This window comes from Methylobacterium sp. J-090 (assembly GCF_022829345.1).
GTDB lineage: Bacteria > Pseudomonadota > Alphaproteobacteria > Rhizobiales > Beijerinckiaceae > Methylobacterium.
Genome location: NZ_JAKSXV010000035.1, coordinates 56960 through 114490 on the forward strand (window position 1 = coordinate 56960; position 57531 = coordinate 114490).

At 69.7% G+C, this 57531-nt stretch carries 49 protein-coding genes (2 of these 49 only partly in view); 21 read left to right on the forward strand and 28 right to left on the reverse strand.

The window, feature by feature from the left end:
• The 3 genes from MKK49_RS06020 to MKK49_RS06030 form a co-directional block, all read left to right on the forward strand.
• Positions 1 to 1086: the 3' portion of a sensor domain-containing phosphodiesterase gene (locus MKK49_RS06020; RefSeq protein WP_244027140.1), read on the forward strand. Its footprint begins 1800 nt before the window's first position; 1086 of the gene's 2886 nt are visible here — the last part of the coding sequence; its start codon lies off the left edge, out of view; its stop codon occupies positions 1084 to 1086.
• Positions 1087 to 1296: 210 nt separating this feature from the next.
• A complete protein-coding gene (locus MKK49_RS06025) occupies positions 1297 to 1653 on the forward strand; it encodes a hypothetical protein (protein ID WP_244027141.1) in 357 nt (118 codons plus the stop codon).
• A 53-nt stretch (positions 1654 to 1706) separates the two neighbouring features.
• Entirely contained in the window at positions 1707 to 2651 is a 945-nt protein-coding gene (locus MKK49_RS06030; protein WP_244027142.1) for a ferredoxin--NAD(+) reductase, read from the forward strand.
• Between the two features lie 34 nt (positions 2652 to 2685).
• Here MKK49_RS06030 and ilvD read toward each other — a convergent pair whose 3' ends face one another.
• The 9 genes from ilvD to mdcA form a co-directional block, all read right to left on the reverse strand.
• On the reverse strand, positions 2686 to 4524 hold the full coding sequence (ilvD, locus tag MKK49_RS06035; RefSeq protein WP_244027143.1) for a dihydroxy-acid dehydratase: 1839 nt from the start codon (positions 4522 to 4524) through the stop codon (positions 2686 to 2688).
• A gap of 101 nt (positions 4525 to 4625) precedes the next feature.
• Positions 4626 to 6137, reverse strand: a complete 1512-nt coding sequence (gene glgA, locus MKK49_RS06040; RefSeq protein WP_244027201.1) for a glycogen synthase GlgA — start codon at positions 6135 to 6137, stop codon at positions 4626 to 4628.
• A gap of 267 nt (positions 6138 to 6404) precedes the next feature.
• Positions 6405 to 7328: a hypothetical protein gene (locus MKK49_RS06045; RefSeq protein WP_244027144.1), complete on the reverse strand. Its 924-nt coding sequence runs from the start codon at positions 7326 to 7328 to the stop codon at positions 6405 to 6407.
• 24 nt (positions 7329 to 7352) lie between these two features.
• Complete coding sequence (gene mdcB, locus MKK49_RS06050) at positions 7353 to 8192, reverse strand: triphosphoribosyl-dephospho-CoA synthase MdcB (protein WP_244027145.1); 840 nt, start codon at positions 8190 to 8192, stop codon at positions 7353 to 7355.
• On the reverse strand, positions 8186 to 8821 hold the full coding sequence (gene mdcG / locus MKK49_RS06055; protein ID WP_244027146.1) for a malonate decarboxylase holo-[acyl-carrier-protein] synthase: 636 nt from the start codon (positions 8819 to 8821) through the stop codon (positions 8186 to 8188). The genes mdcB and mdcG overlap by 7 nt, the downstream gene beginning before the upstream one ends.
• Positions 8814 to 9539 (reverse strand): biotin-independent malonate decarboxylase subunit gamma, encoded by a 726-nt coding sequence (locus tag MKK49_RS06060; protein WP_244027147.1) that lies wholly within the window; start codon positions 9537 to 9539, stop codon positions 8814 to 8816. Before MKK49_RS06060 ends, mdcG begins: the two co-directional genes overlap by 8 nt.
• Complete coding sequence (locus MKK49_RS06065) at positions 9526 to 10437, reverse strand: biotin-independent malonate decarboxylase subunit beta (protein ID WP_244027148.1); 912 nt, start codon at positions 10435 to 10437, stop codon at positions 9526 to 9528. The genes MKK49_RS06060 and MKK49_RS06065 overlap by 14 nt, the downstream gene beginning before the upstream one ends.
• Positions 10434 to 10751, reverse strand: a complete 318-nt coding sequence (gene mdcC / locus MKK49_RS06070; protein ID WP_244027149.1) for a malonate decarboxylase acyl carrier protein — start codon at positions 10749 to 10751, stop codon at positions 10434 to 10436. Before mdcC ends, MKK49_RS06065 begins: the two co-directional genes overlap by 4 nt.
• A gap of 14 nt (positions 10752 to 10765) precedes the next feature.
• Complete coding sequence (gene mdcA, locus MKK49_RS06075) at positions 10766 to 12412, reverse strand: malonate decarboxylase subunit alpha (RefSeq protein WP_244027150.1); 1647 nt, start codon at positions 12410 to 12412, stop codon at positions 10766 to 10768.
• 485 nt (positions 12413 to 12897) lie between these two features.
• Between mdcA and MKK49_RS06080 the strand changes: the two genes are divergently transcribed.
• On the forward strand, positions 12898 to 15333 hold the full coding sequence (locus MKK49_RS06080) for a glycogen/starch/alpha-glucan phosphorylase (protein WP_244027202.1): 2436 nt from the start codon (positions 12898 to 12900) through the stop codon (positions 15331 to 15333).
• Between the two features lie 79 nt (positions 15334 to 15412).
• Here MKK49_RS06080 and MKK49_RS06085 read toward each other — a convergent pair whose 3' ends face one another.
• A complete protein-coding gene (locus tag MKK49_RS06085) occupies positions 15413 to 15940 on the reverse strand; it encodes a DUF1465 family protein (RefSeq protein WP_244027151.1) in 528 nt (175 codons plus the stop codon).
• Positions 15941 to 16280: 340 nt separating this feature from the next.
• Here MKK49_RS06085 and rpmH point away from each other — a divergent pair, with 340 nt between their 5' ends.
• The 6 genes from rpmH (at position 16281) to MKK49_RS24475 (ending at position 20194) form a co-directional block, all read left to right on the forward strand.
• Complete coding sequence (gene rpmH / locus MKK49_RS06090) at positions 16281 to 16415, forward strand: 50S ribosomal protein L34 (RefSeq protein WP_055947927.1); 135 nt, start codon at positions 16281 to 16283, stop codon at positions 16413 to 16415.
• A gap of 39 nt (positions 16416 to 16454) precedes the next feature.
• A complete protein-coding gene (gene rnpA, locus MKK49_RS06095) occupies positions 16455 to 17039 on the forward strand; it encodes a ribonuclease P protein component (protein WP_244027152.1) in 585 nt (194 codons plus the stop codon).
• Positions 17032 to 18879 (forward strand): membrane protein insertase YidC, encoded by a 1848-nt coding sequence (gene yidC / locus MKK49_RS06100; RefSeq protein ID WP_244027153.1) that lies wholly within the window; start codon positions 17032 to 17034, stop codon positions 18877 to 18879. Before rnpA ends, yidC begins: the two co-directional genes overlap by 8 nt.
• A gap of 152 nt (positions 18880 to 19031) precedes the next feature.
• Complete coding sequence (yihA, locus tag MKK49_RS06105) at positions 19032 to 19679, forward strand: ribosome biogenesis GTP-binding protein YihA/YsxC (RefSeq protein WP_244027154.1); 648 nt, start codon at positions 19032 to 19034, stop codon at positions 19677 to 19679.
• Complete coding sequence (locus tag MKK49_RS06110; protein ID WP_244027155.1) at positions 19676 to 20050, forward strand: DUF423 domain-containing protein; 375 nt, start codon at positions 19676 to 19678, stop codon at positions 20048 to 20050. The genes yihA and MKK49_RS06110 overlap by 4 nt, the downstream gene beginning before the upstream one ends.
• Before the next feature lie 12 nt (positions 20051 to 20062).
• Positions 20063 to 20194: a hypothetical protein gene (locus MKK49_RS24475; RefSeq protein WP_279595355.1), complete on the forward strand. Its 132-nt coding sequence runs from the start codon at positions 20063 to 20065 to the stop codon at positions 20192 to 20194.
• Between the two features lie 280 nt (positions 20195 to 20474).
• Here the strand turns inward: MKK49_RS24475 and MKK49_RS06115 are convergent, their stop codons facing one another.
• A complete protein-coding gene (locus MKK49_RS06115; protein ID WP_244027156.1) occupies positions 20475 to 21044 on the reverse strand; it encodes a carboxymuconolactone decarboxylase family protein in 570 nt (189 codons plus the stop codon).
• An 8-nt stretch (positions 21045 to 21052) separates the two neighbouring features.
• A complete protein-coding gene (locus MKK49_RS06120) occupies positions 21053 to 22504 on the reverse strand; it encodes a short-chain fatty acid transporter (RefSeq protein WP_244027157.1) in 1452 nt (483 codons plus the stop codon).
• 244 nt (positions 22505 to 22748) lie between these two features.
• Here MKK49_RS06120 and MKK49_RS06125 point away from each other — a divergent pair, with 244 nt between their 5' ends.
• The 8 genes from MKK49_RS06125 (at position 22749) to truB (ending at position 32432) form a co-directional block, all read left to right on the forward strand.
• On the forward strand, positions 22749 to 23069 hold the full coding sequence (locus MKK49_RS06125; protein ID WP_244027158.1) for a hypothetical protein: 321 nt from the start codon (positions 22749 to 22751) through the stop codon (positions 23067 to 23069).
• Between the two features lie 211 nt (positions 23070 to 23280).
• The gene (gene rimP, locus MKK49_RS06130) at positions 23281 to 24060 is read left to right on the forward strand and encodes a ribosome maturation factor RimP (protein WP_244027159.1); all 780 of its coding nucleotides are present in this window, start codon (positions 23281 to 23283) and stop codon (positions 24058 to 24060) included.
• Positions 24061 to 24134: 74 nt separating this feature from the next.
• Complete coding sequence (nusA, locus tag MKK49_RS06135; RefSeq protein WP_244027160.1) at positions 24135 to 25739, forward strand: transcription termination factor NusA; 1605 nt, start codon at positions 24135 to 24137, stop codon at positions 25737 to 25739.
• A gap of 95 nt (positions 25740 to 25834) precedes the next feature.
• On the forward strand, positions 25835 to 26653 hold the full coding sequence (locus MKK49_RS06140) for an RNA-binding protein (RefSeq protein WP_244027161.1): 819 nt from the start codon (positions 25835 to 25837) through the stop codon (positions 26651 to 26653).
• Complete coding sequence (infB, locus tag MKK49_RS06145; RefSeq protein ID WP_244027162.1) at positions 26654 to 29578, forward strand: translation initiation factor IF-2; 2925 nt, start codon at positions 26654 to 26656, stop codon at positions 29576 to 29578.
• A gap of 187 nt (positions 29579 to 29765) precedes the next feature.
• The gene (locus MKK49_RS06150) at positions 29766 to 30641 is read left to right on the forward strand and encodes a hypothetical protein (RefSeq protein WP_244027163.1); all 876 of its coding nucleotides are present in this window, start codon (positions 29766 to 29768) and stop codon (positions 30639 to 30641) included.
• A 179-nt stretch (positions 30642 to 30820) separates the two neighbouring features.
• Positions 30821 to 31249 carry a 30S ribosome-binding factor RbfA gene (rbfA, locus tag MKK49_RS06155; RefSeq protein WP_244027164.1) on the forward strand — a complete coding sequence of 143 codons (429 nt, stop codon included), beginning with the start codon at positions 30821 to 30823 and terminating at the stop codon, positions 31247 to 31249.
• Positions 31250 to 31388: 139 nt separating this feature from the next.
• A complete protein-coding gene (truB, locus tag MKK49_RS06160; RefSeq protein WP_244027165.1) occupies positions 31389 to 32432 on the forward strand; it encodes a tRNA pseudouridine(55) synthase TruB in 1044 nt (347 codons plus the stop codon).
• A gap of 20 nt (positions 32433 to 32452) precedes the next feature.
• Here truB and MKK49_RS06165 read toward each other — a convergent pair whose 3' ends face one another.
• The 14 genes from MKK49_RS06165 to MKK49_RS06230 all read right to left on the reverse strand — a co-directional run bounded on the left by MKK49_RS06165 (position 32453) and on the right by MKK49_RS06230 (position 48626).
• Entirely contained in the window at positions 32453 to 33622 is a 1170-nt protein-coding gene (locus tag MKK49_RS06165) for a M20 aminoacylase family protein (protein ID WP_244027166.1), read from the reverse strand.
• Between the two features lie 82 nt (positions 33623 to 33704).
• On the reverse strand, positions 33705 to 34157 hold the full coding sequence (cueR, locus tag MKK49_RS06170; protein WP_244027167.1) for a Cu(I)-responsive transcriptional regulator: 453 nt from the start codon (positions 34155 to 34157) through the stop codon (positions 33705 to 33707).
• Positions 34154 to 36610, reverse strand: a complete 2457-nt coding sequence (locus tag MKK49_RS06175) for a heavy metal translocating P-type ATPase (RefSeq protein WP_244027168.1) — start codon at positions 36608 to 36610, stop codon at positions 34154 to 34156. Before MKK49_RS06175 ends, cueR begins: the two co-directional genes overlap by 4 nt.
• Before the next feature lie 119 nt (positions 36611 to 36729).
• The gene (locus MKK49_RS06180) at positions 36730 to 38010 is read right to left on the reverse strand and encodes an ATP-binding protein (protein ID WP_244027169.1); all 1281 of its coding nucleotides are present in this window, start codon (positions 38008 to 38010) and stop codon (positions 36730 to 36732) included.
• Positions 38011 to 38041: 31 nt separating this feature from the next.
• A complete protein-coding gene (locus tag MKK49_RS06185) occupies positions 38042 to 39094 on the reverse strand; it encodes a lysylphosphatidylglycerol synthase domain-containing protein (protein WP_244027203.1) in 1053 nt (350 codons plus the stop codon).
• A 182-nt stretch (positions 39095 to 39276) separates the two neighbouring features.
• Positions 39277 to 39882, reverse strand: a complete 606-nt coding sequence (locus MKK49_RS06190) for a uracil-DNA glycosylase (protein ID WP_244027170.1) — start codon at positions 39880 to 39882, stop codon at positions 39277 to 39279.
• A complete protein-coding gene (locus MKK49_RS06195; RefSeq protein WP_244027171.1) occupies positions 39869 to 40633 on the reverse strand; it encodes a PIG-L deacetylase family protein in 765 nt (254 codons plus the stop codon). The genes MKK49_RS06190 and MKK49_RS06195 overlap by 14 nt, the downstream gene beginning before the upstream one ends.
• Complete coding sequence (locus tag MKK49_RS06200) at positions 40633 to 41856, reverse strand: glycosyltransferase family 4 protein (protein WP_244027172.1); 1224 nt, start codon at positions 41854 to 41856, stop codon at positions 40633 to 40635. The genes MKK49_RS06195 and MKK49_RS06200 overlap by 1 nt, the downstream gene beginning before the upstream one ends.
• The gene (locus tag MKK49_RS06205) at positions 41853 to 42698 is read right to left on the reverse strand and encodes a sugar phosphate isomerase/epimerase family protein (RefSeq protein WP_244027173.1); all 846 of its coding nucleotides are present in this window, start codon (positions 42696 to 42698) and stop codon (positions 41853 to 41855) included. Before MKK49_RS06205 ends, MKK49_RS06200 begins: the two co-directional genes overlap by 4 nt.
• The gene (locus MKK49_RS06210; protein ID WP_244027174.1) at positions 42695 to 44284 is read right to left on the reverse strand and encodes a YcaO-like family protein; all 1590 of its coding nucleotides are present in this window, start codon (positions 44282 to 44284) and stop codon (positions 42695 to 42697) included. Before MKK49_RS06210 ends, MKK49_RS06205 begins: the two co-directional genes overlap by 4 nt.
• Positions 44285 to 44298: 14 nt before the next feature.
• A complete protein-coding gene (locus tag MKK49_RS06215) occupies positions 44299 to 45300 on the reverse strand; it encodes a Gfo/Idh/MocA family protein (protein ID WP_244027175.1) in 1002 nt (333 codons plus the stop codon).
• Positions 45300 to 46484, reverse strand: a complete 1185-nt coding sequence (locus tag MKK49_RS06220; protein WP_244027176.1) for a class I SAM-dependent methyltransferase — start codon at positions 46482 to 46484, stop codon at positions 45300 to 45302. Before MKK49_RS06220 ends, MKK49_RS06215 begins: the two co-directional genes overlap by 1 nt.
• A gap of 31 nt (positions 46485 to 46515) precedes the next feature.
• Positions 46516 to 47436, reverse strand: coding sequence for an HD domain-containing protein (locus MKK49_RS06225; protein WP_244027177.1), 921 nt, complete (start codon positions 47434 to 47436; stop codon positions 46516 to 46518).
• The gene (locus MKK49_RS06230; protein ID WP_244027178.1) at positions 47436 to 48626 is read right to left on the reverse strand and encodes an inositol-3-phosphate synthase; all 1191 of its coding nucleotides are present in this window, start codon (positions 48624 to 48626) and stop codon (positions 47436 to 47438) included. The genes MKK49_RS06225 and MKK49_RS06230 overlap by 1 nt, the downstream gene beginning before the upstream one ends.
• A 315-nt stretch (positions 48627 to 48941) precedes the next feature.
• Here MKK49_RS06230 and MKK49_RS06235 point away from each other — a divergent pair, with 315 nt between their 5' ends.
• Both MKK49_RS06235 and MKK49_RS06240 read left to right on the forward strand, forming a co-directional pair.
• A complete protein-coding gene (locus MKK49_RS06235) occupies positions 48942 to 50099 on the forward strand; it encodes a lytic transglycosylase domain-containing protein (protein WP_244027179.1) in 1158 nt (385 codons plus the stop codon).
• A gap of 95 nt (positions 50100 to 50194) precedes the next feature.
• Complete coding sequence (locus MKK49_RS06240; protein WP_244027180.1) at positions 50195 to 52708, forward strand: PBP1A family penicillin-binding protein; 2514 nt, start codon at positions 50195 to 50197, stop codon at positions 52706 to 52708.
• 31 nt (positions 52709 to 52739) lie between these two features.
• On the opposite strand, the gene MKK49_RS06245 is transcribed toward MKK49_RS06240, so the two are convergent.
• Positions 52740 to 54209: an AMP nucleosidase gene (locus tag MKK49_RS06245; protein WP_244027181.1), complete on the reverse strand. Its 1470-nt coding sequence runs from the start codon at positions 54207 to 54209 to the stop codon at positions 52740 to 52742.
• Between the two features lie 148 nt (positions 54210 to 54357).
• Here MKK49_RS06245 and tsaA point away from each other — a divergent pair, with 148 nt between their 5' ends.
• Positions 54358 to 54849 carry a tRNA (N6-threonylcarbamoyladenosine(37)-N6)-methyltransferase TrmO gene (gene tsaA, locus MKK49_RS06250; protein ID WP_244027182.1) on the forward strand — a complete coding sequence of 164 codons (492 nt, stop codon included), beginning with the start codon at positions 54358 to 54360 and terminating at the stop codon, positions 54847 to 54849.
• Between the two features lie 26 nt (positions 54850 to 54875).
• Here the strand turns inward: tsaA and MKK49_RS06255 are convergent, their stop codons facing one another.
• Positions 54876 to 57531, reverse strand: partial view of an efflux RND transporter permease subunit gene (locus MKK49_RS06255; protein ID WP_244027183.1) — the 3' portion only. It continues 437 nt past the right edge of the window; the window shows 2656 of its 3093 coding nt (coding positions 438–3093); the start codon falls outside the window, past its right edge — the gene reads right to left on this strand; it ends in the stop codon at positions 54876 to 54878.

The following is a 57531-nucleotide window of genomic DNA, read 5'->3' on the forward strand; positions in this document are numbered from 1 at the left end:
CGTCCGCAGGACACCCTGGCCCGCGTCGCGGGCGACGAATTCGCCCTGATCCTCCTGTCGGAGCGCGACCCTGACCGCATCCTCTCGTTCGCCGAGATGATCCGCAAGGCCATCGCCACGCCGATCACCTACGCCGATCGCGAGATCTTCCTCACGGTGTCCGTCGGCATCGTCCTGCACGAGGTCGGAGCCACCCTGAAGCGCGAGGAGGTGTTCAAGAACGCCGAGATCGCCATGATCCAGGCCAAGCGCGGCGGCGGCGACCGCATCGAGGTGTTCCGTGCCGATATGCGCAACGAGCACGGCGACCGCCTGATGCTGGAGGGCGACCTGCGGCGGTCCCTCGAGCGCAACGAGATGAAGGTGCTGTTCCAGCCCATCGTTCGCCTGGAAGATCGCACGGTCGCGGGTTTCGAGACGCTGCTGCGTTGGGATCACCCCAGGCTCGGCCGCATTCCGGCCTCGACCTTCATGCCGGTGGCCGAGGAATGCGGGTTCGTGGTCAACCTCGGCATCTTCGCCCTGGAACGCACGGCCCTCGAACTCGCGGCCTGGCAGCGCTCCCTCGATGTCGAGCCGCCGATCTTCGCCTCCGTCAACATGTCGTCACGCCAGCTCCTGCGCCACGACCTCCTGCACGACGTGAAGACGATCCTGGCCCGGTCCGGCGTGCTGCCCGGCTCCCTCAAGCTCGAACTCACCGAGAGCCTGGTGATGGAGAACCCGGAATACGCCGCGCAAATGCTGGCGCGCATCCACGACCTCGGCGCCGGCCTGTCGCTCGACGATTTCGGCACGGGTTACTCGGCCCTGTCCTACCTCCAGCGTTTTCCGTTCGACACCATCAAGGTCGACCAGTCCTTCGTCCGGCAGATCGCGACGGGGCGCACGGCGATCCTGCGCTCCATCGTCAAGATGGCTCAGGAACTCGACCTCGCCATCGTGGCCGAGGGCGCGGAATCGGAAGCCGACGCGCAGGCACTCGCTGAGCTGGGTTGCGAGTACGCGCAAGGCTTCGCCTTCGGCGAACCGATGTCGATGCTCCAGGCCCGGCAACTCCTCGGGGCGGCCCCGGAAGCCGCCTGACGGCCGCGAGAAACGCCGATCCCCGCGAAGACGGCGGGTCGGTTTAAACCTCCCTTAACCATGATCCGCCATCGTTCCCTCTAGCGGAATGCTGAGTGTCTCTCACGGAACTCCCGCTGCGCCGCCGTGCTCAGTGTGAGAATCGGCGGTGACCGGGAGTTCTGCGAGGCACTCTTAGGCCCGAGCGGCCGTGGGATGGGGGATCACCTGATGGGCGAAGCGGCCTTACGGAACGATGCGAGCTTCGATACCAGCATCGTCCGGCGCCTGATGGCCCGGCCCCTGCGCCTCGTCGAGACGCCCATGGCCGAGATCGTGCCGTTGCGTGCGGCCACGCCGTCCACGGAGTCCGTCGAACCGGCGGAGGCCTCCGCCGACGTCGCCCGCCTCAAGGCGCAGCTCCAGGTGATGAAGGCGGTCCTGCGCTCCGAGCGGGACGAGACCGCCCATCTGCGCGCCCGCATCGCGACCATCGCCGAGTCCGACGCGCCCCTGACGCCCGAGGCCCAGGCCGTGCGCGATCGCTGGGCCGCCCTCGTCGATCAACTCCTGCACTCGGCACGATAGCCACCCGTTCCGCGACGCGCGACGCGACGCCTGGCCCCGTTCGAGGGATGATGATGAGCGCCCGCTGCTCCCTCGTGGTCAACGGCAAGTCCGTGCGGATCTCCACGGGCGACACCCCCCTGGAGGCCGCCCTGGCCGATGGCATGATCGCCGCGCCGCCGGGCCTCATGGGACAGGGCTCCGGCCCCCTGCCCCGGCGAGCCCAGGCCCGCAGCCATCGCGCCGACGCCGTCAAGCTCACCCCGCCGCGCGCCGGCCTCATCGAGCGGCCCGAGACCTTCGGCGCACCGGTCAAACCGGCGCCTGCCCAGAAGCGCGCCGGCACGGTGACGCAGATCACGCCGCTCGGTCCCCACACCCTCGAAGTGGTGGTGACCCTCACCAAGCGCTTGGCCCTTGAGCCGGGACACGGGGTGGTGGCGGCCTTCGAGGGCTTCGAGCCCGTCGTCCTGAATCCGACCCTGCGCGTCGACGGCTCGGCCGAACTCAACGAACTCGTCTTCCACCTGCGCCTCACCGGCGACCGCACGGCCCTGCCCGACGCCTTCGGCGAGGAGATCGTCCTCGACCATCCGGTGAAGATCAAGGGACCGGTGGGCCGGGGCTACTACCGGCCGGGCGGCGGCCGCCTCGTCCTCGTCGCGGCCGAGACCGGGTTCGCCCCGATCTGGTCCATCGCGCGGGCCGCCCGCTACATCGAGCCGGCCCGCGAGGTCGCGATCCATGTCGGCGCCCGCGACCCCCTCGACCTCTACATGCGTCCGTCCCTGGACTGGCTGCGCGCCACGGGGGTGGGCCGCCTCGTGCTCGTGGCCGACCGCAGCCGCCAGCGGCCGCCCGACGTCCGGCCCGGACCCCTGACGGCGCATCTACCGTCGCTGCGCACCACCGACGTGGTCCACGTCGCCGGCGACGCCTCGACGGTGGGCGCCGTCGAAGTCCTGGCCGCGGCGGCCGGGGCCCGGTGCTACCCGATCCTCCTCAACGCCAAGCCCTGATCCGGCACGCCCCGGCGGCGAGGACGGCGGGCCCCTACTCGGGCCCGACCTGACGCACGGCCCCGCGCGCGGCGCTGGTGGCGAACATCGCGTAGGCCCGGAGTGCCGTGGTGATCCGACGCTTGCGCAGCTCGGCCGGCTTCCATCCGGCAGCGTCCTGTGCGGCCCGGCGTTCGGCCAACTCGGCCTCGTCCACGGCGAGGTGGATGCGGCGCCCCGGGATATCGATCTCGATGCGGTCGCCATCGCGCACGAGGCCGATGAGCCCGCCTTCCGCCGCTTCCGGCGAGACATGGCCGATGGACAGGCCCGAGGAGCCGCCCGAGAACCGCCCGTCGGTGACGAGGGCGCAGGCTTTGCCGAGGCCCTTCGATTTCAGGTAGCTCGTCGGGTACAGCATCTCCTGCATACCGGGGCCGCCGCGCGGGCCCTCGTAGCGGATCAGCACCACCTCGCCCGCCTTGACGCGGCCCTTGAGGATGGCGTCGACGGAATCGTCCTGGCTCTCGAACACCCGGGCGGTGCCGGTGAAGGTGAGGATCGAGGCGTCCACCCCCGCCGTCTTCACGATGCAGCCGTCGACGGCGAGGTTGCCGTAGAGGACGGCGAGGCCGCCATCCTGCGAGTAGGCGTGGGCCGCCTCGCGGATCACGCCGCCGGTGCGGTCGAGGTCGAGCTCCTCCCAGCGCGCCGCCTGGCTGAAGGCGACCTGGGTCGGCACGCCGCCCGGCGCCGCGCGATAGAACTCCGACACCGTGGCGCTGCCCGTGCGGCGCACGTCCCAGCGGTCGAGGGCCTGGCCCAGGGTGCCGGCATGGACGCTGCCGGCCTGCGCGTCGATGAGGCCCGCGCGGTCGAGTTCGCCGAGGATCGCCATGATGCCGCCGGCCCGGTGCACGTCCTCCATGTGGACCTCGGCCACCGCCGGGGCGACCTTGCACAGGACCGGCACGCGCCGCGACAGGCGGTCGATGTCCGCCATGGTGAAGGGCACCTCCGCCTCGTGGGCGGCGGCGAGCAGATGCAGCACCGTGTTGGTGGAGCCGCCCATGGCGATGTCGAGGGTCATGGCGTTCTCGAAGGCCGAGAAGCCGGCGACCGACCGGGGCAGCACGCTGGCATCGTCGCCCTCGTAGTAGCGCTTGGCGAGATCGACGATGAGGTGACCGGCCTCGACGAACAGGCGGCGGCGGTCGGCATGGGTCGCCAGCACCGAGCCGTTGCCGGGCAGCGACAGGCCGAGCGCCTCCGTCAGGCAGTTCATCGAATTGGCCGTGAACATGCCCGAGCACGAGCCGCAGGTCGGGCAGGCCGCGCGCTCGATGGCGGCCACGTCCTCGTCCGAGACCCGGTCGTCGGCGGCCGCCACCATGGCGTCGACGAGGTCGAGCTTCTTGATCACGCCCTTGAGCTGAACCTTGCCGGCCTCCATCGGGCCGCCGGAGACGAACACCGCCGGAATGTTGAGGCGAAGCGCCGCCATGAGCATGCCGGGGGTGATCTTGTCGCAATTGGAGATGCACACCATCGCGTCGGCGCAGTGGGCGTTGACCATGTACTCGACGGAATCGGCGATGAGTTCGCGCGAGGGCAGCGAGTACAGCATCCCGTCATGGCCCATGGCGATGCCGTCATCGACCGCGATGGTGTTGAACTCCTTCGCGACGCCGCCGGCCGCTTCGATCTCGCGGGCCACGAGCTGGCCGAGGTCCTTAAGGTGGACGTGGCCCGGCACGAACTGGGTGAAGGAATTCACCACGGCGATGATCGGCTTGCCGAAATCGCCGTCCTTCATGCCGGTGGCGCGCCACAGGCCGCGGGCGCCGGCCATGTTGCGGCCATGGGTGGTGGTGCGGGAACGGTAGGCGGGCATCGCATCTCTCGCTGTTCGCCGCGCTTTTGCGGGCGGGAGGCGATGCGTTGCAAGGGCCTTTCGCGCGGATCCGGTGCTCCGGACCCGCAAGGGTCGTCGCCTCAGGCCGCCCGAGCGCGCAGGCCGGCGCCGTTGCCGAAGGCGCGGGCGTAGAGGGAGGCGTAGGTGGTGGCGGCCTCGTCCCAGCCGAAGGTGCGCGACATGGCCGTGCGGCGCATGGCGTTCAGGCGCTTCTTCTGGCCGAAGGTGTCGAGGGCCCGGCGGATCGCCCCGGAGAAGCCGCGCGCCGATGCCTCGCCGAAGGTGAAGCCGGTCACGCCGTCCTCGACGGTGTCGGCGAGCCCGCCGGTCCGATGGACGATGGGAAGCGAGCCGAAGCGCTGGGCGTACATCTGCGCCAGGCCGCAGGGCTCGAAGCGCGACGGCATCAGCAGGAAGTCGCTGCCCGCGAACATCCGGCGGGCGTCCTGCTCGTTGAAGCCGACATGGACGCCGACGGCATCGGGATGGCGGCGGGAGAGATCGCGCAGCGCCCCCTCGAAGCGGCCCTCGCCCTGGCCGATGACCACGAGCTGGCCGCCCTCGGCCACGATGGTCTCGGCGGCGGCGAGGCTCAGGTCGATGCCCTTCTGGTGGACGAGGCGGGAGACGATGGCGAAGAGCGGCCCGCGCGAGACGGCGAGACCGAACTGGCGGCGCACGGTCTCGGCGTTGGCGCGCTTGCCCTTCCAGTCGTCGGCCTCGAACCGCGTGGCGAGGTGCGGGTCCGTGCGCGGGTCCCAGCTCTCGTCGATGCCGTTGAGGATCCCAGCGAGACGCCCCTGGGCCGCGCGGGTGCGGAGCAACCCGTCGAGGCCGCAGCCGGCATCCGGCGTGGTGATCTCGCGGGCGTAGGTGTCGCTGACGGTGGTGACGTGGGAGGCGTAGTAGATGCCGGCCTTGAGGAACGAGAGCTGTCCGTAGAACTCGACGCCGTCCATCTGGAAGGCGTGGTCCGGCACGCCGAGGCGCCCGAGGGAGTCGGGGGAGAACAGGCCCTGGTAGGCGAGGTTGTGGACGGTCAGGATGCTCGGCACCCGCAGGCCGCCCCAGGCGAGGTAGGCCGGGGCCAGGGCCGCCTGCCAGTCGTTGAGGTGGAGGAGGTCTGCGGCCCAGGCCGGATCGGCCCCGCGGGCGATCTCGGCGGCGGCGAGGCTCAGGCGGGCGAAACGTACGTCGTTGTCGCAGAAGTCGCCCTGACCGTCGCCGTAGGGCGTGCCGTCGCGCTGGTAGAGCTCGGGACTGAGGAGGACGTAGATCTGGAGGCCGTCGCCGCTCTCCACCAGGCCGAGCTCGCAGGGCGGCACCCCGGCATGGCCCGGCAGCTGCGCGACGACGGGAATGTGGTCGAACCGGTCCACCACCTGGCGATACCCGGGGATGAGGACGCGGATGTCGTAGTGCCGGCGCAGGGCCCGCGGCAGGGAGGCGGCGACCTCGCCGAGGCCACCGGTCTTGACGAAATCCGCCATCTCGGGCGTGGCGAACAGGATGCGGGGCTGATGTAGGGACGGGATCGTCTGCCCGAGAAGGCCGCGGGCGGAGGCGGAGTGGGCAGTCGCCGCAGACGTCATGGAATCCTTGCCGCTCCGGGCACCTTGGACGTTCAGGGCAAGACTACCCATGGCTGACGTCGGCATCGTGAACGTCCCGATTGGTAAATGGTTCCGTTGCAATGCACAATCCAAGCCACGATTTCGGTTACGGATTCCTTGCTTTTGGTGCGGCGCAAACGGTCGCAGATCGGGAAATTCAGGGCCGGTTCAGCACTGCAACCCTGGATGGATGCCCACGCGATGTGCATCCGTGCCGAGGCGCTGTGCGACAGGGATGCGCAATCGTCACGCTTCGGCGACCCACGCCCGCAATCCCGCCAATCCCTGGAAGGCGTCGGCCGACCGGACGGCGAGGTGCGGGGCCTGACTCCGCATCATGTCGGCCAGGGCATGGCCGGGGCCGAGCTCGAGCACCCGGGTCGCACCGCGTTCGACGATGGCTTCGAGGCAGGCGGCCCAATCGATGGGCGTCGCAACCTGCCGGGCGAGGGCGTCGCGGAACCGGGCGGGATCGAAGACCGGCGCGCCGTCGGTGCCGTTGAGGAGGGTCCGTCCGGGAGCCGGCCGGCTCGGGGGCGTCGCGTCGAGGCACGCCCGGAACGGCGCCACGGCCTCCGCGAGCAGTGGCGTGTGAGAGGCGACGGCGACGGACAGGCGGCTCGCCCGGGCCGCGCCCGCATCCAGTGCTTCCACGCAAAGGAGGTCGAGGGCGGTGCCCGCGCCGCCGACCACGAACAGGTCGGACGGGTTACGGATGGCGATGGCGCAGGCGTGACGGTGAAGGAGCGGCGCCAGCACCGCCTGCGAAAGCCCCCGGATCGCCGCGAGCCCCTGGCCGGGGCGGCTCGCCGCATCCATGGCCTCGGCCCGGGCCGCCGTGAGAGCGAGGGTCTGGGCCGGAATCCACAGGCCGGCGATGCCCCAGGCCGCCATCTCACCGACGCTGTAGCCCGCGACGATGATGCGCTTGGGCAGGATGTCGGCGAGGCAGGCGTGAAGCGCGAGGGCTTCGGTGACGCAGAGGATCTGCCCGACGCGGTTGGCGTAGAGGCTCGCCGGATCGGCCTCTGCGGTGAGGCGACGCGGATCGCGGCCCAGTCGCTCCGTGGCGGCGGCGAAGACCGGCGCGGCGGCGGGCGCCTCGGCGGTGAGCGCGAACAGATCGGGCGATTGCAGGCCCTGGCCGGAGCAGAGCAGGGCGAGAGTCATTGGGCGAGAGTCATGGGTTGAGGATCATGGGTCGAGGCCGTCGACGAACAGCGTCATGGCCAAGAGGTCCGCGCAGCCGCCGGGACTGAGGTTGCGCGCCACGAAGGCGGCGTGGATCGCCCGGGCGCGGGCGCGCCAGTCGGATCGGGCGATACCGCCCTCGACGAGGAACGCGCGAGCGGCCCCCTGCGCGAAGGCCAGGCCGGCCGGCCCGCCGCGATGCAGCAGGTTGGTGTCTTCCACGCTGGCGATGAGTGCGAAGCAGAGCTGCACCCGCGCGGCCTCGGGATCGTCCGGCCGCAGGGCTTCGGCTGCGTTCAAGGCCGGGCGTGCCACGTCGTAGATCGTCGGAAACCCGAGCACCGCCTCGCGCCGCGCCCCGCCGGCCCGGAAGCGGCGGGCGGCGAGGGTACCATGGCTGTCCGGGGGAACCGGACCGGCCGCGATGGCTGGTCCCCACAGGTCGGCGACGAGGCCGCCGAGGGTTCGACGGCTTCCCCGGGCCGCGCGAAACCCGGCGGCGGCGGTGAGGAGACCGAGGCCGAAGATCGCGCCGCGATGGGTGTTCACCCCGCCGGTGGCGTCGAGCATCGCTGACTCGGCCGCGAGGCCGATGGCCCGCAGGGCGTCCATGCCGGCGCCCCGCGCGCCGGCCTCGGTGAGGGCGACGAAGTACGGTCCCAGGGTCTCGGCGCTGCGGTTCAGCAGGGCCGCATCCATGTCGGCATGGGCGCCGGAATCGTTGGGGCTGACGAGGCCGGGTTTCGGATAGGTCGCGACTTCGAGGCGGAGGCAGGCCACGGCCCGCGCCGCGATGGTCTCCGCCCCGATGGCGGGCGGATGGACCCGCGCCGCGCTCAGCATCCCACCCCCGCGAGGAAATCCGCGCGGGGCATGAGGGCGACGCCGCGCGCGTCCTTGACCATGATTTCGGGCGTGCCCTCGGCGAGTTCGCGCCACTGGACAGCCATCCCCCCGGCCCCGAGGCACTCGCCGTCGATCCGCATGGGCGCGTCACGGTCGATGGCAGCGAGACCGGCCAGGAGCCGCTCCGCGGATCCATCGAGGTGCCACAGGAGGTCGATGTCGGAGGTGGGCGACAGGTAGGTCAGCCCCGTGAGGTGCTGCCAGGCGAGACTGCCGAAGGTTCGGGTTTCGGGATCGAGGTCGACGAGTCGGCGCAAGGTCGGCTGCCAGGCCGCAGCGGCGGCGGATGCCGCGGCGGCGAGGCGTGGCGGGGGGGCCGTGGAGAGAATCGCGGACGGCTCCATCAGGAAGGACAGGCGCCGTTTGCCCTCAGCCGGCGGCAGGGGCAGGCCGAGGGGAATACCGGATTCCCCGCCCGTGGGCCGGCGCACCACCAGGGGCCAGCCGCGCACGGCCCAGTCGGCGACGAGGGGCAGGCCCTCGAGGTCCGGTCGCCCGGCGAGATGCGCGCGCCAGGATGCGGGGTCGACCCTGACCATGTGATGGCGCGCGGGTGCCTCAGGCACGCTCGGTGACATGCGTCGCGACCCGCTCGGCGATGACGGCGGCGCGCGGTCGGCCGCCGCGCTCCGCACCGAGGCGGTCGCGCCGGTCGCCCGGTCCCGGCGGCGCGCAGAAGTGAGCCTCCAACTGCTCCGCCAGGGATTTTTCCGGGTCCCAGACGGTGTGGATCGCACCGGTCTGGACGAGGTTGTCGAGGCCGGGAGCGAAGACCGGGGTGGCACGGGCTTTTTCCGTCAGCACGTCGAGGGAAAGCTTCGTCACGCGGGCCATGGAGGGGAGATCCATGACCTCCGGATGTGCGCCCGGCAGGGCGACGAGATGGGCCGTGGCCAAGGCCGTCGCGATGAAGGCGCCGGCGGCGCTGCGTCCGTAGAGCAGGCCGAGGGTCGGATGACCCTCCGCCTCGGCCAGCATCAGCGCCTTGGCGAGGTGGGCGAGGTATTCGTTGAGGCCGAGGAGCTCGTCGCGCCGGCTCATGCGCTGGCTCGCCGAATCGATGAGCATCAGGATCGGTGCGCCATCGCCGGAGCGGGCGATGGCCAGCACCAGGCCCGCCAGCGCCAGAGCGCCGTCGATGCCGAGCGGCGTGCCCTCGGCGATCCCGAGCACGTGGACAAGGCCGCCGCCCGTTCGGCGGCCGGTGCCGAGGATCAATCCATCGGTGACGACGACGTCGTGGCCATCGGGGAACAGCCCAGCCAGAATCTCAGCGAGCGTCATCGGCACTCTCCCGACAGGTGGCGATCGCGCGGAACGCTTTCGTGGACAAGCCCGGCACGGCGGGCGCATCCGCGATCCCGAGAGCCGACCAGACCGCGACGGCGTCCGTGCTCGCGCCGAAGCGGGTGAGGCGCCGTTCCAGGCGGCTCTGCTCGGCGTCCAGGGTCGCGCGGTCGAGGCGGCCGGGCGCCTTGAGGACATCACGCACCGCGTCGCGAAACGCGCCCGGCCCGTCATCGACGAAAACATCGGCGCCGCCGATGAGGTAGCGGTGCTTGCCGCCCATGGTGCGCCAGACCAGGGCGCGGTCGCGGGCATCGAACTCCTCGACGCCCCGGTTCGTCTCGATCACCTCCGGGCCGGTGACGCTGATGCGTCCCTGCTCGGTGACGACGAGGGCCGAGCAGCAGCCGGCGATGAGGCCGCCGCCGCCGTAGCAGCCCGAACGCCCGCCGATGAGGCCGACGACGCGCGAGCCGGCGAGACGCGCCTCGACCAGAGCCCGCATGATCTCCGCGATGGCGGTCTCGCCCGCATTGGCCTCCTGCAGGCGCACGCCGCCGGTATCGAACAGGATGAGGACATCCAGGCTCAGGGTCTTGGCGGCACGGAGCAGGCCGACGAGCTTGGCTCCGTGGACCTCGCCCACGGCGCCGCCCATGAAGCGTCCCTCCTGGGCGGCAATCAGGATCGGCGCTCCCGCGAAGGTCGCACGGCCGACGATCATGCCGTCGTCGAACTGTTCGGGCAGGTCGAACAGGGCCAGGTGCGGGCTCGTCGCCCGTTCCTCGGGACCGACGACCTCGCGAAAACTGCCGGGATCGACCAGGGCGGCGACGCGCTGGCGGGCGTTGGCCTCGTACCAGCTCAGGGCTTCGGGCTCGAAGGCGGGATTCATGGTGCGTCTCCGGCGATGAGCCGCGCGCCCTGGGCGAGGCGCAGGGCGACGGTGTCGGGCCGGGCGCCGCCGTCGTTGATGGCGATGCGCAGGCCGCCCGCCCCGCGCCGCGCCACGAAATCCGCCACCACGGCGGCCCAGACCTCGCCGAAACCGTGGGCGGCGGTGGCGATCTCGACGGTGCAGCGGTCGGGCGCCAGCACCCGCTCCAGCAGGACTTCGAGGTTGCCGGACGCGACGATTCCGACGATGGCGCGGGGCTTGGTTCCACCGGCTGGGATCGGCGCATCGAGGGTGTAGCTGAGACGTTCCATCGGACGCTCTCCCGTCACCAGTTTCGGAATTGGCTCGGCGGCCGGTAGAGGCCGCCGGACGCGAGGGCGAGATCCTTGATGGAGCGGGCGGCGAGCAGGCTGCGGTCGGCGTCGAGGGGATCGATGCCAAGATCCTCCGGCCGGCGGATCACGCCGCGCTCGCGCAGGCGGGTGACCATGCCGGCATCGCGCCGCCGCCCGATCTCGGTGTAGCCGGCGACCCCCCGGATCGCCTGCTCGCGCTCGTCGGCGTTCCGACAGAGGAGCAGATTGGCGATGCCTTCCTCCGTGACGATGTGGGTGACGTCGTCGCCGTAGACCATGACGGGTGCCAGCGGCAGGTCGAGCTTCTCGGCCAGCGCCAGGGCGTCGAGGCGCTCCACGAACAGGGGGACGTTGCCGTCCCCGAAGGTCTCGCCGATCTGGACCACGAGCTTGCGGCCCCGCCGCAAGGGCGCCAGCGTGTCGGGATCGGCCTCGGCACCCGCCTTGAGCCAGGGCTCGCTCGGATGGCGGCGCCCGCGCGGGTCGGACCCCATGTTGGGCGCGCCGCCGAATCCGGCGATGCGGTTGGTGGTCACCGTCGAGCTGTGGCCGGCCAGATCGATCTGCAGGGTCGAGCCGATGAACAGGTCGCAGGCATAGAGCCCCGCCGTCTGGCAGAAGGCGCGGTTGGAGCGCAGCGACCCGTCCGCCCCCGTGAAGTAGATGTCCGGCCGGGCGGCGATGTAGTCGTCCATCCCCACCTCCGATCCGAAGCAGTGGATCTGCTCGACCCAGCCCGCCTCGATGGCCGGGATCAGGGTCGGGTGCGGGTTGAGCGCCCAGTGGGTGCAGACTTTTCCGCGCAGGCCGAGCTTCTCGCCGTAGGTCGGCAGCAGCAACTCGATGGCGGCGGTGTTGAAGCCGATGCCGTGGTTGAGCCGGCGGATGCCGTAGGGCGCGTAGAGCCCCTTGATCGCCAGCATCGCCGTGAGGATCTGGGTCTCGGTGATGGCGCCCGGATCACGGGTGAACAGGGGCTCGACGTAGAAGGGCTTGCCCGCCTCGACCACGAAGTGGACCCGGTCGCCGGGGATGTCGACGCGGGGCACCCGGTCGACGATCCGGTCCACCTGCGCCACGACGAGGCCGTCCTTGAAGCTCGTCGCCTCGACGACGGTCGGCGTGTCCTCGGTGTTGGGGCCCGTATAGAGGTTGCCGTCGCGGTCGGCGCTCACCGCCGCGATGAGGGCCACCTGCGGCGTCAGGTCGATGAAGTAGCGGGCGAACAATTCGAGGTAGGTGTGGACCGCGCCGAGCTCGATCTGCCCGCCGTAAAGCATCCGGGCGATGCGCGCCGCCTGCGGGCCGGAATACGAATAGTCGAGCCGGCGCGCGATGCCCTTCTCGAATACGTCGAGATGGGACGGCAGGACGATGCCCGACTGCACCATGTGCAGATCGTGGATCACCCCCGGATCGACCTCCGCCAGGGCGTCGGCGAGGACGTCCGCCTGCTTCTGGTTGTCGCCTTCGAGGCAGACCCGGTCCCCCGGGCGCAGCACCGCTTCGAGGAAGGGCGCGAGGTCGGACGCGGCCACGACCTTGCCGCGGGCGAAGGGCGCACCGGCCGCTATCCGCGCCGTGCGGGCGGCGCCCTGCCTCGCCCAATCCCTCATGGTCCGCCTCCGTATCCTGGGTGGCTATTTATGCAATCGTGCCGCACCGCGTATGCACTTGGCAAGAGCTTGCATACACAACGAGGTGAATTCGCGATAATGTGGCGGCAGGATGCGCGTTTCCGCCGCATTCACCGAACCTTCAACCTATCCCTGTCTCATTCCTGTGCGCATTCGATGCGACGCGTGGTGGGACCGGCCCGATGGAGTCCGGTCTCGGCACGGAGGCGGATGCCGGCACTTGCGTCATCGCGGGACCGGCGTCCCGCCGCTCACGACTGAACAGGTGGCAGCCGTGAGGCCCCGAGGATCACGCCCCATGGCGGCGGCAACCCGGGACATCGCGTTCAAGCGACCGGCCGCACGCCTGAAAGCACGAGGGGGATCGACACGTGTTGAATGAGAAGCTCATCGCACCCGAGGCCTGCGAGGATGCGGCCGGTCAGGCCGCCGTCCACCGGGCGCCCGCCGCCGTCTCCCGGGCATTGCCGGTAACGCCCACATCGGGCGACGCCGTGGCCGATCTGCGCGAAGCGATCCTGGCCAAGCTCGCCTACGCCATCGGCAAGACCCCGCAGAACGCCCGCGAGCGCGACTGGTTCGCCGCCACCGCCCTGGCCCTGCGCGACCGCATCGTCGACGCCTGCATGGCGAGCGGCGACGGCGTGCCGAACAAGCGCGTCTACTACCTCTCCCTCGAATTCCTCATCGGCCGCCTGCTCTCGGACGCGATGAACAATCTCGGCCTCGTCGAGACCACGCGCGCGGCGCTTCGCGATCTCGGCGTCAGCCTCGACACCGTCGAGGGCGCCGAGCCCGACGCGGCCCTCGGCAACGGCGGCCTTGGCCGCCTCGCCGCCTGTTTCATGGAAAGCATGGCGAGCCTGTCGATTCCGGCCATCGGCTACGGCATCCGCTACGATCACGGCCTGTTCCGGCAATCCCTCGAGGACGGCTGGCAGAAGGAGGCGCCCGAGACCTGGCTCGCCGAGGGCAACCCGTGGGAGTTCGTCCGTCCCGAGGCGACCTACACCATCGGGTTCGGCGGCCACGTCACCATGTCGTCCGTCGCCGAAGGCGTCATCCGCCGTCACTGGCACCCGGCCGAGACCGTCCGAGCGGTGGCCCACGACGTGCCGGTGGTGGGCTGGCGCGGACGCCACGTGAACACCCTGCGCCTGTGGAAGGCCGAGGCCGAGGCGCCCGTCGAGCTCGCCCGCTTCAACGGCGGCGACCACGTGGGCGCCGTGGCGGACCGCGCCCGGGTCGAGGCGATCTCGCGGGTGCTCTATCCCAGCGACTCGTCGGACTCCGGCCAGGAGCTGCGCCTGCGGCAGGAATACTTCTTCACCTCCGCCTCCCTGCAGGATCTCGTGCGCCGGCATGTCGCCGAGCGCGGCGACCTGCGCACCCTGCCCGACCACGCCGCGATCCAGCTCAACGACACCCATCCGGCCATCGCCGTGCCGGAGCTGATGCGCCTCCTCCTGGAGGATCACGGCTTCAACTGGGAGGATGCCTGGCACGTCACCACGAACACGCTGGGCTACACCAACCACACCCTGCTGCCCGAGGCGCTGGAGACGTGGCCGGTGGAGCTGATGGAGCGGGTGCTGCCGCGCCACATGCAGATCATCTACCTCATCAACTGGATGCACCTCGAGGAGCAGGGCCGGCACGGCCGGGCCGATGCGGCGCAGCTCGCCTCCGTGTCCCTCATCGAAGAGGCGAACGGCAAGCGGGTGCGCATGGGGCACCTCGCCTTCCTGGGCGCGCGCCGGGTCAACGGCGTTTCCGCCCTGCACACAAACCTCATGCGCTCGACGGTGTTCAAGGACCTGCACGCCCTCGATACGGACAAGATCGTCAACAAGACCAACGGCATCACCTTCCGCCGCTGGCTGCACAACTGCAATCCCGAGCTGACGCGCCTCGCCGTCGAGGCCGTGGGCGAAGGCGTCCTCGACAACCCCGAACTCCTGACGGGCCTCGCCGACCACGCATCCGACGCCGGCTTCCAGGACCGCTACCGGGCCATGCGCCGCGCCCGCAAGGAAGCGCTCGCCCGGGTGGTGGCCGAGCGCACGGGGATCGTCATCGATCCGTCGGGCCTGTTCGACGTGCAGATCAAGCGCATCCACGAGTACAAGCGCCAGCTCCTCAACGTCATCGAGACGGTGGCGCTCTATCAGGCGATCAAGGCCGAGCCGCACCGGGACTGGACGCCCCGCGTCAAGATCTTCGGCGGCAAGGCCGCGCCGAGCTACGTCCAGGCCAAGCTCATCATCAAGCTCGCCTGCGACGTCGCCCGGGTGGTCAACGACGACCCCGACGTGGCCGGACGCCTCAAGGTGGTGTTCCTACCGAACTACTCGGTGAGTCTCGCCGAGTCGATCATTCCGGCCGCCGACCTCTCCGAGCAGATCTCCACCGCCGGCATGGAGGCCTCGGGCACGGGCAACATGAAGCTGGCGCTCAACGGTGCCCTGACCATCGGCACCCTCGACGGGGCCAACATTGAGATCCGCGACCATGTCGGCGCGGACAACATCTTCATCTTCGGCCTCGATGCCGCCGGGGTGCAGGCCCGTATGAATGAGCCGGACTACGCGAAGGCCGCCATCGCCGCCTCGCCGCGTCTCGCCGCCGCCCTCGACCTCATCGGGACGGGCGGGTTCTCGCCCGACGACCCCGCCCGGTTCCGGCCCATCGTGGACAGCCTCGTCCACAACGACCGCTACCTGCTCACCGCCGATTTCGAGGATTACTGGCGCGCCCAGCGCGCCGTCGACGCGGCCTGGAACGATCCGGCGGCGTGGTGGCGCTCGGCGATCCTGAACACCGCCCGGATGGCGTGGTTCTCCTCCGACCGCTCCATGCGCGAGTACGCCGAGGAGATCTGGCGGGTGCGGGTCGCCTGACGCCACCACGCGCCGGCCCCGCCGACCGACGAAACGCCCCGGCCGATGCGAATCGGCTGGGGCCATTTGTATCAGGGCTTCAATGCGCCGTGCCGAAGGCGGCGAGCAGGCGGCTCTGCTGAGCGGCCACGGGGCTCGCGACGGCAATCGGCGTCGGACGCTCGTCGGTGATCACGTTGTCGAGGTGCAGGATGCGGGCATGCATCCGGCGCGAGCGCACGATGAGATCCTGAAGGCGCGCCGGCAGGATGCCGAACACGTCGGCCTTGAACGGATCGGGCGTGGTGAGACGCACCCGGGTCTTCTCCTCGAGGGCTTCGTTGGGCGTCAGCTCGCCCTCGGCCACGGCGCGCTGCACGAGGAGCCAGGAGGCGATCTGCATGAGGCGGGTGGTGAGCCGCATGGTCTCGCTGGCGTAGCTCAGGGTGCCGTCCCGCGACATCAGGCGCGATTCCTCGCGGCCCTCGCCGTCGAGATAGGCGGCCGCCTCCTCCACCATGGTCATGCCTTCGCGAAACAGGGTCTTGAAGGCATCCGAGCCGACATAGGTGTCGCCGAAATTGACCCAGTCCCGCTCGTCCCGGAATGTGACGTCGAATCCGTTCATCGTGCCTCCTATGCGGCGACCGGCCGGCCTGTCGTCCCGGACTGGGACATCGGCGGCGCCGTCCCCGTATGCTGCGCAATGCTAACGCCGCAGGCCGGCCGACGCGCCCTTAAGCCGTTATTAACCTTAACTTGGGCGCCTCCGAGCCGCCGGTTTCATGCCCCCCGAACGGAGGGCGCGCGTTGACTCCGTGCCGGCCATCCGCCATAAGCCGCGCCATCGCGACGCGGCGCTCTTCTGGGCGCTGTTCGCGCTTGCAGACACATTCTGGACGCGTGACGGGGCCTGCACTGGCGGTGAAGCCTGCGGCACCCATCCTCGGCCATTCGGAGATCGCGCCGTGAAGAGAACCTATCAGCCCAGCAAGCTCGTGCGTAAGCGTCGTCACGGCTTCCGCGCCCGTATGGCCACCGCCGGTGGCCGCAAGGTGATCGCGGCCCGCCGCGCCCACGGCCGCAAGAAGCTGTCGGCCTGAGAACAAGGCATCGCGCCGCCTTCGCGCGGCGCGTCCCGCATGGATCCGGCCCCGGGCCGCGAGATCGGATCGGCCGTGTCGACGATCGGACGGTTGACCCAACGTTCGGACTTCCTGGCTGCGGCGGGAGGACGGCGCTTCCATACGGAGCGCTTCTCCGCCCAAGGTCGGTTGCGCAATGTCGCGGGACCCGAGGCTTTGCGTGACGTCGCTGCGCCCGAAGGCCTGCGAATCGGTTTCACCATCACCAAGCGCGTCGGACACGCCACGGAACGCAACCGCATCCGGCGGCGGCTTCGTGCCGCCGTGCGTGCGGCTGCCGACGCCCTGCCGAACCCGCCGGCCGATATTGTGCTCGTCGCCCGACGCCCGGCCCTGACGGCCCCCTTCGAGACGCTGATCGAAGATCTGCGCCGCGCGGTGCCCGTCGTGACGAAGCCGCAAGCGCGCAAGGAATCGTCCGGCACCGAACGCCCCGGTTCGCGTCGCGGTCGTGGCAAGGCGACGTCTGGCGCATCGGGCGCGATGCCGCTATTGGCCTCTGGCCCCGAGGCGGCCCAGCCGGCCCGCGCCACGGCGCCCTCCCCCATTCCCAACGCATGCGACGGACCGACCGATGGGTAATGACAAGACGAACATGATCGTCGCGATCGCCCTGTCGCTGGCGGTTCTGCTCGGCTGGAACTACTTCATCGCCGCGCCGCGCGTGGAGCAGCAGCGTCAGGCCACGCTCCAGGGCAAGGCCGCGACCTCGCCCGACGGCGTGCCGAGCGCGAGCCCGAAGGAGGGCGGCCCGGCCGCCCCCGTGCCCGGCACCCTGCCGGGCGCCGCCGGCGGCACGCAGGGTGGCGTCGAGCCCCGAGAGGCGGTGATCGCCCGCTCGCCCCGCGTGACCATCGACACGCCGGCGCTCTCCGGTTCCATCGCCCTCAAGGGCGCGCGCATCGATGACGTCCTGCTGAAGAACTACCACGAGACCGTGGACGACAAGAGCCCGCGCATCGTGCTTCTGTCGCCGACCGGTACGGCCAATCCGTATTACGGCGAATTCGGCTGGGTTGGCCAGAATGCCGGTCCCCTGCCGGGCAGCGACACGATCTGGACCGCCGACGCCACCACCCTGTCGGTGGGCAAGCCCGTCACCCTGAGCTTCGACAATGGGGCCGGCCTCGTGTTCCGCCGCATCGTCGCGGTGGACGACAAGTTCATGTTCACGGTCCGCGATGAGGTCGAGAACAAGGGGGCCGCCGCCGTCAGCCTCTATCCGTACGGCCTCGTCTCGCGCTGGGGCAAGCCGACGACGCAGGGCTACTACGTGCTCCACGAGGGCATGATCGGCGTGCTCGGCGCCGACGGCCTCCAGGAATACACCTACGACCACCTCGCCAAAGAGCCCGTGCTCGGCAACGTTGCCACCAAGGGCAAGTCCTGGACGGGCGTCACCGGCGGCTTCGTCGGCATCACCGACAAGTACTGGGCGGCGGCCGCGATCCCCGACCAGGCGGCCCCCTACACCGGCAGCTTCACCGAGCGCACGGACGGCGCCACCAAGGTCTACCAGGCAAGCGTGCTCGGCGGCGTGCGCGTCGTCGATCCCGGCGCCACGGCGACCGCGACGCAGCAGCTCTTCGCCGGTGCCAAGGAAGTCAACACCATCAACGGCTACCAGAAGGATCTCGGCATCGAGAAGTTCGATCTGATGATCGACTGGGGCTGGTTCCACTTCATCACCAAGCCGATGTTCCGGGCGCTGGACTTCTTCTACCACCTGTTCGGCAATTTCGGCGTCGCGATCCTGGTCGTGACCCTGTGCCTCAAGCTCCTGTTCCTGCCCATCGCCAACAAGTCCTACCAGTCCATGGCCAAGATGAAGGCCGTGCAGCCCGAGATGGCCTCCATCCGCGAGCGCTACGGCGACGACAAGCTGAAGCAGCAGCAGGCGATGATGGAGCTGTACAAGAAGGAGAAGATCAATCCGGTGGCCGGCTGCTGGCCGGTGCTGATCCAGATCCCGGTGTTCTTCGCCCTCTACAAGGTGCTGTTCATCACCATCGAGATGCGGCACGCGCCGTTCTTCGGCTGGATTCAGGATCTGGCCGCGCCCGATCCGACGAGCTTCCTCAACCTGTTCGGCCTGCTGCCCTACGCCGCCCCGGACATCGTCCACCTCGGCATCTGGCCCATCATCATGGGCATCACGATGTTCATCCAGATGAAGATGAACCCCGCGCCGCCGGACCCGGTCCAGGCGCAGATCTTCACCTTCATGCCGATCGTGTTCACCTTCATGCTCGGCTCGTTCCCGGCCGGACTCGTGATCTATTGGGCCTGGAACAACACCCTCTCGGTGATCCAGCAATACGTCATCATGCGCCGCAACGGCGTAAAGGTGGAGTTGTGGGACAACCTCTCGGGGATGTTCAGGAAGAAGTCCGGCGACAAGAACGCGGTCGCCAAGAACTGATCTCCTGGTGTGACGCGAGCCTGCTACGGGCAGCGCGCGCGACACCCGCACCACACCGGTCCTTCCCGTCCTGACGATGGGGAGGACCGTCCTGTTTCTCGCGTGTCGGCTGTCTGATGGCGGATACGCCCGCTCCGAATGGTCCCGACCCCATGTCCCAAGCCGAAGACGCCGCGCTCCTCGAAGCCGGCCGCCTGCTGTTCGCGGGAGCCGCCGACTTCCTGTCCTCGGCCCCGACCGTGGTGGCCCTGCCGCCGATGAAGGGCGTCGAGATCGCGTTCGCGGGCCGCTCCAACGTCGGCAAGTCGAGCCTCGTCAACGCGCTCACCGGCCGCAACACCCTGGCGCGGACCTCGCACACGCCCGGCCGGACCCAGCAGCTCAACTTCTTCGACATCGGCGGGCGCCTGACCCTCGTCGACATGCCGGGCTACGGCTACGCGGCGGTGGAGAAGACCAAGGTCGAGGCCTGGACCGACCTCATCCACGACTACCTCAAGGGCCGGGCCAACCTCGCCCGGGTGTTCATGCTCATCGATTCGCGCCACGGCCTGAAGAGCATCGACACCGACGTCCTCGACGGCCTCGACAAGGCCGCCGTGAGCTACCAGGTGGTGCTGACCAAGGGCGACGCCCTGAAGAAATCCGAGATCGAGGCGCGCATCGAGAAGACCCGCGAGGCCCTGTCGAAGCGCCCGGCCGCCTATCCGGAGATCCTCATCACGTCGAGCCGCGACGACCGCGGCGTGCCGGAACTGCGCGCCAGCGTCGCCCGCCTCCTCGCCGAGCGCGGCGCGTGACCCTCCCCGACCGCATCCTCCTGGCGCTGGGCGCCCTCGCCGGCCTGCTGGGCGTCGCGGCGAGCGCGGCGGCGGCGCACATCGCCGGAGCCGACAGCCTGAAGACGGCCGCGCAGTTCCTGCTGTTCCACGCCCCCGCCATCCTCGGGCTGGTGGCCCTGGCCGCGACAAGCACGACGCACCGCCCCGTCACGCGGCTCGCCGCCGCCGCCCTCGTCGTGGGCCTCGCCCTGTTCTCCGGCGACCTCGCCCTGCGGGCGCTTCATGGGACGCCGCTGTTTCCCATGGCCGCGCCCATCGGGGGTCTTGCGCTGATGGGGGGATGGTTGCTGGCGGCTGTCGGGGCGTTCGTTGCAGTCGAACGCCGGTAGGCGGGACGACACATGAATCTCGTTTTCAACGAGCAGATCAAGCTTCTTGCAGCCGCTTTGAATACGGCTGCGACCTCCTGTTTCACGGTCGGTATCGCGACCCCGGTCGCGGGCTACATCTACAACATCGGAATATGCAGTTGACCTTGAGTCCCTGGTCGCTGGGACTCGGCGTCGCCGGTTGGTTTCTGGCCGCCATCACCCTACATTTCCTCGCAAGACGCGCGTTGAAGGGGCTCAAGCCATGAGCGAACTGGCAATCCTCGCTTTCGTCGTAACTCCGACCATCGTCGTCGTGATGGGCTATGTCGCCGTGCGCCTACAGGAAGCGGCCGGCCGCCGATATGATGCTACCGTTCGGGACCGGAATCGCGTTTCTACCAGCGCGCCGCCGTCCTAGAATGACGGTTCTGCTCCGGAATCCCTAACCCACCAGCGGCGGCAATGGCGGGGGCGCGCCGTCCGGCAGGGCCGTCCGGGCCACGTTCATGCTCATGGCGAGCAGCGTGTAGTATCCGTTGATCCCCGCCATCTCGATGGCGCCCTGCTCCCCGAACCGCTCCGCAACCCGCCCGTAAGTCGCGTCGCTCACCGCCCTATTGCGGTGAAGCTCCGTCGAGAAAGCGTGGACGAGGGCTTCGTCCGCCCCCATCATATCGGGACGCCGTCCGTCGCGGATCGCCGCGACGATGTCCGGGTCGAGACCGGCCTCCACGGCGATGGGCGCGTGGATGTGCCATTCGAGCTGCTGGGACCATTCCCGCGCCGTGATGAGGATGATGAGCTCCGACAGGTGCAGGGGCAGCACGCTGCGGTAGCGCAGGTGCAGCCCCATGGTGCTGGCATTGGTCATCAGTTCGGGGCTGCGCAGGAGCGGCACGAACGGCCCGAAGACCGGCCCCTTGCGCGCGGCGCGGAACGCATCCGATGCCGCCCTCTGGGCCTCGGTGAGCCGGTCGGCCGGGATCTCCGGCATGCGGTCGGGAGCGGACATGACCGGGCCTACGGCATCACGGGCGGATGATAGGTCAGGGTGAAGGCGAGCGCCCAGAGCAGGAACAGCACCACCGGCAGGTGGATGATGAGCTGCAGGAAGCTGAAGCCGACGATGTCACGGGCCTTCAGCCCGAGGATGCCCAGCAGCGGCAGCATCCAGAACGGGTTGATGAGATTCGGCAGGGCTTCGGCCGCATTGTAGACCATCACTGCCCAGCCGAGATGAACCTGCAGCTCGTTGGCCGCCTGCATCACGTAGGGGGCTTCGAGCAGCCACTTGCCGCCGCCGGACGGCACGAAGAAGCCGAGCACCGCCGAATACACGCCCATGGAAATGGGGAAGCTGCCCGTGGTGTTGAGGCTGACGAAGGCGTGGGTGATCACGTCGGAGACGGAGGTGCCGGCACCGTTCTTCGGCCCCGTCAGCATGGCGGAGATGGCGGCGTAGAACGGGAACTGGATCAGCACGGCGGCGGTGGCCGGCACGGCCTTGCCCACGGACTTCAGGAAGTTCTTCGGCCGCCAGTGCAGGAGCAGGCCGAGGGTGAGGAACAGGAAGTTGTAGGTGTTGAGGCTCGAGATCGCGGTGATCCACGATTGCCGGGCGAATTCCTGCACGAGCCAGCCGACCGCCAGGACGGCGAGGAGCAGGGTGAGGATCGGCGAGTGCTCGAGCCACTCGCTCGGCTGGCTCGGACGCGCCGTGTCGGGTTTTTCGCGCGAGACGTCGACGCCCATGGCTTCGGCCGTGACGGCGTTGGCCGGGCCGGGCGCCGAGACGTAGGCGATGACGATGGAGATCACGAACAGCACCACGGCGATCAGCATCGACTGCCACAGGAAGATCGTCTCGCTGAACGGGATCACGCCGGTGATGGCGAGAAGGTTCTTGGGCAGGCTGGCCGGATTGGCCTGGAGCTGGGCCGCCGACGAGCTGAGGCCCATGGCCCAGGTGGCGCCGAGGCCGAGATAGGCGGCGGCACCGGCCGCGCGGTAATCCATCTTGAGGTCCGTGCGGCGCGCGAGGGCCCGGGCCAGAAGGCCGCCGAAGATCAGGCTCAAGCCCCAGCTCAGGAACGACGACAGCATGGTCGCCGCCGCCACCATGCCGACGGCGCCGCGCCCGGATTTCGGGATGGCCGCGAGGCGGTCGATGAGGGCCTGCATCGGCGGGGCGGTGGCCACGACGTAGCCGCCGATGGTGACGAAGGCCATCTGCATGGTGAACGGAATCAGGCTCCAGAACCCGTCGCCGAAGCTTTTCGCGATGGCCGCCGGCGGGGCACCGTTGGCGAGCGCACCGAGCGCCACGATCACCACCGCGATGGCGACGAACACGAACGCATCGGGAAACCACTTTTCCGCCCAGGCGGTGAAGCGAATCCCCAAGCGCGACAGGGCGCCCTCGGTGGCCGTGTCCCCTGTCGGGCCGGAGGGCGGGCGAGGCGTGTTGGACATGGGCGGCATTCCACGGGCGTCCGAAGGCGGGCGCGCCATCTTGCGCAAACACCGGCCACGCTCAAGCGCGCCCGGCGGGCCATGAACACGTTCGGCGCGAGATGTCAGTCGATCCAGGAATCTTTGCGGTTCCTTATGACGTCGCCACCCATAACGGTTCGGTCGAGCTGATGCCCGGGGCGACCGCACCGGATGGAGGGATGTAATGTCCAAGGCTTCCCGGGAAATCGCTTTCGAACGGCTGATGGCGGGACGGCGCGCCCACACTCTGTTCGTGCGCGACCTCAAGACGGGGTTCGATGCGACCCCGTCCGCATCGTTCGACGGGAAGGCCTTCGGCAGCGGCAGAACCTGGCTCGCCGCCGCCATCGCAAACATCGCCATCGTGCTCGGCGTCGGGTTCTGCGTCGTCCTGGGGCCGCCCGTCCTCGAATGCCGACGCCAGGCGGAGATCGGTTTCTCTGCCGGCGGCAGCTTCCAAGGCTGCGTCCGAAAGGCGACAATCGAGCGCCTCGATCGCCTGGAAAGCCAGCTGAAGATGATGGTCCGCGGCTCCGGCCGCTAAGCCGGAGGACCGAAGGCGCGGCGCTTCACGGGCCAGCCGCGCGAAAACGCTTGAAACGGGATCGCGACGGGACTACTTGAACAGCATCAGTTCTGGTTGCAGTCTTGAGGCTGCGGTTCGGGAGTGGGCCCCACCGGGTCCGCTCTTTTTTATTGCCGCAATGCCCCGCGCCGCCGGATCACCTCACGCAAGGCCGGACGTAGCACGCAGCATGGCGGACACTCCCGAAAAACGGCTGATCACCGAGACTGGCGTCGCCGCACGCGTCGTCCAGGTCATCGAGGCTTCCATCGAGGGCTTGGGCTTTCGCGTGGTGCGGGTGCGGGTTTCCAGCGCCAACGGTTGCACGGTGCAGATCATGGCCGAACGGCCGGACGGTACGATGTCGGTGGATGATTGCGAGGCGGTGAGCCGGGCGATCTCGCCGCTTCTCGATCTCGACGACCCGATCGGCAAGCCGTACTATCTGGAGATCTCCTCGCCGGGCATCGACCGCCCCCTGGTACGGGCCGTCGATTTCGAGCGCTGGGCCGGCTACGAGGCCAAGATCGAGCTGGCCGTGCCCCTCGAGGGACGCAAGCGCTTTCGCGGCATCATCCGCACGCCCAATTCGGACGGGCTCACGGTACCCATCGACCTGCCCGACGTGAAGGAGGGCCTGCCGAGCCGCATCGATCTGCCTTTGCGCGATCTCGGCGACGCCTATCTCGTGCTGACGGACGATCTGGTGCGCGAGTCCCTGCGCCGGGGCGGCGGCCCGCCGCCGATGCTGGACGATGAGGACGAGGACACGGAGGAGGACGGCCCGGAGGCCGAGCCGGCGCCGCCCTTGAAGAAGAAGATCTCCCGACCCCTGAAGCCGAAGGCCTCTCAGAAGCCGAAGCCCGAAAAGGTCGAGACCGAAGCGAGTCTCGCCATCAAGGCACAGAACAAGGCCAAGCCCATCCGCACCAAGGCGGTACGGGTGAAGGACGACGGCAAGCTTCACTAGAAACGCCCTGGTCGCGCTCGAGAAACCGGGCGCGATCACGAAAAATCTCACGACGAAGAGAAGGACGAAAACCGATGGCCGTCGTCAGCGCCAACAGGCTCGAACTCCTGCAGATCGCCGAAGCAGTCGCGCGCGAAAAGGTGATCGACCGCTCCATCGTCATCGACGCCATGGAGGAGGCCATCGCCAAGGCCGCCCGCTCGCGCTACGGCGCCGAGACGGACGTCCATGCCGAGATCGACCCGAAGACGGGTGCGCTGCGCCTCTCGCGCCACCTCGTGGTGGTGGACCTCGTCGAGAACGACGCCCGCGAGGTCACCCTCGATCAGGCCCGGCGCTACAATCCCGGGGCGCTCGTCGGTGACGTGATCTCCGACACCCTGCCGCCGTTCGATTTCGGCCGCGTCGCGGCCCAGTCGGCCAAGCAGGTCATCGTCCAGAAGGTGCGCGACGCCGAGCGCGACCGCCAGTTCGACGAGTACAAGGACCGCATCGGCGAGATCGTCAACGGCCTCGTCAAGCGCGTCGAGTACGGCAACGTCATCGTCGATCTCGGCCGTGGCGAGGGCATCGTGCGCCGCGACGAGATGATTCCCCGCGAGACCTTCCGTCCCGGCGACCGCATCCGCACCTACCTGTTCGACGTGCGCCGCGAGGTGCGCGGGCCGCAGATCTTCCTCTCGCGCTCGCACCCGCAATTCATGGCCAAGCTCTTCGGCCAGGAAGTCCCCGAGATCTACGACGGCATCGTCGAGGTGAAGGCGGTCGCCCGCGATCCGGGTTCCCGCGCCAAGATCGCGGTCATCTCGCGCGATGGGTCCATCGACCCCGTCGGCGCCTGCGTCGGCATGAGGGGTTCGCGCGTCCAGGCCGTCGTCGGCGAGCTCCAGGGCGAGAAGATCGACATCATCCCTTGGTCCGAGGATCAGGCGACCTTCATCGTCAACGCGCTCCAGCCGGCGGAAGTCGTCAAGGTCGTGCTCGACGAGGAGGCCGACCGCATCGAGGTGGTGGTGCCCGACGACCAGCTCTCGCTGGCCATCGGCCGCCGCGGCCAGAACGTGCGCCTCGCCTCGCAGCTCACCGGCTGGGACATCGACATCCTGACCGAGGCCGAGGAATCGGAGCGCCGCCAGAAGGAATTCGCCGAGCGCACCGCCGTGTTCATGGAAGCCCTCGACGTCGACGAGACCGTCGGCCAGCTGCTCGCGGCCGAAGGGTTCCGGAACGTCGAGGAGATCGCCTACGTCGAGCCTGGCGAACTCGCCAACATCCAGGGCCTCGACGAGGAGAGCGGCACCGAGATCCAGGCCCGCGCCCAGGACCACCTCGCCCGCGTCGAGTCGGAGTTCGACGCCAAGCGCCAGGAGCTCGGCGTCCAGGACGAGCTGCGCGAGATCGACGGCATCACCACCCCGATGCTGGTGGCGCTCGGCGAGAACGACGTGAAGACCATCGAGGATCTGGCCGGCTGCGCCACCGACGACCTCGTCGGCTACACCGAGGGGCGCGGCCCCGAGGCGACGCGCCACGCCGGCTACCTCGACGGGTTCGAGGTCTCCCGCACGGAAGCCGAGGCCATGGTCATGGCCGCCCGCGTCCATGCCGGCTGGATCGAGGCCCCGGCGGAGGCCGCCGAGGGCGAAGCCGAGGACGCCGAGGCGCCCGCCTCGGCCTGATCGCCTATTTTCGACACTCGACGGAGGGAACGGGTGAACCCCGTCCCCTCCGTCGTCGTTTGCGTTTCACCGTTCTCCCGGAACCGTCCGCCGCCATGGTCCCCCTCCCCGAAGATCCGACGGCCGAGGCGCCCGAGGCGGAGTTGAGCGATGCGCTCGATGCCGGGCTCGGTCGTGGCCGCCAGGGTGCGGAGCGGACCTGCCTCGTCACCCGGACCAAGCACCCGCCCGGAGATCTCATCCGATTCGTGCTCTCGCCCGACGGGGAGGTCGTAGCGGATCTGCGCGCCAAGCTCCCCGGGCGCGGCGCCTGGCTCACGCCGACACGGGCGGTGGTGGCCGAGGCCCTGAAGAAGCGGGTGTTCCAGCGGGCCTTCAAGACCAAGGACGCCGCCGCACCGGCCGACCTCGCCGACCGGATCGCCGAGGGCCTGCGCGCCGACCTGCGCCAATCCCTGTCGCTGGCCAACAAGGCCGGCTGCGTGGTCGCGGGCTTCGCCAAGGTCGAGGCCGCCATCGGTGACAAGGCCGGCGTCGCGGCGGTGATCCAGGCCCATGACGGCAGTGCGGACGGCCGCCGGAAGATCGCGGCGGCATTGCACCGGCGCCATGCGGGTGCCATATCCCGCATTCCCGTCATCGAGAGCCTGTCCAATGAAGAATTGGGCGTGGCCTTGGGCCGGGATCATGTGATACATGCGGCTCTCGTCGCAGGAGTCGGGAGTTCCGGCTGCCTTGCGCGTTGGCGTCGGCTCCGCTCCTTCGAAGGTTTGGCGACGACGGCCGAGGAGGCCGGTTCAACCCGTTATGGGCAGACCGCTTCCGATCTGCACGACGACGAAGTGACGGATTCGCCCGGCGCACAGCAGTTTGCCGGTTCACGGGACGATGGAAACCCTCAGGGTTTGGACTGAATGAGCGATACGAACAATCCGGGCGACAAGACGCAGGCGAGACCCCCTTCGAAGCCGCTGTCCTTGAAGCGCCCGATCGAGCAGGGAACGGTGCGTCAAAGCTTCTCCCATGGCCGCACCAAGCAGGTCGTGGTCGAGACGGTGAAGCGCCGTGTCATCGGCGCGGCACCGGCCGCCCCCGTGCGGGAAACGACACCCGTCGCTCCGGCGACGCGCGTGGCGCCGCCTCCGCCCCCCGCCGCTCCCCGGCAGGCTCAGCGCTCGGCATCGGGCGTCGTGCTGCGCACGCTGAGCGAGCAGGAGAGCAACGCGCGTGCCGCGGCACTCGCCGACGCCAAGCGTCGCGAGGCGGAAGCCACGCAGCGCCTCGAGGCCGAGGCCGCCGCCGAGCGCGAGCGTCTGGCCGCCGAGCAGCGGGAGCGGGAGGCTGCCGAAGCGCGCAAGCGCGACGAGGAAGCCCGCCGCCGCCAGGACGAAGAGGCTCGCTTGGCCGCAGCCGAGGAGGCACGTCGTGCCACCGAAGAGGCTGCCGAGAAAGCTTCGAAGTCCGCCGATCCCGAAGTCGCGCCCGTGACCGCGGCGGCCCCCGCCGTGTCCAAAACGGCGCCGATGCCGGCTGCACCCACCATCGTGCGCGCTCCCCCGGCCGCCCCGCGCGCGCCGGCGGCTCCCGCTGCTGCATCTTCGGCTCCGGCGCGCCCCGCGGCGGCCGCCGCTCCCGCGGCCCGTCCGCCCCTGACCGCACGCCCGGCCTCCTCGGAGCCGCGCAAGACGATCACGGCCGACGTCCGCAAGCCGCGCGACCTCAACTTCATGGCTCGTCCCGCCCCGGCCCCAGAGCCGGAGCCGACGACGCCGACGACGGCCACCGCCGCACGCCCGGCCGGTGCCGCCACGACGGCCCGGACCCCGGGCCGTCCCCAGGCCGCCGAGGAGGAGAACGAGCAGAAGCGCGTCATCCGTCGCCCCGGCATGCCGCTCAAGATCATCACGCCGCCCAAGACCCCGAAGCAGCCGGGCGGCGACCGGAACCGTGGCCGCCTCACCATCGCCACGGCGACCTCGGGCGAGGACGAGCGCACGCGCTCCGTCGCCTCGTTCCGCCGTCGCCAGCAGCGCATGAGCGGCAACCGTCACGTCGAGCAGAAAGAGAAGCTCTCGCGCGAGGTGACGATCCCGGAGACGATCACGATCCAGGAACTCGCCAACCGCATGTCGGAGCGGGCCGTGGACGTCATCCGGCTGCTCATGAAGCAGGGCGAGATCCACAAGATCACCGACGTGATCGATTCGGATTCCGCGCAGCTCATCGCTGAGGAACTCGGTCACACTGTGCGCCGCGTCGCGGAATCGGATGTCGAGGAAGGCCTGTTCAGCGACGAGCCGGACCTGGAGGAGGATCTCGATCCCCGTCCCCCCGTCGTCACGATCATGGGTCACGTCGATCACGGCAAGACGTCGCTGCTCGACGCGATCCGCAAGACCACGGTGGTGTCCGGCGAGGCCGGTGGCATCACCCAGCATATCGGTGCCTATCAGGTGTCCACGCCCTCGGGCGACATGGTCACCTTCATCGACACCCCCGGCCACGCTGCCTTCACCTCTATGCGTGCCCGTGGCGCCAAGGTGACGGACGTCGTCGTACTCGTGGTGGCGGCCGATGACGGCGTCATGCCCCAGACGGTGGAGGCGATCTCTCACGCCAAGGCGGCCGGCGTGCCGCTCATCGTGGCGATCAACAAGATCGACAAGCCCGACGCGAACCCGCAGCGGGTCCGCACCGAGCTGCTGCAGCACGACATCCAGGTCGAGTCGATGGGCGGCGAGACCCTCGAGTTCGAGGTCTCGGCCAAGACCGGTGACGGTCTGCCGGATCTTCTGGAGGGTCTGCAGCTCCAGGCCGAAATCTTGAACCTGCGCGCCAACGAAGCGCGTGACGGCGAGGGCACGGTCATCGAGGCCAAGCTCGATCGCGGTCGCGGCCCCGTCGCCACCGTGCTCGTGCAGCGCGGCACCCTGTTCACCGGCGACATCGTCGTGGCCGGCGCCGAGTGGGGCCGCGTGCGCGCCCTCATCGACGACAAGGGCGAGAACGTCCCCTATGCGGGGCCGTCGGTCCCCGTCGAGGTGCTCGGCTTCAACGGTACGCCGGATGCGGGCGACCGCGTCGCGGTGGTTCCGAACGAGGCCCGTGCCCGCGAGGTCACCGAGTACCGTGCCCGTCAGAAGCGTGAGCGTCTGGCGGCTCGTACGGGCGGCGCCAACCGCTCGCTCGTCGACATGATGCGCGACCTCAAGGAGGGCGCCGGCCGCAAGGAACTCGCGCTCGTCGTCAAGGGCGACGTGCAGGGTTCGGTCGAGGCCATCAACGGCGCCCTGGAGAAGCTCGGGAACGACGAGGTGTCGGCGCGCATCCTGCTCGCCGGTGTCGGCGGCATCACCGAGTCGGATATCACCCTGGCGGAGGCCTCCAAGGCCGTCGTCATCGGCTTCAACGTCCGGGCGCACAAGGAAGCCCGGGAGTCGGCCGAGCGCAACGGCGTCGAGATCCGCTACTACAACATCATCTACGATCTGGTGGATGACATTAAGTCGACCCTGTCGGGCATGCTGCCGCCGACGCTCCGCGAGGAGCGGCTGGGCGAAGCCCAGATCCTGCAGATCTTCGACGTGTCGAAGGTCGGCAAGATCGCCGGTTGCCGCGTCACCGACGGTGTCGTCCAGCGTGGCGCCCACGTCCGCCTCATCCGCGACAGCGTGGTCATCCACGAGGGCAAGCTCTCGCAGCTCAAGCGCCTCAAGGACGACGCCAAGGAAGTCATCTCCGGCTACGAGTGCGGTATGTCGTTCGAGAACTTCCAGGACATGCGGGCCGGCGACACCATCGAGTGCTACCGGGTCGAGGAGATCCGCCGCACGCTCTGACGCGCCGCGACGGACACGGTTTGATCAAGGGCCGCAGCCTCGCGTTGCGGCCCTTTTTCGTCGCGGGGAAGCGATTAAGATTAAGGGAGAGTTTCCCCGGTCTCGGGCTCTTGCTGGACGGACGGCCATCCCGCGCTGGACTAATGTGCGAAAGAGCGAACCATCCCCGGGTTCGGCGGAGCCATCGATGCTGCAATCCTACGCCCTGCGGCGGGCGCTGAAAGACGGAAAGTACCGGAAGATCTTCGTTGAGCGGCTGACCGAGCCGCTGCATCTGAACGTCATCTCGGCGGGCGTCGCCCTGTTCGGCAGCTACCCGACGAAGGTCGCCTTCGACCTCGTGGTGCGCCAGCAATACGCTTACCCGATCCTGTTCGCTGCGGAATCCGCTAGGAAGCTCGGCCTCAAGCGGATCGCCGTTCTCGAATTCGGCGTGGCAACGGGGGCCGGCCTTCTCAACATGTGCGAGCTCGCCGCGCACACGGAAGCCGCCACCGGCGTCGCCATCGACGTCGTCGGCTTCGACACCGGCACCGGCATGCCCCCGGCCGTGGATCATCGCGACCTCCCGGAGTATTTCCAGGAGGGCGATTATCCGATGGATTTCGAGGCCCTGCGCCGCTCCCTACCGGCGCGCTGCCGCCTCCTCATCGGCGACGTCGCCGAAACGATCCCGGGCTATCTCGCGAGCGTGGGATCGGACGCCCCCATCGGCTTCGTCGCGGTGGACGTTGACTATTACTCCTCCACCGTTCGGACCCTGCCGATCCTCGACGGCGCGCCCGACCGATACCTGCCCATCGTCCCCGTCTACCTCGACGATGTCGCCATGGACGGCTGCAATCCGTGGAACGGCGAACTCCTGGCCGTGGCCGAATTCAACGCCGCTCACCCCTTGCGCAAGATCGCGCCGTTCAATCTCCTGCGCTCGAAGCGCATCTTCAAGAACGCCCAATGGATCGACCGGATGTTCGCCGCGCACATCCACGATCACCCGGCCCGCACCCCGGCCACGGCGAAACGTGCGCAACAGGCCTATATCCAGAACGAGTATTTGCGTTAAGAGAGCGCCTTCGACATCCGCTTCGGTCTGGCCGGCTTCCGTCTCCGTACGGCGGCGCATCGACCCTCCGTATCAGCGACGCTCCGCTGGCGGCCACCCCGCGATTGCCCCCGTCAAACGGTGGGCGGATCGGGTCCGGCCGCCATCCGGCCGTTTCGACAAGACGATCAGAACCGTTCATGGCCCAGAGACAGACCCCGACCGGACCGACGCAGCGCCAGCAGCGCGTGGCCGAGTTGATTCGCCACGCCATCGCGGAGGTGCTTCAGCGCGGAGATATCCAGGACCCGGTGCTGAGCGCGCACGTCATCACCGTACCGGAGGTCCGCATGTCGACGGACCTCAAGCTCGCCACGGCCTACATCATGCCGCTCGGCGGCCAGAACGAGGCGCCGGTGATCGCCGCCCTGGAGCGCAACAAGAAGGCCCTGCGCCAGGAGGTGGCGCGCCGGGTGAATCTCAAGTTCGCACCCGACCTGCGCTTCCTGCGCGATGCGACCTTCGACGAGGCCGACCGGATCGACGCCCTCCTGCGCACGGACAAGGTCCGGCGCGACCTCGAAGCGCAGAAGCTCGACGGGGACGATTCGGACCCCGAGGCGGCCTGATCCCCGACCGGCAGAACGCCAGCGCAGGCGTCGGGCGTTCCGCCAGGGAATGCCAAGCGTTCCCGCGCGACTTTTTTTCAGACATGAAGACCGGGCGGCCCTGGCCCCACGCGCGCCCCGTCCCTCGACCGAGGACAGCATGACCCACGATACGACCATCGAATCCCCCGATGAGGCCGCTTCTGCGCCCCTCGGCGCGGATGACACGGCCGACACCGCCCGCCCGACCGAAGGCCGCCGCCCGCCGCGCGCGGGCCCACGTCCCGACCGGCCCAAGCGCCGCGACGTCAACGGCTGGGTCATCCTCGACAAGGGGGTCGGCATGACCTCGACCCACGCGGTGGCGGTGGTGAAGCGTGCCTTCAACGCCAAGAAGGCGGGCCATGCCGGCACCCTCGACCCCCTGGCGTCGGGCATCCTGCCCATCGCCCTCGGCGAGGCGACCAAGACGGTGCCGTTCGTGATGGACGGCCGCAAGGCCTACGTCTTCACGGTGACCTGGGGCATCGAGACGGACACGGACGACGCGGAGGGGCGCCCCGTCGCCACGAGCGACAGCCGGCCCGAGCGCGGGGCCGTGGAGGCCGCGTTGCCGAGCTTCGTCGGCGCCATCGAGCAGGTGCCGCCGCGCTACTCGGCCATCAAGATCGCCGGGGAGCGGGCCTACGACCTCGCCCGCGACGGCGAGGTGGTGGAACTCGTGGCCCGCCCCGTCCAGATCGACCACCTCGCCGTGGTGGAGCACGACGGCCAGCGCACGGTGATCGAGGCCCAGTGCGGCAAGGGGACCTATGTCCGGGCGCTCGCCCGCGACCTCGGACGGATGCTCGGCTGCTACGGTCACGTCTCGGCCCTGCGCCGTACCCGGGTCGGCCCCTTCGCCGAGGCCGAGTCCTGCGTCGTCGCCACCCTCGAGGAGGCCGGCCCCGACGGGAACGGTCCGCACCTGCATCCCGTGGAGACGGCGCTCGACGCAGTCCCGTCCGTGCCGGTCTCGCGCGACATGGCGCTTCGCCTCATGCGCGGCCAGCCGGTGATCCTGCGCGGGCGCGACGCGCCGGTCGAGGGCAAGGCCTTCGCCACCTGCGGCGGCATCCTCGTGGCGGTGGGCGATGTCGAGCGCGGCGAACTCGTGCCGCACCGAGTGTTCCACCTCGGCGGTACCGCGCCCCAACGGGGCTGATCGAACTCGAACCGGGCGCCCTACCGCAGGGGCAGCCCGGTCTCGATGACCCGCGCCCACAGCGACGCACCGTAGGGCGCCGCCGCATCGCAGAAGTCGTAGTCCGGATGGTGCAGGCCGGCGCTGTCGCCGTTGCCGAGGAAGATGTAGGCGCCGGGGCGGTGGGCGAGCATGTAGGAAAAGTCCTCGGCCGCCATCATCGGCGCCACGGCGCGATCGACCCGCTCCTCGCCAACGATCCCGGCCGCCACGTCGGCGATGAAATCCGTCTCCGCCGGGTGGTTCTCGGTCACCGGGTAGCCGCTGCCGAACACGATGGTCCCGCGGGCACCGAAGGCGGCGGCGACGTTGCCGACGATCCCTTCGATCCGGCCCTGGACCAGGGTACGTACGGGCTTCGACAGGGCCCGCATGGTCCCGCGCAGGGTCACGCATTGCGGCAGCACGTTGAAGGTCTCGCCGGCTTCCAGGGTACAGACCGAGACCACGGCGCTGTCGAGGGGATCGACGGAGCGCGCGACGACGGATTGCAGGGCCACCACGATGTGGCTCGCCACCAGCACGCTGTCGATGGCGGCGTGCGGCTGGGCGGCGTGGCCGCCCTTGCCCTCCACCGTGATGGTGAAGCGGTCGGTGGAGGCCATGATCGGGCCGGGCCGGATGGCGAAATGCCCGAGCGCCAGGCCCGGAATGTTGTGCAGGCCGTAGACGGTGTCGATGCCGAAGCGCTCCATGAGGCCATCGCGGACCATGGCCTCGCCGCCGCCGCCGCCCTCCTCCGCCGGCTGGAAGATCATCACCGCCGTCCCGTCGAAATCGCGGGTCTCGGTGAGGTAGCGCGCCGCGCCGAGCAGCATGGCGGTGTGGCCATCGTGTCCGCAGGCATGCATCGTCCCGGGGTTCGTCGAGCGGTAGGGCAGGTCGCGCACCTCCTGGATCGGAAGGGCATCCATGTCGGCGCGCAGGCCGATGGCCCGGTTCGAGCCGTGCGCCCGCCCCCGGATCACCCCGACGACGCCGGTGCGGCCGATGTCGGTGACGACCTCATCGCAGCCGAAGGCCCGAAGCTTGTCGGCGACGAAGCCGGCCGTGCGGTGGACGTCGTATTGCAGTTCCGGATGGGCGTGCAGATCGTGGCGCCACGCGGTGATTTCCGGTGCCAGGGCTGCGATCCGGTCGAGGACGGGCATGGGGCTGACTTTCGAGAGGCAAGAACTCTCAGGGCGGGCGTCGTTCGCAAGCGATCCAGCAAACAAGGGGCCAGACGCGCGGTCAATGCCGCGCCCCCCCGAATCCACCGCGTGGCGCCGTATGCGGCGGGGGATCATCGCCCGCGAGATCATCCAGGATCGGACAATCGGGGTGGGCGTCGCCACCGCAATGCTCGGCGAGTCGGCTCAAGGTCCGGGCCATGCCCTCAAGGGCGGCGATGCGCCGGCGCAGGTCCGCCACGTGGTCCAGGGCGAGGGCCTTCACCTCGGCGCTCGCACGCGCGCGGTCGCGCCACAGGGCGAGGAGCGTCCGGATGTCCTCCACGGAGAAGCCGAGGTCGCGGGACCGCCGGATGAAGCGCAGGGCGTGGAGATCGGACGGCGCGTAGAGACGGTAGCCGCCCGGCGTGCGGGCGGCGGGCGCGACGAGGCCGGTCTCCTCGTAGTAGCGGATCATCTTGGCCGAGACGCCCGTGACGCGGGCCGCCTCGCCGATGGTGACGGGATCGCTCATGACACGTCTCCCCCAGCCCGGCGCAGGCGCAGGGCGTTGGCAAGGACGAACACGCTCGACAGGGCCATGGCGCCCGCCGCCAGGACCGGCGACAGCAGCGGGCAGCCGAACGCGTACAGGGCACCCGCCGCCACGGGAATCAGGGCGACGTTGTAGGCGAACGCCCAGAACAGGTTCTGGCGGATGTTGCGCATCACCGCCCGCGACAGGCCGAGTGCCGTGACGAGGCCCTCCAGCGCGCCCGACATCAGCACCACGTCGGCGCTCTCGACGGCGATGTCCGTGCCCGTGCCGATGGCGATGCCGACCTCGGCTTCGGCCAGGGCCGGGGCGTCGTTGATACCGTCCCCGACGAAGGCGACGGCGCCGTGGCGCGCACGCAATTCGCGCACGGCCTCGACCTTGCCGCCGGGCAGCACCTCCGCGAAGATCGTCTGGATTCCCAGCGCTCGGGCCACGCCCTCGGCGGTCCCGCGCGCGTCCCCCGTCACCATGGCGACGGTCAATCCACGCGCCTTCAGCGCGGCCACGGCTTCGGCGGCTCCGGACTTGATCGGGTCGGCCACGGCGACGAGGGCGGCGAGGCGCCCATCGACGGCCACGTAGAGGGGGCTGCGCCCCTGCGCACCGAGGGACGCAGCCTGTGTCGCTAAATCCCCGGCCGGGATGCCGAGACGCTCCATGTAGCGGGCGGCACCCACCGCCACCGCACGTTCGCCGACACGACCGGCGATGCCGTAGCCCGGGATGGCCTCGAACCCCGTCACCGCCCCGAGGACGAGCCCCCGCGCCTCGGTCGCCGCCACGATGGCCCGGGCGATGGGATGCTCGGAGCGGGATTCGAGGGCGGCCGCGAGGGCCAACACCGCGTCGGCCGAAAACCCCGGCGCTGGAAGGAGATCGGTCAGGCCGGGCCGGCCCTCCGTGAGGGTGCCAGTCTTGTCGAGGGCGACCACGCGCGCCTCGCGCAGGGCCTGGAGGGCGGTACCGTTGCGAAACAGCACGCCGCTTTCCGCCGCTCGACCGGTGCCGACCATGATCGAGGTCGGGGTCGCCAGTCCCATGGCACACGGACAGGCGATGATGAGCACCGCGATGGCGTTGACGAGGGCGAAACCGAGGGCAGGGCTCGGGCCGAGGACGAGCCATGCGAGGAAGGTCAACGCGGACGCCGCCATCACGGCGGGAACGAACCAGGCGGTGATCCGATCGACCAGGGCCTGGATCGGCAGCTTGGAGCCCTGCGCCGCCTCGACCAAGGCGACGATCCGTGCCAGCGCCGTATCGGCGCCCACGGCACCGACGGTCAGGTCGACGCTGCCGGTGGTGTTGAGGGTCCCGCCAATGACGGGGGCGCCGACGCCCTTGGCCACCGGCACGGGCTCGCCCGTCACCATGCTCTCGTCGACGTAGGTCGTCCCCGCCACCACGGTACCGTCCGCGGCGACGCGCTCGCCGGGGCGCACCCGGACCACGTCGCCGAGACGCAGATCCGCCTGCGCCACGGACACCTCCACGCCGTCGCGGATCAGGCGGGCGGTGGCCGGCGCCAATCCGACGAGGCGGGCGATGGCTGCGCCCGTGCGGCCCTTGGCCCGCGCCTCCAGGGTGCGGCCGAGCAGGATGAGGGTGACGATGAGGACCGCCGCCTCGAAGTAGAGATGCGCGGTGCCGGGCGGCAGCCAGTCCGGCGCGAAGGTCGAGACCAGGGAGTACAGGTAGGCCGCCCCGGCCCCGAGGGCGACGAGGGCGTTCATGTCGGGGCGGCCGCGCAGGAGAGCCGGGATGCCCTGGGCGAAGAACCTGCGACCGGGACCGGCCAGGACCAAGGTCGCCAGAGCGGCCTGGACCCAGGCGGAGCCGGCTCCGCCAACGATGCTCGCCAAGCCGGGGACGACGTGGCTCCCCATGTCGATCACGACGATGGGTGCCGACAGGAGGGACGCGGCTACGAGGTCGCGCTGCAGGGTGGCGCTCTCCTCGGCCCGGCGCCCGTCGCGCTCGGATGCGGCGGCGGCGGAGACCGAACCGGGCTCGTAACCGACCCGGCGCACGGCTTCGGTGAGGCCCTCGACGGTGACCGCCCCCTCGGAGTGACGCACGGTGGCCTGCCCGGTCGCAAGGTTGACGGAAGCGGCGATCACGCCCGGAACACCGGCCAGCGCACGTTCCGCCCGACCGACGCAGGACGCACAGGACAGGCCGCCGATCGCGAGCGCCGTCGTCGCCTCGGGGACGGCGTAACCGGCCCGGGTGATGGCGGCTACGGCCACTCCGGCATCGGCTCCGTCGAGGCGCAGGCTCGCCCGACCGGTGGCGAGGTTGACGGCGACCTCGGAGGCGCCCGGAAGGGCCGCGAGGGCACGCTCGACCCGGCCGACGCAGGACGCGCAGGACAGGCCATCGACGGGCAGATCGAGGCGGCGGGAAACGGAAGGGGCAGACGATGTCATCCCCACCATGTGGGGCTTCCCACGGTGGGAAGGTCAAGATCGCGCGACGGTTCGACAGACCAGCCCCGCACCCCGCGCGGTTCTCCGCGAGAATCTGCCGGAGAATCAAACTTCGGCCTTCACCCCTCGTCGGCCATGGCAGCCTCCTCGGCTGCGGCGACGAATTCGGGGAAGAACGCCCGCACGGTGGTGCCCGCACCCGGCGCGCTCTCGATGACGAGGCGACCGCGATGGCGGTTCACGATGTGCTTGACGATGGCGAGGCCGAGGCCCGTGCCGCCCTGGTCACGGCTCGAGGCGACATCGACCCGGTAGAACCGCTCCGTCAGGCGGGGAATGTGCTCGGGCGCGATGCCGGGGCCCTCGTCGCGTACGGCGAGAACGATGCGGGCACGTCGCGGGGACGATTCCTCCACACGCGCGACGGAGACCACGACGCGACCGCCGCTTGTGCCGTACTTCACCGCGTTCTCGACGAGATTCTCGACCACGCGCAGGAGTTCGTCGCGCTCGCCCGGCAGGCGGTGAATGCCTTCCGCCTCCAGGGTCAGTTCGACGCCGCGCTCGCGCGCCAGGGGTTCCTGCGTGTTGACCATCTGACGGGCGATGCCGGCGAGATCCACGGCCTTCGTCGGCGCCACGTGCTCCCGCAGTTCGATACGGGACAGGGACAGAAGATCGTCGATGAGGCGCGTCATCCGGTGCGCCTGGGTCTTCATGATCGCAAGGAAGCGCTCGCGGGCCGGGCCGTCGTTGCGGGCCGGCCCCTGCAGGGTCTCGATGAAGCCGAGGAGGGATGCGAGCGGCGTACGCAGTTCGTGGCTCGCATTGGCGACGAAATCGACCCGCATGGCCTCAAGGCGCCGGGCGGAGGTGAGATCGCGCAGGAACAGGACGACGTTGGGCTGACCGCCAGCCGGCCCGTCCGGCATCGGCAGGGCCCCGATCTGCACCTCGAAAGCGCGCTCCGTCGGCACGCGGGTGGTGTAGAGGGTCTTCAGGGGAGCGCTCGTGCGCAGCACTTCCTCGATCCCGTCGAGGACGTCGGGCGCGCGCAGGGCGAACGAGAGCGGGTGGCGCAGCTTCAGGGCCGGCAGGAGGGCGCGCGCGGCCGGATTGACCTCGATGACTACGGCACGTCGGTCCACCAGGATCACCGGATCGGGGATGTTCGCGAGGAGCGCCTCGGCGACGGAATGCCGGGTCCGGGCCGCCGCCTCCGGCGTGACCCGGATGTGTCCGCGGAACAAGCCGCCGACGAGGCCGCCGAGGACGAGGGCGGCGACCGATACCGCGATCCACGGCGCATCGAGGGCGCCGCGCGTCCAGGCGAACAGGCCGAGGGCGACGCTCGCGCACGCGGCGGCGGTCCAGGCGGATCGACGCGCTCCTCGTGCCATACTGCTCCCCAGCGCCATCCTTCCGGCGGCCTTATGTCCCTTCGGTCCGGCGCCGGACACGCTTGAGGACTTCGTAGCCTCCCAACATCAACAGGGCGATGACGAACGGCACGAGATAGTAGCAGACCCGGAACAGCAGCAGGGAGCCGAGCACCTGATCGCGGGGCAGGCTGGAGAGGGCCAGCAGGATCGTCGCTTCGAACACCCCGAGGCCGCCCGGCGCGTTCGAGGCGATGCCCAGCATGGCGGCCAGCACGTAGATCGCCACGAAGGTGGTGAAGCCGATGGAGGTGCCCGCCGGGAGCAGCACGTAGAGGGTGGCGGCGGCGGCGCAGACATCGCCGATGCCCACCACCATCTGGCTGAGGGACACGGAGGCACCGGGCAGTTCGAGGCGCCAGCTCTTCACCCGCACGCTGCGGCGCTTGAGCGAGACCCAGGCGAGGTAGGCGACCACGGACAGGAGTGCCGCGAGGCCGACGCCTTGGTTCAGGCGGATACTGGTGAACGTGAGCCCGGCGAGCTGCCCGGCCTCGGCGATGAGGCTCAACCCCAGCACCACCCCCATGCCGAGCCAGAACGTGAAGCCGGCGATCACCGTGAGTGCGGCGATCTTGGCCGCGCTCAGGCCCCGGCCGGAATAGATCCAGTACCGGATGGTGCCCGCCGTCAGGAGCGGGAAGCCGAGGGTGAAACTCACGGCGTAGCTCGTGAACGAGGCGAGCGCGGTGGTCCGGTACGGCACCTTAATCTGGAGCTGGCGCAACGCGAGGGCGTCGTAGCAGGTGAGGAACAGGTAGCTGACGGCCACGAACAGGAAGGCGAGGCCGAGTTGTCCGGGCGTCGCCGCCGTGAAGGCGGCGTGGAGTTCGCCCCAGGTGACGGTCTCGACGAGCCGCCACAGGACGAAGAGCGAGACGGCGAAGATCACGAGGCTCGCAATGGTGCCGATCCAGGCGTAGCGGCCCTTCATCGATCGCTTCGGCTTGGGATCGGCCGCGGGCTCGCCCGGCTCGACGGTCGGCGCATCGGCGGCGATCGCCTCGGCCCGGCCGAGCTCCTTGTGCTGTCCCGCAAAGTTCATCGTGTCGGCGTCCGCCTCCGCCGGGCGGCCCCGCTCGACCTCGACGGCGGCATGGGTGTCCCGGGCTTGTGCCGGACCGCGGCCCGTCGCCCGCATTTAGGGGCATCGGCCGGCAATTGCCAGCGACGGGCCAATCTTGCCCGTGGGCCGGCCCATGGACCGGGCCGGGTGGCGCGAGGTCGTCAGGTGAGCAATGCGGCGGCTTCGGCGAATCCGTCACGGATGCGCAGGGCGACATCCGGCGATGTACAGACGTAGGTCGGGCTCGGATGCGGCACCGCGATCACCGGCAGGCCAGGCCGCAAGTTCGCCAGAGCGGGCTGGCTCAGACCGGCGACGCGGCCGGCGAGAACCACGACGGCGAGGCGCGGCAGACAGGCGATCAAAGGTTCGAGATAAGGTGAGGCGGCGGCGATCTCGGCCCGGCGCGGGGCGCGGTTGAGGGCATCGGGCGCATGGATCACCCACGGGACCGCATTCCAGATCAGGGTGTCGGCCCGTGCGATCCCGGCCTGGCTGAGGAACCGGAACAGGTTGGCGGCCGTGCTCGTGGGGTTGTCGCGCGAGACGAAGCCGGTGCCGCGGGGGCCCGGCGTCTCCAGCAGCAGCAGCAGGCGTGCATCGGCACCGCCGTCGAGGGGATCGGGCTCAGGGACGGGGGCGTCCCGCTCGCCAGCGATGCGGCGGGCCAGGGCGCGGATGGGTGCGAGATGCGCGCCGGCCAGGAGCGCGCGACGCGCGGCGAGGTTGGCGGATTCACCGAGAGTCTTGGGCCTATCCGGCATCATCGAGAAGACGCGCGAGGTCGTCCGGCAGGGCGCCGCTGCGGCGGAAGCGCTCGACGCCCCCCTCTCGCGCCAGTTGCGCGGCGAGGTTGTCGGCGCCGCCGAACTGGAAGCCGAGCTGGCTGGCGTAGGCGGCGCAGGCCTCATGCTTGGACGCTTGCGCCCGCGCGCCGAAGGCGACGATCTGCGTGGGAAGGTCGGCGAAGCGCTCGCGCAGGGGTTCGCGCGGCGCGGCATCGCGGACGGTGTAGGGAAAATCGCGCCACCACAGGATCGGAATGGCGGGCGCCAAGTCCATGAGGGCGCGCACGGCCTGGACGTGATCGACATGACCGCCGACGGCCTGGGGCGCCAGGATCAGGTCGGGCGCCGTCTCGGCGATGAGGGTGTGCAAAGCCCGCGTCAGATCAGGCACGATGCCGTCGTTGGGCCTGACTTCGGCGAAGAGTTCGGGCGCGCTGGCATAACCCCGGTGGGGCGCTTCGCGGAACGGCATGTGGCACGGCGGTGCGATACCGAGCGCCCGGGCGGCGTCCCGATCCTCATCCCGGCGCAGGGCCATATAGTCGACCTCGGGGCCGAGGCCCTTGTCGGTCTGGCAGGCCAGGGCGAAGCCCTTCGGATCGGCCACCGAGCCGGTGAACAGCGTCGCCATGGTGACGCGCCAGCCGGCCTGCGCCAGGAGCGCGAGGGTACCGCCGCAGGAGAAGGCGGCGTCGTCGAGGTGCGGCGAGAGCGCGAGGGCTGCGGGCATCAGAGCAGGTGCGGCTCGGCGCGGAAGCGACAGGTCGAATCGTGCGGCAGCTCGCTGTCGAAATTCGTCTCCGGTCTCATACCGGCCACGGCGCCGTAGACCTCCATGATCTGGCGTCCCACGGCTCCCCAGGAATAGACCCGGCGGCATTCCTCCAGGCCGTCGCGGGCGAGGCGTGCGCGCAAGGCGTCGTCCTCGATCACCCGCGTCAGGGCGTCGGCCAGGGCCGGCACGTCGCCGGGCTGGACCATGAGGCCGTTCTCGCCGTCGCGAAGGCAATCCGACACGCCGACGGAGTGGGTCGACACCACGGCGAGGCCGGCCGCCATGGCCTCCAGGATGGTGTTGGAGAACCCTTCCGCATAGGTCGGCGACACGAACACGTCGGCCCGCCGGTAGAGCTCGGGGACGGTGTCGTAATCGGCGTAGCCGGTGAAGCGGATTTCGGCCTCCGAAAAGTTCAGCTCGGCGGCGCGGGCCTTGGACGAGTCCACGTCCGGGCCGATCCCCGAGATGACGGCCTCGAACGGCACGCCCCGCGCGCGCAGGAGACCGAGGGCGTCGATGAAATCGAGGACGCCTTTCCGGCGGTCGACGCGGCCGTGGTAGAACAGGCGGACGGGACCGGGATGGTCGCCGGGACCCGGCGTGAAGCGGCCGGTATCGACGGCACCCGGCACGATGGTGAAGCGGTCGGGATCGGAGCCGAGGCGGTCGCAGACCTCGCCGACGAAGGAGGCGCCGCCGATGAGGAGGGCGTTGGCGTGGGCCAGCACCGCGCACATGGCGACGCGGTGGGTCTCGCAGCACGAGCCGACCCAGTGGCCGTCCCCACCCTGGATCGAGACCACGGTGGGCACGCCGATGTCCTTGGCCGCAAGCAGGGTGGCCCAGCCGGTGGGGTAGCCGTACTGCGCGTGCAGGATGTCGAAGGGTTCCTTCGCGTGCTCGGCCCGGATGGTCGCCACCATCGTGTCGATGTCGCGCTCGAAATCACCGTCCGTCTGCTCGCCGATCTGTTCGAGGCCGATGACCCTGACGCCGGGCACCGCCGGGGGCGGCCCGCCGCCATAGACGCGGGTGCCGAAGTCATCGCCGCGATACTGACTGATCATCGTGACGTCGTGGCCAGCCCCCACGAGTTCGCGCAGGAGGTTCTGGGCGTAGACGCTCATGCCCGAGATGGCCGGGAAGTAACGCCGGCTGACGAAGCAGATTCTCAATGCACCGGCTCCGCCTTGTGCTTGCGGCAATCGCGAAGGTAGCTGAGGGAGGCCGGGACTATGACGTCGGCCCGGTGGCTCTCGCGGGAGAGTTCGACGCAGACGAGTTTTTGGAAACCAATGGCATCCAGGGCATCGAGGACGCCCGGCACGTCCATGTCGCCCTCGCCGAAGGGCAGGTGGATGTGCTCGCCGCGCTTCATGTCCTCGATGGCCACCGTGCCGATGCGGTCCTTGAACTCGGCCACCGCTTCGGCCGGGTCGCGCTCGCCGGTGACGAGGCAGTGGCCGGTATCGAGGGCGAGGTGGAGCCCATCGATGGACAGGGCCGCGAAATCGTCGAGGGTTTCGACGAGCATTCCGGGCTCGGGCTCGAGGCACGGCACCACGCTCTTGGCGCGGGCATACTCGGTCACCGCGACGAGGCCTTCGTTCAGCCAGTGCCGGGCTTCCGTCCGGTCGATCCCGGGCTTCGGAACGCCGGCCCAGAACGACACGGCTTCGGCGTGGAGGATGTCACCGATGTCGATGGCGCGCTTGAGGAAACCGATGCGCCGGGCGCGGCCGACGGCGTCGCCGCTCACCAGCGTCGGTTCGTGCTTGGCCTTCGGATCGAGAAGGAAGCGGGCGCCGGTCTCGATCACCACGCCGAGGCCGAGGCGCTGGAGGCGGCTCGACAGGCTTTGCGCGTCCTGCACCCAATGTTCGGCGAAGGGATCGAGGTGGTGGATGTCGAGGGTGAGGGCGACGCCCTGGTAGCCGGCATCCGCGATAAGATCGACGGCGTCGGCGAGGCGGTGGTTGGCGGTGCCGTTGGTGTTGTAGGCGAAGCGAAGCGTCATGCCTCCCTCCCCTGCTGGGCGAGGCGGAACGGCGCGTGATGCGATTCCGGCTCGCGGTAGAGCGGATAATGCGCGCCGACGATCCGGTCCGCCAGCGCCGTGTCGAACAGGGGTTGGCCGCCGAAGCGCTCCAGGGCTTCCGGTGTCAGGCGCACGGGGCGCAGGGTCTCGCTCGCTTCTCCGAACCGGATCAGCGGGTGATCGCGCGCGATGAGCTTTTCCGTATTGCGCTCGCCGATGCGGTGGTAGCTCATGGTCTCGACTTCGAGCCCCGGCACGATGGCCTTGACCACGCCGACGCTCCCACCAGGTGGGGCGCAATCGACGTAGAGGACGTCGAAACCGGCCTCCTCCAAGCGCTCGCGAGCGATGCGGCCCCGGGCATGGCCATCGGGGGCCGGCGTCGTCGGCAGATCCGTGAATTTCTTCGTGGTCCGTTCGGAGTAGACCGTGTCGCGCAGGGTCGCGGCGAGATCCTCTGCCGGCAGGACGATCCAGTCGAGCATGGCTTTCAGCGCCCGGCTCTCTTCGAGGTCGAGGCTCGGCAGGGCCTTGTCGATGAAGGCCTGAACGTAGCCCGGCGGGGTGACGCGCTCGGCGAATGACAAGGGACCATGGCCGAAGGCCTTGCGCACGCGGGCGGCCTGGAACTCGAGGAGCGCCTTGCGCAGGGCCCGCTCGCGGTCCGGGTCGCAGGCCTCGCCGCAGGCGGACAGGGCGATGGGCACGGGCGCGTCGGCGAGATTGGTATCGTGGCCGACCACGTAGATGTTGGTGAGGCCGAACTGGTCGGTGGCGAATTTCGGCAGGGCCTTGATACCGAGTGCATCGAGGCGGTCCAGCATCCCGCGCGTCTCGGGACCGAGCCCCTCCGACAGGTCGAGCATCACGCCCTGGTCCAGCGCCCGGAACAGCAAACCGTTGCCGTCGCGCTGCAGGAGTTCGAGGAGGCCGTGGCCGAGGGCGAAGTCGGTGTCGGGACCGGCGCCGAGGCCGTTGGTGATGAGGTTGGTGAAGGGCGTGTAGCCCTCCGACAGCTCGAAATAGTCGGTGGCCGCGATGTCGAGGGGCATCAGCACGGTCTCGCCCGTGCGGGCGCGGATGGCCGGCGTCCATTCAAGCACCGAGCCACGGCCGATCGCGCTGCCCGCCGGCAGGCACAGGGTGAGGGGATCGGCCACGGACCCGGCGCCGAACACCTTCACGAGGTCGTCGTAGCTGCCGCGTTCCTTCTTGCGGGGCATGACCGCGAGGGACGGCATCAGGTTCTCGGCGATCTCGGCGACGGCGCCGATGAGGGCCTCCTCGTCCGTCGCTCCGTAGCCGATGCCGCTCGGCATGGCGCCGACGAAGAACGGATCGTCGAGGAACAGGGACACGAACCAGACCGGGATGCCGGTGCGATCCAGGGGCGCCAGGGGAAAGCCGACGATGCGGCCTTCAGGCAGGATGTCGAGGTAGGCCCGGACGGGTTCGGGCAACGCGGCGGGCAGGCCCTCGATCCGGCGCCTGGCGCCGTAGGTGTAGGCGCGGGGAGCCTTGATGCGCGGATTGCGGGCTCTGGCGTCCTGATCGTGTTCGCTCACGTGCTGATCCGTTCTCAGGCAAGGGCGTCGTAGGCACGCGCCAGAAGCCGCATGGTGTGCAGGTCGCGGGTCGCGCTGTAGGCCTCCCGCTCCACGGGACGCCGCAGGGCGGAGCCGAAGGCCCGCACCTGTTCGAGGAAGGGCGAGGCCGCGCCGTCGAAGCCGATATCTTCGGACAGGCCGGTTGACCCGTCGATGAACGCGAGGCTGCCGCCCGCCACCTGTCCCATCGTGTCGACGGCGGTGAGCTGCCCACCGGTCCCCGTCACCTCGAGGCGTCGGCGCGGCAGGGCGTCGGGGCAATTGTAGGCGACATGCAGGTTGGCGAGCACGCCGGATTCCGTGCGGCCGATGAGGAGCGCGCCGTCGTCGACGGCGTAATCCTGGGCCCGGGCCTGGGTGAGGGCCGCGAGATCGACGATGGATTCGCCGACGAGGAAATCGACGAGGTCGAGGCCGTGGGGCGCCAGATCCATCAGGGCGCCCCCGCCGGCCTTCTTCGGATCGATGCGCCAATTGTCCTGGCCGGGTACCGAGGTCCAGGCCCGGGGGAGCCAGCAGGCATAGACGATCCGCACGGCTGTGACGGTGCCGATCCGGCCTTCCGCGATCCAGTCGCGCATGGCCCGGTGCGCGGGATGATGGCGCTGGTCGAAGGCCGTGCCGTAGAAGGTCCTGTGTGTGGCGACCGCCGCCGCCATGGCTTCGGCGTCGGCGAGGCTCGCCGCCATCGGCTTCTCGCACAGGATCGCCTTGCCGGAGCGGGCCAGCGCCTCGACGGCCTCGCGGTGCAGGTGATTCGGGGTGGCGACATAGACCGCCTCGATCTCGGGGTCGGCCGCGAGATCGGCGAGATCGGCATAGGCGCGAGCCCCAAGCTCCTCAGCCGCCGCCCGCGACTCCGGGCCCGGATCGGCCACGGCCACGAGGCGATGGCCGGCCGCGCGGATGCCCGGCGCCATGTAGTCGCGCGCGACCCAGCCGAAGCCGACGATGCCCCAGGCGACGGAATCCATCACCAGCGCTCCGGCAGGTCTACGTATTCGCGGGTGCGGATGCGATCCGCCTCGGGCGTCTCGAGGCCGCCGCCCCAGGCGAGGGTCTCGGGCCCGTCGGAATGCATCGGATAGGTGGCGCGACCGGAATATTCGGCTTCGTAGCGCTCGGAGGGCCAGACCACGCGATACCCTCCGGCGGAGTCCGGCGCGTAGAGCGGATTGAGGCGCAACAGCGTGCCGGTCCGCGGCAGGGTGATGCCGTCGACGATGGCGCGCGGCGCAGGACGCATGCCGGGGCCGGCGACGACGGAGAAGGCTTCGACTTCGGTCAGCTCGCTGGGCGCGCGCGGTGACGGCGCACGCGCCTCGACGAGGGCGCGGGTGAGGTCCGCGTCGTCATAGACGAGGCCGTCGGGAAACAGCTCCTCGATCTCGGCCGCCGAGACGGCGCGTCCGGCGGAGAAGCCCGGCATGCCGCTGTTGTGGATGTGGCTCAGCACGAGCCAGCCGTCGTCCCCGGCATTCTGGCGCAGTTTGTCGAGAACCTCGGCTTTGCCATCGAGAAAATAGAAGGCGTCGTTGCAGACCACGAGATCGACGGGCGCACCGGGAATCGGCCAATGCGGCGACCCGGCGTCGAAGCAGATGAGCTGGACGCCCGCTCCCACCACCCAGTGCCGGGCGACCCAGAGCTTGGCGAACACCACGTCGGCACCTGAGACCTTGAGATTTCGCTGGGAGAAATCGCGCAGGTAATGGCCGATCCCGCAGGCGAATTCGAACACGCAGACCGGATCGTTCCAGTGCGCCTCCAACAGGGCGAGACCGGCGAGGTAGGTCGGATCGCTCCAGCGGTTGAGGAAGTAGTCGCCGACCCGCCCCCACCCGAGAAGGCGCACGGCATCGCGCAAGCTGAACCGGGCGCGGTCACGCACGAGTTCGTGCAGGTCGAGGGGATCGGCCGGCGGGCCGGTCCACCAATCGTCCTGATCGGCGAGGAGGCCTTCCAGGGCAAGATCGGTCTCGCCCGCGTCGAGGAGCTTGAGCGTCCGCGCGACGAGGTCGGCGCGGTTCGTGCGCAGGTAGGGAATGCCGTCGACGACAGGCCATCGCGCGCCCGTCCCGGCTTCACGCAGGGAATGGGGCGTGTCGGCCTTCAGGGGCTCGCCGGTCTCGGGCGAGTGGAGTGCGAAGGGAATCATGGCGCCGTGTCCGCGTGATCGAACGTATGGATCACGGGATATGCATGTCCGTCAGGACACGATCATGAAACCCCTTCACCGGGCCGGCATGGACGAGTTCCATGTCGTCGAGGACGGTCGCCATGGTCAGGCCGGCCGCACGCAGGTGCTGGGCGATCTGAAGCACGCGGTCGATGCAGTCGGCGGCATGGAAGGCGCGGCCCTCCGCCGTCGCGTCATCCGGCAGGACGGCACGGGCACGCTGCACGGTCTCGCGCAAGGCGGGATCGAGTTCATCGAGCGCCCATTGGGTGGTGCGGCCGATGATCGGGAGAAGATGGTCACCGAGCAGCATTTCGCCGGTGAAGCCGGCATCGGGCATCGCGGCGTTGTGAAAATGGTGGCTCATGGCGGCGAGGAACACGAGGGTCGGGTCGGCCCGGTAGAACGGGCTCAGGACGACACCGTAAACCGCTACCATCAGACAATGTTCGGCGTGGTTCTCCGGCGGCTCCAGCAGGATGCGGGGCTTGCCCGGACAGGTGACACCCGCGCGCGGCTGGTGCGCCAGGGCGGAGACGAAGGCCGGGAGCGGACCCGGAAGCACGCCACCGGTCTCACGCAGGCATGCCCGCAACCGGTCGCGCAGGGTCGGATCGACGGCGTCAGTGACGTCATCGAATCCGGCGACGAGCACTTTGGACGCAGCCTCGGGGTAGAGGCCGGCGGCGGCGAGAAACGCCGCGTCGAGGTCGCACAGCCGCGCGGCGGCGAGCGCCTTGGCGGTGATGTCGAGGGCGACATCCTCTGCGGCCGCACCGCCCGTGAGGGCGCCCCAGCCCTGCGAGAACAAGCGCTCGGCAATGGAGCCGAGGCGGCCGGACGAATGAACCCGCTTCAGGTCGTTGAGTTCGACCAGGAGCGGACGCAGGGCGAGGGGGGCGGCAGGGCCGCCCTCCGAGGAAGCGGTCATCAATTCACGCCGAGCCAGTCGAGGAGCATGGTCTGCTGCTTGCCGAAATCATGCTCGGGGCCGCGACCGTTCTTGACCATGGGCGCCTTGAAGAACGACGAGAGCTGCTCCTGCACGCCGCCGTCACCGCGCGACTTGGCGAGATCGAGGACGCGGGCGATCTCGATGACGAGGGGGGCGGCCAAGATCGAGTCCTTGCAGAGGAAGTTGACCTTGATCTGCATGCGCTGACCGAGAAAGCCGGTGACGTCGATGTTGTCCCAGGCTTCCTTGTCGTCGCCGCGCGGGCGGTAATAGTGGATGTGGACCAGATGGTCCTCGACGGGATAGCCGAGGATCGAATCCAGAACCGTGCCCTTGGTGTTGAGCTTGGACTGGAGCGAGTCCTTGTCGTTGAGGGCGAGACCGTCGCGGTTGCCGAGGATGTTGGTGGAGAACCAGCCATCGACATGGAGGGCGCGGGCCTTGAGGGCGGGGGCCAGCACGGTCTTCATCATGGTCTGGCCGGTCTTGCCGTCCTTGCCGGCGACCGGAACGTTGAGTTCCTTCGCCATCTCCAGCAGGGCCGGCACGTCGGCGGCCACGCTCGGGGTGAAATTGGCGTAGGGCACGCCGCTCTTGATGGCCGCGTAGGCGTAGAGCATCGCCGGGCTGATGGACTCGTCGCTGGAATCGAGGCCCTTCTCGAAAGCGTCGGGCGAGTTCAGGGTCGCGGCGGTGAGATCGGGCCAGCGCTCCGTCGAGGCGAGGTTGATCACCACCACATCGTCGAGGTTGCTCTCGGCCTTGAACCGCCGCAGATCGTTGGCGATGACCGAAACCGCCTCGCGATGGTCGGCCGCGACGATGCGGTTCACACCCTCGATGTTCTTGCAGAACTTGGCGCTGCCCACCGCCGGCCAAGGCTTGATGCCCTTGAGCACCTGGGCGCCGTTCTCGATGTCCTGCTTCGTCAGCACGCCGTGGCCCGTGGCCGCGGAGGCGAGATCGTCGTCGTTGAGATCCCAACCGGCGAAAACCAGATCCTTGTAATCGGCCAGCCCCGCGACGGAGAGACCGGCCAAGGGAAGTCCGTCGAGGCGGTTCGATCCGGATTTGATCATCTCGATGCCTGCGATGGCGGTGGTGGCGACGGCGCCACCCATGCCAACGAACGCAACGCCGACACGGCGACCGGTCTGCATGCTCATTGGAAAAAGGCTTCCTTCATTGGGTCCACGGGGATCGCCGCTCCAAACGTCGGAGCATTCCCTCGGGCCTTAGCTAACTGGACCGCTCGCGCGTCATTCCAAGTCCAGCGGGAGACGCTTTTTTGACGCGGTTCATCTGAACGCGCGCCGAACGTTTCGTTAAAACTTCGTGAAAACAGAGCCTTAACCATCCGTTAAGCGTGCCACGGTTGAATCACGGCGCTGTCCCATTCTGGTCACAGCCGGCGGCGAGACATCGCCGCGCTGAACAAATCGAAGCCGCGCCCACGAAGGCAGCGGCACGAACAAGGACGAATGATGGGGGTTTTCCCGGAGCCGGCGCTCTGCGCCGACGACGTGAGCCGTCTCGTGCCCAACGAGACCTTCGACGCAGATTTTTCCGTGGCCTGGCTGCCACGGACCGAGCGCCGCGCGCGCCGGACCTTGATCAAAGCCGGACGCCGGACCCTCGCCACCCTCGTGGCCGGGCTCGTCATCGGAGCGGCCCTGCCGCAGAACGCCCTGGCACCCGCAGCCGCCGCGCATGCCAGGATCGACGAGCGTGCCATGACCGCGCAAGCGCAGGCCGGGGTACACGGCGAACAAGCCCGGAACGCGCAGGACTGGCCTGGGGTTCCCGTCCTGGAGCAGGAACCCGCGACCCTCGCCCTGATCGCGACGGATCTCGCGGGACTCGCCCCGATCCGCGATGCCGCCGGAACCGAGCGGCTGCGCTTCGGCGAGATGGCGGTGCCGCGCGAGATCGTCGAGACCATCCTGCGGGCCGCGAGCGAGACCGGCGTCGATCCGGTCTACATGATGGCGCTCGCCGACAAGGAATCGAGCTTCTCCACGACGGTGAAGGCCGCCACATCCTCCGCCGAGGGCCTGTTCCAGTTCCTTTCGGGCACCTGGCTCGAACTCATCCGCGCCTACGGCGCCCGTCACGGGCTCGAGGACGAGGCCGCCGCGGTGACGGGGCGCGGCAGCGCCATCACGATTTCCGACGAGGTCACCCGCACCCGCGTCCTGCGCCTGCGCCAGGACCCCTACGTCGCCGCCCTGATGGCGGGTGAGCTGATCAAGCGCGACCGGGGCCGGATCGAGCAACGCATCGGCCGGGATCTCACCACGGCGGAACTCTACTTCGCGCATTTCCTCGGCACGGCGAGTGCCGGACGCTTCCTCGCCCTGAACGCGGAGAAGCCCGGCCAAGTGGCCAAGCAGGCCTTCAAGGCCGCCGCGAAAGCGAATCGCAGCCTGTTCACCGAGAAGGCCGGCAAGGGCCGGCGCAGCCTCACGGTGGCGGAGGTTCGCGAGAAGATCGGCGGGATGATCGACCGACGCCTCGACCAGTACGAGGGTGTGGCGGCACTGGCCGCCCCCGAAGTCAAGGTCGAGCTCCCGACCCTGGAGGCCGAGGCCAGCGAGGCGGCGCCCATCCATCGCGTCCAGGTGACAGCGGCCGAGTAAGGCCGCAAGCGTAGCCCCGCGCGAAAAAATCGGTTTAGAACCGGGACATGCGACGGCCCCGCCCCCGTGGGTGCCGACGACCGTCGAGTGACCCCATGAGTTCCGCCGATCCCGAACGACCGCGTCCCGATGGGGCTTCGCCGCAGGACACGCCCGGCAAGGCCGCGTCGGCGGAGAACGAGGCGGCCCAGGCCCGTGCCGCGGCCCGCGAAGCGGCGGCGGCGGCCCGCACCCTCGGACGCCAGCTCGGTGTCCTCATGGGGAGTGCGGCACGCACGGGCGGACGTGGCGCCGCCGGTGCCGCACGCGCCTCGGGCCAAGCCTTCACCCGCCTGGCCGGCCGCCTGAAGTCCGGCCGGCAACCCGGTGCGGGCACCACGGCGGTGCCCGCCGACGCGGCCTCCGCTTCCCCCACGGCCGCCGCCCCGCGCGCGCAATGGAGCCGAAATCTACGCGGCCGGCCGATCCTCCTGACCGTCCTCGCCCTCGTCGCCCTTCCCCTGGCGCTGCTGGCCGGCCTCGTCCTCTACAGCTTCGTCACCCTGCCGCCGCTCGGCGGGGTGGTGCCGGAGGCGGGCCAGCGGGCCCTCACCGTCGAGGCCGATGACGGCCGGGTCTTCGCCACCCGCGGCGCGTTCCAGGGTCAGAAGCTCACGGCGGCCGACCTCCCGCCGCACATGGCGCAGGCCATCATCGCCATTGAGGACCGGCGTTTCCGCTCCCATTGGGGCGTCGATCCGCGCGGGCTCCTGCGCGCGATGTGGCGCAACGCGTCGGGCGGCGGCGTGCGCGAGGGCGGCTCGACCATCACGCAGCAATATGTCCGCCTCACCTCCCTGACCCAGGAGAAGACCCTGCGGCGCAAGATCCAGGAAGCGTTCCTGGCGCTCCGCGTCGAGGCGACGATGTCGAAGGACGACATCCTGCTCGGCTACCTCAACACGGCGTATTTCGGCGCCGGTGCCTACGGCCTCGATGCGGCGGCGCGGCGCTATTTCGGCAAGGGCGCCAAGGCACTCACATTGCCCGAATCCGCGATGCTCGCCGGCCTCGTGCGCGCGCCCTCGCAGCTCGCGCCGACCCGCAATTTCGGCGGCGCCAAGGAGCGGGCCGACGTGGTGCTCCAGACCATGGTGGAGACCGGCGCCATCACGGCGGCCGAGGCCGACAAGGCCCGCGCCGAGACCATCACCTTGCGCACGCCGCCCGAGACCCCGCCGGGCACCAACTACTTCCTCGACATGGTCTCGGGCGAAGCCAAGCGCTTGGCCGACACCACCGGCGACGTCACCGTTCGCACCACCCTGAACCTCGACCTCCAGAGTCTGGCCGAGGGCGTCGTCGCCCGGCGGATGGATGCGGAAGGGGCCAAGAAGAAGGCCTCCCAAGCGGCCATGGTGGTGATGAACAAGGAGGGCGCCATCCTCGCCATGGTGGGCGGGCGCGACTACGAGGACAGCCAGTTCAACCGTGCCACCCAGGCCAAGCGCCAGGCCGGCTCCCTGTTCAAGCTGTTCGTGTATCTCACGGCCTACGAGAAGGGGTTCTCGCCCGAGACCGTGCTGGTGGATCGCCCCGTGCAGATCGGCGATTGGGAGCCGCAGAATTCCACCGGGCGGTTCAAGGGCGCCATGCCCCTGCGCTCGGCCTTCGCCCAGTCGGTGAACACCGTGGCGGCGCAGCTCGCCGACGAGATCGGCATTCCGGCGGTCATCGCCACGGCACGCCGCCTCGGCGTCGCCTCCGACTTGCCCAACGTGCCGAGTCTCGCCCTCGGTTCGGCCGAGGTGACCCTGCTGGAGATGACCCGCGCCTATGCGGGCGTCCTGGCCGGCGCCGTCCCCATCGAGGCCCACAGCGTCCATGCCATTCGGGGCAGCGTGCCGCAGCCGCTCTATCTGCGCCCCGAATCACGCTCCGGCACGGCCCTGCCGACGGAGGCGCGGGCGATGATGCTCGACTCCCTCCAGGCCGTGGTCGATGGCGGCACCGGCAAGGGCGCCCGCGTCTCGGGAATGCCGGTGGGCGGCAAGACCGGAACGACGCAGGACTACCGCGATGCCTGGTTCGTCGGGATGACGCCGGACCTCGTCGTGGGCGTCTGGGTCGGCAACGACGACAATTCGTCCATGAACCGGGTCGGGGGCGGCGACATCCCGGCCGCCCTGTTCCGGGATTTCGTGCAGCGCGCCGCCGCGCAGATGGCGCGCGGCCGCAAGCGCCCCTCCGCCGCCGGGGCCGAACCGGCCCCGGCCCGGGACGTGGCACCCGCCGCCGCGGGAGCGGCCATCCGTGGCGTGCCCGAGGTGGTCGACACCGGAACCCTCGCCTTCCGAGGGCGCACGGTGCGGCTTCTCGGCGTTGATGGCGAGGGCGGGGCGCTGGCCCGGCAGCTCGCCCGGTACCTGCGCCGTCGCGAGGTTGCCTGCACACCGGCGGCCGGCGCCGAGGCCGGCCCCCTGCGTTGCCAGATCGACGGCGACGATCTGGCCTCCCTCATCCTCGCGGCGGGCGGCGCCCGGGCGTCGGAGGATGCCCCGCCCGACCTGCTGGCAGCCGAGGAGCAGGCCCGCTCCGAACGGGCCGGGCTGTGGCGGCGGGAACGCTGACGCGGCGAAGAAGATTCGCGGGACGGATGTCCTATCGGAACGGCGGCTCGTCGAAGCTCCGCAGCTTGCGAGAGTGCAGACCGTGCCGGTCGGCGCGCAGGATATCGAGGGCGGAGAGGCCGATGAGCAGGTGCTCGGCGATTGCCCGCTCGTAGAACGCGTTGGCCGCGCCCGGCAGCTTGATCTCGCCGTGGAGCGGCTTGTCGGAGACGCACAGCAGGGTGCCGTAGGGGACGCGCAGGCGGTAGCCCTGGGCCGCGATGGTCCCGCTTTCCATGTCGACGCCGATGGCGCGGGACAGGTTGATCCGCCGCCGCTCCTGGGAGAAGCGCAGCTCCCAGTTCCGGTCGTCGTAGGTCACCACGGTGCCGGTGCGCAGGCGGCGCTTGAGGTCATCGCTGGCCTCGCCCGTGACGCTCGCGGCCGCCGCCTGGAGGGCGAGCTGGACTTCCGCGAGCGCCGGAACCGGCACGTCCGGCGGTACCAATTCGTCGAGGATGCGGTCGCGGCGAAAATAGCCGTGGGCAAGGACGTAGTCGCCGATGGTCTGTGATTGGCGCAGGCCGCCGCAATGGCCGACCATGAGCCAGCAATGCGGACGCAGCACCGCGAGGTGGTCGGTGATGGTCTTGGCGTTGGAGGGCCCGACCCCGATATTCACGAGCGTCGTCCCCTGCATCGTCCCGTCGGGCCCGCGGGCCACGAGGTGGTAGGCCGGCATCTGGTACTTGTGCCAGGGCGAGGCGGCGATGAGGGCGGCGGGATCGACGGACGCCGCCTCCGCCCGCGAGACCGAAATGCCGCCGGGCAGGATCATCCGCTCGAATCCGTCCTCGCCCCGCGCCAGCCGCTCCAGCCCATGCCGGATGAAGCCGTCGACGTAGCGGTGGTAGTTGGTCAGCAGGATCCACGGCTGGACGTCGCGCCAATCGCAGCCTGTGTAATGGACCAGTCGGCGCAGGGAGTAATCGACCCGGATGGCGTCGAACAGGGCCAGCGGCCGGGGCGCGTCGGGCGCATCCTGCCACAGGCCGTCGGCGATCTCGTCGCCGACCACGGAGAGCAGGGGCACGGGGAAGTAGGTGGCGAGATCGCGCGGCGTCACCCCGGCGCGCCCGAGGTCGAGGCCCGGCTCGATGACGTAGGGATACGGGATCTCCTGGGCGCTCAGGCCGACTTCGAGGCTCGCGCCGTAGTCGCGCACCAGCGGCGTCAGCTGTTCGAGGAGATACCCGCGGAAGTGGCCGGGCTGCGTCACGGTGGTGGCGTAGGTGCCCGGCGCCTGGAACTTCGCGGTGGCGCGCGCCACCCGCGGCATCGGCCCCGAGGGCTGATAGGTGATGCGCAGTTCGGGATAGCGGAACTGGAGCCGCTCCGTGGCGTCGGGGGCCGGGCCGCCGTCGAGGTAGCGGGCCAGGGCAACCTGGAGCGCGTCGGTGGCCCCCGCATGCAGGGCGGCGAGCCGGTCCACGGCGGTCTCGGGATCGGAAACGGATTCCATCGGTCGCAATTCGTCGCGGCTCACGGTGTCTCCTCGCTGAACCCTTCGCATTGGGCTGTACACCGCCGCCCCGTGCGACGCGACCGGCAGGGCTTGCGGCGAGCCAACGAAGCATCCGACATGCCGCTCTCAGCCGGAGTTCCACGTGATGAACCAGACCGTCGAACGCCGCCCCGGCGAAGAGACTATCGCACTGCCCGAGGCCTACGACGCGGGCGTGTACTTCATCGGCCGCATCCGCACGCCGTGGCCAGGGCGCTGGGACTGCCCGAAGAACGGCCTCCAGACCGACGCGGTCTGCACCCTGGTGCTCGATCCGGCCTATGCGCCCGGACTGCAGAACCTCTCGGGCGCGAGCCATCTCATCGTGCTCTACTGGATGGACGAAGCCGCGCGCGACATCATCCGCCAGCGCCCACGGCACGCCGACGGCAGCCGCGGCACCTTCTCCCTTCGGTCGCCGGCGCGACCCAACCCCATCGCCCTGTCGGTGGTGGAGAACCTCGGGGTCGACGGCACCACCGTCCGGGTGCGCGGCCTCGATTGCCGCGACGGCACGCCGCTCCTCGACATCAAGCCCTACTACGCCTCGACGGATTCGCGGCCCGACGCGACGGTGGCGCGCGCCGGGGCCGAATGATCAGGCCAAGTGGTCAGGCCAAGTGGTCAAGCAACATGGACCTGCCCGTCGGCGCCGTGGATCCTGCGCGGCGCGCCCTTCGGCGGCGCCTTGATCCGGTACCAGCCGACATAGAGGGCCGGCAGGAAGAACAGGGTCAGGAAGGTGGCGGCGAGGATGCCGCCGATCATCGCGTAGGCCATCGGCCCCCAGAACACTTCGCGGGCGATGGGGACGAGGCCGAAGCTCGCCGCCGCCGCCGTGAGCAGGATCGGCCGCATGCGGTGACAGGTGGCGTCCACCACGGCGTCCCAGGGCGCCAGCCCGTCGCGCTCGTACTCGTCGATCTGGGTCACGAGGATCACGGAATTCCGTACGATGATGCCGATGAGAGCGAGGATTCCGAGGATGGCGACGAACCCCATGGGCTTGTCGAACAGCAGCAGGGCCGCCGCGACGCCGATGATGCCGAGCGGCGCCACGCTCGCGACCAGGAAAAGCTTCTGGAAGCTCTGGAGCTGGATCATCAGGAACACCGCCATGGTGAGCAGCATCACCGGTGCCACCGCCGCGATGGGACCCTGGCCCTTTGCGCTCTCCTCCACGGCGCCGCCCACCGCGAGGGTGTATCCGTCGGGGAGCGATTTCGAGAAGGCGGTGATCTCCTTGTCGAGTTCGGTCACCACGGTCTGCGGCTGGGTCCCGTCCGCGATCGAGGCGCGGACCGTGATGGTGGGCAGGCGGTCCCGGCGCCAGACGATGGGCTGTTCCAGTTCGTAGCCGATGGTGGCGAAGGCGAGCAGCGGCACCACGCTGCCGTTGGCCAGCGGGATCTGCAGGGTCTGCAGGGTGTCGAGGGAGTTGCGTTCCACCGCCTGGGCGCGGCCGACCACATCGACGAGGTAGATCGAATCGCGCACCTGCGTGATGGCCCGGCCGCCGACGATGCCGTTGAGGAGGCCGGCGATGTCCTCCGACGTGACCCCGAGCTGGCGGGCCTTGTCCTGGATGATATCGACCTTCAGCACCTTGCCGGGCTCGTTCCAGTCGAAGGTCGGCACGTTGAGGTGTGCGTTGCCGCCGACGATGTTGGCGAGTGCGAGGGCATGCCCGCGCAGGGCCTGGAGATCGGGACCGCTCAGACGATATTGCACCGGGCGTCCCACGGGGGGCCCGAGGTCGAGGGAGTGGATGAGGAAGTCGGTCCCGACGAATTTTTCGCGCGCCAGGGCTTCGAGCTTCACCTTCATGCGCTCGCGCGCCTCGATGGACGTCGTCTCGATGACAATCTGGCCGAAGAAGGCGTTACCGAGCTGCTGATCGAGGGGCAGGTAGAAGCGCACGGCGCCCTGGCCGACATAGGAACTCCAGCGCGCGATCTCGGGATCGCCCTTAAGGGTCACTTCGAACCGGTCCATCTGCGCCTTGGTTTCGGCGATGCTGGCGTTCTGCGGCAGGGTCATGTCGACGAGGAGTTCGGGCCGGTCGGAAGCCGGGAAGAACTGCTGCTGCACGTGGCCCATCCCGACGATGGCTGCGGCCAGGAGACCGATGCAGGCGGCCACCGTGGTCCAGCGCCAGCGCATGGCGGCGAGCAGCCCCGCGGTGAACATCCGCATCAGGCGGCCGGGCTTGTCGTGGTCCTTGTGCTTCATCTTCGCGGGCAGGAGCTTCACGCCGATGAGGGGCGCGAACAGCACCGCCACCACCCACGACACGAGGAGCGAGGCGGCGATGACCACGAACAGGCTGTAGGTGTACTCGCCCGCCGAGGAGCCGTTGAAACCGATGGGCAGGAAGCCCGCCACGGTCACGAGGGTGCCCGTCAGCATCGGGAAGGCCGTGGAGGTGTAGGCGAAGGTCGCCGCCTTCTTGAGGCTGTCGCCGACCTCGAGGCGCGCGACCATCATCTCGACGGTGATCATCGCGTCGTCCACCAGCAGCCCGAGGGCGATGATGAGGGCACCGAGCGAGATGCGCTGGAGGGTGACGCCCATCACCTGCATCACCACGAACACGATGGCGAGCACGAGGGGGATCGACAGGGAGACCACGAGGCCGGCGCGCCACCCGAGGCTGACGAAGCTGACGGCGAGCACGATGATCACCGCCTCCACCAGGGCCTTGGTGAAGCCACCCACCGCCTCCTCGACGATTCTGGGCTGATCCGACACGAGGTGGATGCCGACGCCCACGGGCAACTCGCCCTCGAGCTTGCGCATCCGTTCCTTGAGATCGTGGCCGAAGGTGAGGAGGTTGCCCGACGGCTGCATGGCGATGGCCAGACCGATGGCCGGCTCGCCGTTGAAGCGGAACAGGGCGGTCGGCGGATCGGTGAAGCCGCGCGAGATCTCGGCCACGTCCGAGAGGCGGAAGAAGCGGTCGTTCACCCGCAGGTTGATGGCCCGGAGGCTGTCCTCGGACACGAACTGGCCGCCGACCCGCACGGAGACCCGCTCGGGTCCGGCCTGGATCACGCCCGACGGCGCGATGGCGTTCTGCGTCTGCAGGGTCTTGATCACCGAGTTCATGTCGAGGCCGAGCCCGGCGAGCTTGCGCACGGAGAAGTCGAGGTAGATCACCTCGTCCTGGGCGCCGAGCAGGATCATCTTGCCGGCGTTGGGAACCGACTTCACGGCGGCGCGCACGCGCTCCACGTAATCGCGGAGTTGGCGCATGCTGACGCCGTCGGCCGTGAAGGCG

Excerpts from the sequence above, each read along its gene's own strand:
- MKK49_RS06205 (WP_244027173.1), bottom strand. The coding sequence starts at position 42,698 with ATGACGCTTCGCTTCGCCTACAACACCAACGGCACCGCCAACCACCGC.
- MKK49_RS06150 (WP_244027163.1), top strand. The coding sequence starts at position 29,766 with ATGCTGCAATCCTACGCCCTGCGGCGGGCGCTGAAAGACGGAAAGTAC.
- tsaA (WP_244027182.1), top strand. The coding sequence starts at position 54,358 with ATGAACCAGACCGTCGAACGCCGCCCCGGCGAAGAGACTATCGCACTG.
- mdcB (WP_244027145.1), bottom strand. The coding sequence starts at position 8,192 with ATGCTGAGCGCGGCGCGGGTCCATCCGCCCGCCATCGGGGCGGAGACC.
- MKK49_RS06045 (WP_244027144.1), bottom strand. The coding sequence starts at position 7,328 with ATGACTCTCGCCCTGCTCTGCTCCGGCCAGGGCCTGCAATCGCCCGAT.
- rnpA (WP_244027152.1), top strand. The coding sequence starts at position 16,455 with ATGGATCCGGCCCCGGGCCGCGAGATCGGATCGGCCGTGTCGACGATC.
- MKK49_RS06085 (WP_244027151.1), bottom strand. The coding sequence starts at position 15,940 with ATGAACGGATTCGACGTCACATTCCGGGACGAGCGGGACTGGGTCAAT.
- MKK49_RS06235 (WP_244027179.1), top strand. The coding sequence starts at position 48,942 with ATGATGGGGGTTTTCCCGGAGCCGGCGCTCTGCGCCGACGACGTGAGC.
- MKK49_RS06140 (WP_244027161.1), top strand. The coding sequence starts at position 25,835 with ATGGTCCCCCTCCCCGAAGATCCGACGGCCGAGGCGCCCGAGGCGGAG.
- MKK49_RS06165 (WP_244027166.1), bottom strand. The coding sequence starts at position 33,622 with ATGCCCGTCCTCGACCGGATCGCAGCCCTGGCACCGGAAATCACCGCG.
- MKK49_RS06030 (WP_244027142.1), top strand. The coding sequence starts at position 1,707 with ATGAGCGCCCGCTGCTCCCTCGTGGTCAACGGCAAGTCCGTGCGGATC.
- ilvD (WP_244027143.1), bottom strand. The coding sequence starts at position 4,524 with ATGCCCGCCTACCGTTCCCGCACCACCACCCATGGCCGCAACATGGCC.
- rbfA (WP_244027164.1), top strand. The coding sequence starts at position 30,821 with ATGGCCCAGAGACAGACCCCGACCGGACCGACGCAGCGCCAGCAGCGC.
- MKK49_RS06240 (WP_244027180.1), top strand. The coding sequence starts at position 50,195 with ATGAGTTCCGCCGATCCCGAACGACCGCGTCCCGATGGGGCTTCGCCG.
- MKK49_RS06120 (WP_244027157.1), bottom strand. The coding sequence starts at position 22,504 with ATGTCCAACACGCCTCGCCCGCCCTCCGGCCCGACAGGGGACACGGCC.
- MKK49_RS06125 (WP_244027158.1), top strand. The coding sequence starts at position 22,749 with ATGGCGGGACGGCGCGCCCACACTCTGTTCGTGCGCGACCTCAAGACG.
- MKK49_RS06195 (WP_244027171.1), bottom strand. The coding sequence starts at position 40,633 with ATGCCCGCAGCCCTCGCGCTCTCGCCGCACCTCGACGACGCCGCCTTC.
- MKK49_RS06180 (WP_244027169.1), bottom strand. The coding sequence starts at position 38,010 with ATGGCACGAGGAGCGCGTCGATCCGCCTGGACCGCCGCCGCGTGCGCG.
- MKK49_RS06215 (WP_244027175.1), bottom strand. The coding sequence starts at position 45,300 with ATGGATTCCGTCGCCTGGGGCATCGTCGGCTTCGGCTGGGTCGCGCGC.
- glgA (WP_244027201.1), bottom strand. The coding sequence starts at position 6,137 with ATGACGTCTGCGGCGACTGCCCACTCCGCCTCCGCCCGCGGCCTTCTC.
- MKK49_RS06245 (WP_244027181.1), bottom strand. The coding sequence starts at position 54,209 with ATGGAATCCGTTTCCGATCCCGAGACCGCCGTGGACCGGCTCGCCGCC.
- truB (WP_244027165.1), top strand. The coding sequence starts at position 31,389 with ATGACCCACGATACGACCATCGAATCCCCCGATGAGGCCGCTTCTGCG.
- MKK49_RS06185 (WP_244027203.1), bottom strand. The coding sequence starts at position 39,094 with ATGAACTTTGCGGGACAGCACAAGGAGCTCGGCCGGGCCGAGGCGATC.
- cueR (WP_244027167.1), bottom strand. The coding sequence starts at position 34,157 with ATGAGCGATCCCGTCACCATCGGCGAGGCGGCCCGCGTCACGGGCGTC.
- mdcC (WP_244027149.1), bottom strand. The coding sequence starts at position 10,751 with ATGGAACGTCTCAGCTACACCCTCGATGCGCCGATCCCAGCCGGTGGA.
- MKK49_RS06230 (WP_244027178.1), bottom strand. The coding sequence starts at position 48,626 with ATGAGCATGCAGACCGGTCGCCGTGTCGGCGTTGCGTTCGTTGGCATG.
- MKK49_RS06225 (WP_244027177.1), bottom strand. The coding sequence starts at position 47,436 with ATGACCGCTTCCTCGGAGGGCGGCCCTGCCGCCCCCCTCGCCCTGCGT.
- MKK49_RS06190 (WP_244027170.1), bottom strand. The coding sequence starts at position 39,882 with ATGATGCCGGATAGGCCCAAGACTCTCGGTGAATCCGCCAACCTCGCC.
- MKK49_RS06065 (WP_244027148.1), bottom strand. The coding sequence starts at position 10,437 with ATGAATCCCGCCTTCGAGCCCGAAGCCCTGAGCTGGTACGAGGCCAAC.
- MKK49_RS06060 (WP_244027147.1), bottom strand. The coding sequence starts at position 9,539 with ATGACGCTCGCTGAGATTCTGGCTGGGCTGTTCCCCGATGGCCACGAC.
- yidC (WP_244027153.1), top strand. The coding sequence starts at position 17,032 with ATGGGTAATGACAAGACGAACATGATCGTCGCGATCGCCCTGTCGCTG.
- MKK49_RS06220 (WP_244027176.1), bottom strand. The coding sequence starts at position 46,484 with ATGATTCCCTTCGCACTCCACTCGCCCGAGACCGGCGAGCCCCTGAAG.
- MKK49_RS06025 (WP_244027141.1), top strand. The coding sequence starts at position 1,297 with ATGGGCGAAGCGGCCTTACGGAACGATGCGAGCTTCGATACCAGCATC.
- infB (WP_244027162.1), top strand. The coding sequence starts at position 26,654 with ATGAGCGATACGAACAATCCGGGCGACAAGACGCAGGCGAGACCCCCT.
- yihA (WP_244027154.1), top strand. The coding sequence starts at position 19,032 with ATGTCCCAAGCCGAAGACGCCGCGCTCCTCGAAGCCGGCCGCCTGCTG.
- MKK49_RS06175 (WP_244027168.1), bottom strand. The coding sequence starts at position 36,610 with ATGACATCGTCTGCCCCTTCCGTTTCCCGCCGCCTCGATCTGCCCGTC.
- MKK49_RS06115 (WP_244027156.1), bottom strand. The coding sequence starts at position 21,044 with ATGTCCGCTCCCGACCGCATGCCGGAGATCCCGGCCGACCGGCTCACC.
- rimP (WP_244027159.1), top strand. The coding sequence starts at position 23,281 with ATGGCGGACACTCCCGAAAAACGGCTGATCACCGAGACTGGCGTCGCC.
- MKK49_RS24475 (WP_279595355.1), top strand. The coding sequence starts at position 20,063 with ATGAATCTCGTTTTCAACGAGCAGATCAAGCTTCTTGCAGCCGCTTTG.
- nusA (WP_244027160.1), top strand. The coding sequence starts at position 24,135 with ATGGCCGTCGTCAGCGCCAACAGGCTCGAACTCCTGCAGATCGCCGAA.
- mdcA (WP_244027150.1), bottom strand. The coding sequence starts at position 12,412 with ATGAGGGATTGGGCGAGGCAGGGCGCCGCCCGCACGGCGCGGATAGCG.